At 63.0% G+C, this 56,854-nt stretch carries 49 protein-coding genes and 4 pseudogenes (2 of these 53 only partly in view); 19 read left to right on the top strand and 34 right to left on the bottom strand.

Going from position 1 to position 56,854, the window contains the following annotated elements:
- On the top strand, positions 1-2,180 hold the 3' portion of the coding sequence (gene ligD, locus CAY82_RS16480) for a DNA ligase D (RefSeq protein ID WP_087502165.1). It extends 322 nt beyond the left edge of the window; 2,180 of the gene's 2,502 nt are visible here — the last part of the coding sequence; its start codon lies beyond the left edge, outside the window; it ends in the stop codon at positions 2,178-2,180.
- Between the two features lie 84 nt (positions 2,181-2,264).
- On the opposite strand, the gene CAY82_RS16475 is transcribed toward ligD, so the two are convergent.
- The 12 genes from CAY82_RS16475 to CAY82_RS16410 all read right to left on the bottom strand — a co-directional run bounded on the left by CAY82_RS16475 (position 2,265) and on the right by CAY82_RS16410 (position 13,199).
- Positions 2,265-3,086: a Ku protein gene (locus CAY82_RS16475; RefSeq protein ID WP_087502164.1), complete on the bottom strand. Its 822-nt coding sequence runs from the start codon at positions 3,084-3,086 to the stop codon at positions 2,265-2,267.
- Positions 3,087-3,159: 73 nt separating this feature from the next.
- Complete coding sequence (locus CAY82_RS16470) at positions 3,160-4,065, bottom strand: SDR family oxidoreductase (RefSeq protein WP_087502163.1); 906 nt, start codon at positions 4,063-4,065, stop codon at positions 3,160-3,162.
- A 433-nt stretch (positions 4,066-4,498) separates the two neighbouring features.
- Positions 4,499-5,020, bottom strand: a complete 522-nt coding sequence (locus tag CAY82_RS26715) for a hypothetical protein (protein ID WP_170931086.1) — start codon at positions 5,018-5,020, stop codon at positions 4,499-4,501.
- 382 nt (positions 5,021-5,402) lie between these two features.
- Positions 5,403-5,990: a nucleosidase gene (locus tag CAY82_RS16450; RefSeq protein WP_087502160.1), complete on the bottom strand. Its 588-nt coding sequence runs from the start codon at positions 5,988-5,990 to the stop codon at positions 5,403-5,405.
- Between the two features lie 56 nt (positions 5,991-6,046).
- Positions 6,047-7,153, bottom strand: coding sequence for a carboxylate-amine ligase (locus CAY82_RS16445; RefSeq protein ID WP_087502159.1), 1,107 nt, complete (start codon positions 7,151-7,153; stop codon positions 6,047-6,049).
- A 6-nt stretch (positions 7,154-7,159) separates the two neighbouring features.
- Complete coding sequence (locus tag CAY82_RS16440) at positions 7,160-8,113, bottom strand: class I SAM-dependent methyltransferase (protein ID WP_087502158.1); 954 nt, start codon at positions 8,111-8,113, stop codon at positions 7,160-7,162.
- A complete protein-coding gene (locus tag CAY82_RS16435) occupies positions 8,113-9,447 on the bottom strand; it encodes an iron-containing redox enzyme family protein (protein ID WP_087502157.1) in 1,335 nt (444 codons plus the stop codon). The genes CAY82_RS16440 and CAY82_RS16435 overlap by 1 nt, the downstream gene beginning before the upstream one ends.
- A 19-nt stretch (positions 9,448-9,466) precedes the next feature.
- The gene (locus tag CAY82_RS16430; protein ID WP_087502156.1) at positions 9,467-9,664 is read right to left on the bottom strand and encodes a hypothetical protein; all 198 of its coding nucleotides are present in this window, start codon (positions 9,662-9,664) and stop codon (positions 9,467-9,469) included.
- Positions 9,665-9,724: 60 nt separating this feature from the next.
- On the bottom strand, positions 9,725-9,901 hold the full coding sequence (locus CAY82_RS16425) for a general stress protein (protein WP_003259933.1): 177 nt from the start codon (positions 9,899-9,901) through the stop codon (positions 9,725-9,727).
- A gap of 148 nt (positions 9,902-10,049) precedes the next feature.
- Entirely contained in the window at positions 10,050-11,333 is a 1,284-nt protein-coding gene (locus tag CAY82_RS16420) for an NTP/NDP exchange transporter (protein WP_087502155.1), read from the bottom strand.
- A 4-nt stretch (positions 11,334-11,337) separates the two neighbouring features.
- Positions 11,338-12,246, bottom strand: coding sequence for an aldo/keto reductase (locus CAY82_RS16415; RefSeq protein ID WP_087502154.1), 909 nt, complete (start codon positions 12,244-12,246; stop codon positions 11,338-11,340).
- A gap of 89 nt (positions 12,247-12,335) precedes the next feature.
- Positions 12,336-13,199 carry a Dyp-type peroxidase gene (locus tag CAY82_RS16410; RefSeq protein ID WP_087502153.1) on the bottom strand — a complete coding sequence of 288 codons (864 nt, stop codon included), beginning with the start codon at positions 13,197-13,199 and terminating at the stop codon, positions 12,336-12,338.
- A 184-nt stretch (positions 13,200-13,383) separates the two neighbouring features.
- Here CAY82_RS16410 and CAY82_RS16405 point away from each other — a divergent pair, with 184 nt between their 5' ends.
- Positions 13,384-14,277, top strand: coding sequence for a bile acid:sodium symporter family protein (locus CAY82_RS16405; protein WP_087502152.1), 894 nt, complete (start codon positions 13,384-13,386; stop codon positions 14,275-14,277).
- A gap of 33 nt (positions 14,278-14,310) precedes the next feature.
- Here the strand turns inward: CAY82_RS16405 and CAY82_RS16400 are convergent, their stop codons facing one another.
- Positions 14,311-14,778 carry a sterol desaturase family protein gene (locus tag CAY82_RS16400; protein ID WP_087502151.1) on the bottom strand — a complete coding sequence of 156 codons (468 nt, stop codon included), beginning with the start codon at positions 14,776-14,778 and terminating at the stop codon, positions 14,311-14,313.
- Positions 14,779-15,174: 396 nt separating this feature from the next.
- Between CAY82_RS16400 and CAY82_RS16395 the strand changes: the two genes are divergently transcribed.
- Both CAY82_RS16395 and CAY82_RS16390 read left to right on the top strand, forming a co-directional pair.
- The gene (locus CAY82_RS16395; RefSeq protein WP_087502150.1) at positions 15,175-15,888 is read left to right on the top strand and encodes an MgtC/SapB family protein; all 714 of its coding nucleotides are present in this window, start codon (positions 15,175-15,177) and stop codon (positions 15,886-15,888) included.
- Positions 15,889-15,915: 27 nt separating this feature from the next.
- Positions 15,916-16,425, top strand: coding sequence for a GNAT family N-acetyltransferase (locus CAY82_RS16390; RefSeq protein ID WP_087502149.1), 510 nt, complete (start codon positions 15,916-15,918; stop codon positions 16,423-16,425).
- Between the two features lie 71 nt (positions 16,426-16,496).
- On the opposite strand, the gene CAY82_RS16385 is transcribed toward CAY82_RS16390, so the two are convergent.
- Entirely contained in the window at positions 16,497-18,065 is a 1,569-nt protein-coding gene (locus CAY82_RS16385) for a sensor domain-containing diguanylate cyclase (RefSeq protein WP_087502148.1), read from the bottom strand.
- Between the two features lie 151 nt (positions 18,066-18,216).
- Here CAY82_RS16385 and CAY82_RS16380 point away from each other — a divergent pair, with 151 nt between their 5' ends.
- Positions 18,217-18,717 carry a DUF4142 domain-containing protein gene (locus CAY82_RS16380; RefSeq protein WP_087502147.1) on the top strand — a complete coding sequence of 167 codons (501 nt, stop codon included), beginning with the start codon at positions 18,217-18,219 and terminating at the stop codon, positions 18,715-18,717.
- Positions 18,718-18,725: 8 nt separating this feature from the next.
- Entirely contained in the window at positions 18,726-18,977 is a 252-nt protein-coding gene (locus CAY82_RS16375; protein ID WP_087502146.1) for a hypothetical protein, read from the top strand.
- Between the two features lie 132 nt (positions 18,978-19,109).
- Here CAY82_RS16375 and CAY82_RS16370 read toward each other — a convergent pair whose 3' ends face one another.
- Positions 19,110-20,102, bottom strand: a complete 993-nt coding sequence (locus tag CAY82_RS16370) for a DNA-binding protein (RefSeq protein ID WP_087502145.1) — start codon at positions 20,100-20,102, stop codon at positions 19,110-19,112.
- A 238-nt stretch (positions 20,103-20,340) separates the two neighbouring features.
- Between CAY82_RS16370 and CAY82_RS16365 the strand changes: the two genes are divergently transcribed.
- From CAY82_RS16365 to CAY82_RS16355, 3 genes are all read left to right on the top strand, one after another.
- Positions 20,341-20,946 carry a transcriptional regulator gene (locus CAY82_RS16365; RefSeq protein ID WP_087502144.1) on the top strand — a complete coding sequence of 202 codons (606 nt, stop codon included), beginning with the start codon at positions 20,341-20,343 and terminating at the stop codon, positions 20,944-20,946.
- 127 nt (positions 20,947-21,073) lie between these two features.
- Complete coding sequence (locus CAY82_RS16360) at positions 21,074-22,075, top strand: threonine/serine dehydratase (protein WP_087502143.1); 1,002 nt, start codon at positions 21,074-21,076, stop codon at positions 22,073-22,075.
- The gene (locus CAY82_RS16355) at positions 22,072-23,019 is read left to right on the top strand and encodes an ornithine cyclodeaminase family protein (protein WP_087502142.1); all 948 of its coding nucleotides are present in this window, start codon (positions 22,072-22,074) and stop codon (positions 23,017-23,019) included. The genes CAY82_RS16360 and CAY82_RS16355 overlap by 4 nt, the downstream gene beginning before the upstream one ends.
- Before the next feature lie 13 nt (positions 23,020-23,032).
- On the opposite strand, the gene codA is transcribed toward CAY82_RS16355, so the two are convergent.
- Both codA and CAY82_RS16345 read right to left on the bottom strand, forming a co-directional pair.
- The gene (gene codA / locus CAY82_RS16350) at positions 23,033-24,274 is read right to left on the bottom strand and encodes a cytosine deaminase (RefSeq protein ID WP_087502141.1); all 1,242 of its coding nucleotides are present in this window, start codon (positions 24,272-24,274) and stop codon (positions 23,033-23,035) included.
- A 97-nt stretch (positions 24,275-24,371) separates the two neighbouring features.
- Positions 24,372-24,862: pseudogene (locus CAY82_RS16345) on the bottom strand (TenA family protein); the annotation flags it as partial.
- A gap of 366 nt (positions 24,863-25,228) precedes the next feature.
- On the opposite strand from CAY82_RS16345, the gene CAY82_RS16340 reads away from it, so the two are divergent.
- The 3 genes from CAY82_RS16340 to CAY82_RS16330 all read left to right on the top strand — a co-directional run bounded on the left by CAY82_RS16340 (position 25,229) and on the right by CAY82_RS16330 (position 30,788).
- Positions 25,229-28,621, top strand: coding sequence for a multicopper oxidase domain-containing protein (locus CAY82_RS16340; protein ID WP_087502140.1), 3,393 nt, complete (start codon positions 25,229-25,231; stop codon positions 28,619-28,621).
- Positions 28,622-28,747: 126 nt separating this feature from the next.
- The gene (locus tag CAY82_RS16335) at positions 28,748-29,731 is read left to right on the top strand and encodes an SCO family protein (protein ID WP_087502139.1); all 984 of its coding nucleotides are present in this window, start codon (positions 28,748-28,750) and stop codon (positions 29,729-29,731) included.
- Between the two features lie 106 nt (positions 29,732-29,837).
- Positions 29,838-30,788, top strand: a complete 951-nt coding sequence (locus tag CAY82_RS16330; protein ID WP_170931090.1) for a site-specific integrase — start codon at positions 29,838-29,840, stop codon at positions 30,786-30,788.
- Here the strand turns inward: CAY82_RS16330 and CAY82_RS16325 are convergent.
- Positions 30,778-31,695: an SMP-30/gluconolactonase/LRE family protein gene (locus tag CAY82_RS16325; RefSeq protein ID WP_256576297.1), complete on the bottom strand. Its 918-nt coding sequence runs from the start codon at positions 31,693-31,695 to the stop codon at positions 30,778-30,780. The two genes, CAY82_RS16330 and CAY82_RS16325, sit on opposite strands and share 11 nt — an antisense overlap.
- 205 nt (positions 31,696-31,900) lie before the next feature.
- On the opposite strand from CAY82_RS16325, the gene CAY82_RS16320 reads away from it, so the two are divergent.
- A complete protein-coding gene (locus tag CAY82_RS16320; protein WP_087502136.1) occupies positions 31,901-32,812 on the top strand; it encodes a LysR substrate-binding domain-containing protein in 912 nt (303 codons plus the stop codon).
- 54 nt (positions 32,813-32,866) lie between these two features.
- Here CAY82_RS16320 and CAY82_RS16315 read toward each other — a convergent pair whose 3' ends face one another.
- Both CAY82_RS16315 and CAY82_RS16310 read right to left on the bottom strand, forming a co-directional pair.
- Positions 32,867-34,006, bottom strand: a complete 1,140-nt coding sequence (locus CAY82_RS16315; RefSeq protein ID WP_087502135.1) for a glycerate kinase — start codon at positions 34,004-34,006, stop codon at positions 32,867-32,869.
- 128 nt (positions 34,007-34,134) lie between these two features.
- Positions 34,135-35,232, bottom strand: a complete 1,098-nt coding sequence (locus CAY82_RS16310; RefSeq protein ID WP_087502134.1) for a sugar diacid recognition domain-containing protein — start codon at positions 35,230-35,232, stop codon at positions 34,135-34,137.
- 162 nt (positions 35,233-35,394) lie between these two features.
- Between CAY82_RS16310 and CAY82_RS16305 the strand changes: the two genes are divergently transcribed.
- From CAY82_RS16305 to CAY82_RS27275, 4 genes and pseudogenes are all read left to right on the top strand, one after another.
- Positions 35,395-36,723, top strand: a complete 1,329-nt coding sequence (locus CAY82_RS16305) for an MFS transporter (protein ID WP_087502133.1) — start codon at positions 35,395-35,397, stop codon at positions 36,721-36,723.
- Between the two features lie 197 nt (positions 36,724-36,920).
- On the top strand, positions 36,921-38,441 hold the full coding sequence (locus CAY82_RS16300; RefSeq protein WP_087502132.1) for an FAD-dependent oxidoreductase: 1,521 nt from the start codon (positions 36,921-36,923) through the stop codon (positions 38,439-38,441).
- Between the two features lie 7 nt (positions 38,442-38,448).
- Positions 38,449-38,600 (top strand): annotated as a pseudogene (locus CAY82_RS26155) (aldo/keto reductase); the annotation flags it as partial.
- Positions 38,601-38,759: 159 nt separating this feature from the next.
- Positions 38,760-39,686 carry an RHS repeat-associated core domain-containing protein gene (locus tag CAY82_RS27275; protein WP_087502131.1) on the top strand — a complete coding sequence of 309 codons (927 nt, stop codon included), beginning with the start codon at positions 38,760-38,762 and terminating at the stop codon, positions 39,684-39,686.
- 279 nt (positions 39,687-39,965) lie between these two features.
- Here CAY82_RS27275 and CAY82_RS16290 read toward each other — a convergent pair.
- From CAY82_RS16290 to hisN, 14 genes and pseudogenes are all read right to left on the bottom strand, one after another.
- Positions 39,966-40,130: pseudogene (locus CAY82_RS16290) on the bottom strand (TraX family protein); the annotation flags it as partial.
- A 3-nt stretch (positions 40,131-40,133) separates the two neighbouring features.
- Positions 40,134-41,210 (bottom strand): metal-dependent hydrolase, encoded by a 1,077-nt coding sequence (locus CAY82_RS16285; protein WP_087502130.1) that lies wholly within the window; start codon positions 41,208-41,210, stop codon positions 40,134-40,136.
- Positions 41,211-41,254: 44 nt separating this feature from the next.
- Positions 41,255-42,505 carry an OprD family porin gene (locus CAY82_RS16280; RefSeq protein ID WP_087502129.1) on the bottom strand — a complete coding sequence of 417 codons (1,251 nt, stop codon included), beginning with the start codon at positions 42,503-42,505 and terminating at the stop codon, positions 41,255-41,257.
- A gap of 54 nt (positions 42,506-42,559) precedes the next feature.
- Positions 42,560-43,759 (bottom strand): benzoate/H(+) symporter BenE family transporter, encoded by a 1,200-nt coding sequence (locus tag CAY82_RS16275; RefSeq protein WP_087502128.1) that lies wholly within the window; start codon positions 43,757-43,759, stop codon positions 42,560-42,562.
- Positions 43,760-43,918: 159 nt separating this feature from the next.
- Positions 43,919-44,833, bottom strand: a complete 915-nt coding sequence (gene catA, locus CAY82_RS16270; RefSeq protein ID WP_087502127.1) for a catechol 1,2-dioxygenase — start codon at positions 44,831-44,833, stop codon at positions 43,919-43,921.
- A 30-nt stretch (positions 44,834-44,863) separates the two neighbouring features.
- Positions 44,864-46,213, bottom strand: a complete 1,350-nt coding sequence (locus CAY82_RS16265; RefSeq protein WP_087502126.1) for an aromatic acid/H+ symport family MFS transporter — start codon at positions 46,211-46,213, stop codon at positions 44,864-44,866.
- 56 nt (positions 46,214-46,269) lie between these two features.
- Positions 46,270-47,031 (bottom strand): 1,6-dihydroxycyclohexa-2,4-diene-1-carboxylate dehydrogenase, encoded by a 762-nt coding sequence (locus CAY82_RS16260; RefSeq protein WP_087502125.1) that lies wholly within the window; start codon positions 47,029-47,031, stop codon positions 46,270-46,272.
- Positions 47,032-47,175: 144 nt separating this feature from the next.
- Positions 47,176-48,186, bottom strand: a complete 1,011-nt coding sequence (gene benC / locus CAY82_RS16255) for a benzoate 1,2-dioxygenase electron transfer component BenC (protein WP_087502124.1) — start codon at positions 48,184-48,186, stop codon at positions 47,176-47,178.
- A gap of 72 nt (positions 48,187-48,258) precedes the next feature.
- Positions 48,259-48,744, bottom strand: coding sequence for a benzoate 1,2-dioxygenase small subunit (benB, locus tag CAY82_RS16250; protein ID WP_013972678.1), 486 nt, complete (start codon positions 48,742-48,744; stop codon positions 48,259-48,261).
- The gene (gene benA / locus CAY82_RS16245) at positions 48,741-50,099 is read right to left on the bottom strand and encodes a benzoate 1,2-dioxygenase large subunit (RefSeq protein WP_087502123.1); all 1,359 of its coding nucleotides are present in this window, start codon (positions 50,097-50,099) and stop codon (positions 48,741-48,743) included. The genes benB and benA overlap by 4 nt, the downstream gene beginning before the upstream one ends.
- A 536-nt stretch (positions 50,100-50,635) precedes the next feature.
- A pseudogene (locus tag CAY82_RS27090) lies at positions 50,636-50,881 on the bottom strand (RHS repeat-associated core domain-containing protein); the annotation flags it as partial.
- A gap of 103 nt (positions 50,882-50,984) precedes the next feature.
- The gene (gene benR, locus CAY82_RS16235; RefSeq protein WP_087502121.1) at positions 50,985-51,941 is read right to left on the bottom strand and encodes a benABC operon transcriptional activator BenR; all 957 of its coding nucleotides are present in this window, start codon (positions 51,939-51,941) and stop codon (positions 50,985-50,987) included.
- Between the two features lie 258 nt (positions 51,942-52,199).
- Positions 52,200-52,931 (bottom strand): hypothetical protein, encoded by a 732-nt coding sequence (locus CAY82_RS16230; RefSeq protein WP_087502120.1) that lies wholly within the window; start codon positions 52,929-52,931, stop codon positions 52,200-52,202.
- 225 nt (positions 52,932-53,156) lie between these two features.
- A complete protein-coding gene (gene hisN, locus CAY82_RS16225; protein WP_087502119.1) occupies positions 53,157-53,948 on the bottom strand; it encodes a histidinol-phosphatase in 792 nt (263 codons plus the stop codon).
- 125 nt (positions 53,949-54,073) lie between these two features.
- On the opposite strand from hisN, the gene CAY82_RS16220 reads away from it, so the two are divergent.
- Both CAY82_RS16220 and CAY82_RS16215 read left to right on the top strand, forming a co-directional pair.
- A complete protein-coding gene (locus CAY82_RS16220) occupies positions 54,074-54,964 on the top strand; it encodes a universal stress protein (protein ID WP_087502118.1) in 891 nt (296 codons plus the stop codon).
- 246 nt (positions 54,965-55,210) lie between these two features.
- On the top strand, positions 55,211-56,854 hold the 5' portion of the coding sequence (locus CAY82_RS16215) for a TonB-dependent siderophore receptor (protein ID WP_087502117.1). Its footprint extends 489 nt past the window's final position; the window shows 1,644 of its 2,133 coding nt (coding positions 1-1,644); it begins with the start codon at positions 55,211-55,213; the stop codon falls past the right edge of the window.

Here is a 56,854-nt window from a genome sequence, read left to right as displayed (position 1 = left end):
GGGGCATCTGGGAGCCAGAAGGCGATGCGCATGAAGCCTATGCCAAGGGTAAATTGCGTTTCCGCCTGCAAGGCGAAAAGCTAGGCGGCGTTTGGAACCTCTTCCGCACCCACCTGGCCGGCAAGAAGGAACAGTGGATGCTGGTCAAGTCTCACGATGCCCAGGCGCGTAGCGAAGCCGACTACAGCATCGTCGAGGCCCGACCCGACAGCGTGCTCAGCGACCGCACCTTGTTGCCGCGCAAGGCGCCAGCGAAAAAGGCCGCCGCACCGCGTCGCAAACGCGCGAGCAAAGGCCAGGCGGCACCACTGCCTGCGCAGCTGCAACCACAGTTGGCGACCCTGGTCGATTCCCCACCCAGCGGCGATTGGCGCTACGAGGTCAAGTTCGACGGTTATCGCATCCTTGCCCGCATCGACGGTAATGACGTTCGCCTGTTCACCCGCAACGGCCATGACTGGAGCAGCAAGATGCCCAGGCAGGTCGCCGCCTTGCGAGCGCTGGGCATCGATTCGGGCTGGCTTGATGGCGAGGTGGTGGTGGCCGGCGAGAACGGCGTGGCGGACTTCCAGGCATTACAGAACGCTTTCGACACCGAGCATGACGAGCGCATCACCTATTACCTGTTCGACCTGCCCTTCCTCGGCGGCCAGGACCTGTGTCAGTTACCGCTACAGGACCGGCGCAGCACCTTGCAGCGCTTGCTGGAGCACAACGAATCGGACGTACTGAAGTACTCTGCCGACTTCGATCAGCCTGTCGAATCCCTGCTCGACAGCGCCTGCCAGCTGCAACTCGAAGGCCTGATCGGCAAGCGCGCCGACAGCCCCTACAGCGGCCGCCGCAGCCCCGACTGGATCAAACTCAAGTGCAAGCAGCGCCAGGAGTTCGTGATCGTCGGCTACACCGACCCCAAAGGCAGCCGCAGCGGTTTCGGTGCGCTGCTGCTGGCCTTGCACGACAACGACAGCGGCGAGTTGCGCTACGCCGGCAAGGTCGGCACCGGCTTCAGCGCCACCACCCTGGCCAGCATCCATGCCCGGCTGAAACCGTTGGAAATCGCCAGGCCGGCCCTGCCCAAGCCACCCACCGGAGCCGAAGCCCGGGGCGTGCACTGGCTGAAACCGCAACTGCTGGCCGAAGTCGCCTATGCCCAGATGACCCGTGACGGCATCGTGCGCCACTCGGTATTCCACGGCCTGCGTGATGACAAACCGGCTACCGCCATCGACCTGGAGCACGCCATGCCCGCCAATACCCTGCCCAAGCACAAGCAGGCCAAAGCTCCCGAGACTTTGGGAGAACTGCACCTTACCCACCCCGAGCGGGTGATCGACGCCACCAGCGGCGTTACCAAACGCGAGGTCGCCGAGTACTACGCCGCAGTCAGCCAGTGGATCCTGCCCCAGCTAAAGGGCCGACCCGTGGCGCTGGTGCGCGCGCCGGATGGCCTGGCCGGCGAGCTGTTCTTCCAGAAAAACGCCGGGCAACTGCATCTGCCCAGCGTGCTCAGCTATGACAAGGCCGAGGCCGGCCAGGCGGCGATGGTCATCAACCGCGCCGACACGCTGCTGGGTGCGGTGCAGATGAACATGCTGGAACTGCACACCTGGAACGCCACTGACAAGGACTTCGACAAGCCCGACCGCTTCGTACTCGACCTCGACCCGGACCCGGCATTGCCGTGGAAAGCCATGCTTGAAGCCACCCAGCTGGCCCTGACGCTGCTGGATGAGCTGGGCTTGAAGGTGTTTATCAAGACCAGTGGCGGCAAAGGCATGCACCTGGTCGTGCCGCTGACCCGGCGAGCCAGGTGGGACGAGGTCAAGGCCTTTAGCCACGCCATCGTCAATTACCTGGCCAGGCTGTTCCCCGACCGGCTAAGTGCCGTGTCCGGGCCAAGGAACCGGGTCGGGCGCATCTTCATCGACTACCTGCGCAACGGCAAAGGCGCCACCACAGCCTGCGCGTACACCCTGCGCGCCCGCGAAGGCCTGCCGGTGTCCGTGCCAATCTGGCGCGAGGAACTGCCGCAACTCAAGGGCGCCAACCAGTGGAACATCGGCAACGTGCTCGAACGCCTGAGCGACGTGGACGACCCCTGGGCCGACTATGGCAACACCAGGCAGTCGATCACCGTGGGCATGCGCAAGCAGCTGGGAAAGCACATAGCTCATTGAACTACAGGGTACTGCACAGGGCTTGAATGCTGTGGTGGTCCCTGGGGAGGTGGCTTGCCGGCGATGAAGCCCTTGATAGCAATATCACGACGCCTTGCGCGTCTTCTTCGCCGGTTTCTTGCCACCCAGGCTGCGTTTTAGCAGTTCGGTAAGGTCGATGATATCCGCCCCCTTTTCGGCCTCTGCACTACCGCCCTTCTCCACAGTACTGATCTTGCCTTTGCGGGCCTTCTCTTCCACCAGGTCCATGATGGTCTGGCGGAAAGCATCCCGGTAATCCTTCGGTTCCCACGACCCGCTCATGTCTTCCACCAGCCGCTTGGCCATGTCCAGCTCGCGCTTGTCCACCTTGGCCTCGGTCACACTGCTGTCCAGCTCCAGCGTCTCGAGCCCGCGCACTTCTTCAGGCCAGCGCAACGTGATCATTACCAGCGCGTCGTCCAGCGGCCGCAGCAGTGCAAGGTGCTGGCGGGTGTGCAGCACCACCGTGGCCAGCGCCACCTTGGCAGTCTTGGCCAGGGTTTCGCGCAGCAAGGCGTACACCTTGCCGCCGCGGCGGTCGGGGGTAAGGTAGTACGGCGTGTCAAAGTACTGCAGCGGGATCTCGCCAGCCTCGACGAAGGAAAAGATGTCGATCGTCTGGGTCGCCTCGGGCCGTGCCTTGCGGATTTCCTCTTCGCTGATCACCACGTAGCGGCCCTTCTCGAACTCAACGCCCTTGACGATGTTGTCCTTGTCGATTTCCTTGCCGGTGACCTTGTTCACCCGCTTGTAGCCCACCGGTTCCATGCTGCGCTTGTCGAGCCAGTCGAAATCGACCCGTTCGGTGCGCACCGCGGTATTGAGCGCCACGGGGATGTGCACGAGGCCGAAACTGATGGCGCCTTTCCAGATTGCCCGAGCCATGCGAGGTGCTCCCAGGTTGCCTGCCAATACCTGAATCGACTGCAACGGGCGGCGAAGGTTTAGCCGCCCCGCCCTATGGCAGCGGGTTGCCACCCGTTACGCCGAACACCTCACCGGTGATATAGCTGGACTCCTGGCTGGCCAGCAGCACATACACCGGCGCACATTCGGCGGGCTGCCCCGGGCGCTTCATGGGCGTTTGCGCACCAAAGTCGGGGATTTTCTCCGGTGGTTGGCCACCACTGGGCTGCAGCACGGTCCAGATGGGCCCCGGGGCCACGGCGTTGACGCGGATACCGCGCTCGATCACCTGCTTGGCCAAGGCCTTGGTGAAGGCGACGATAGCAGCCTTGGTGGTGGCATAGTCGAGCAAGGTGGCCGAAGGCTGATAGGACTGGATCGAGGCGGTATTGATGATGGTCGCCCCCGCCGGCATCAGCGGCACGGCCGCCTGGCACAGCCAGAACAGCGCATAGACGTTGGTTTTCAGGGTGTGGTCGAACTGCTCGTGGCTGACCTGGCTGATGTCCTTGCGCGCTTCCTGCTTGCCGGCGATATTGACCAGGATGTCCAGGCCGCCAAGCTGCTCGTGGGCCTGGTCGACCAGGTCCTTGCAGAACTGCTCGTCCTTCAGGTCACCGGCAATGGCCACCACCTTGCGGCCTTCGGCTTCGATCAGCTTGATGACTTCGCGGGCATCGGGTTGTTCGATGGGCAGATAGTTGAGGGCAATGTCGGCCCCCTCGCGGGCGAAGGCGATGGCCACGGCCCGGCCGATGCCCGAGTCAGCACCAGTGATCAGCGCCTTGCGCCCTGCCAGGCGGCCAAAGCCCTTGTAGGTGTTTTCGCCGTGGTCTGGCTCGGGCTGCATGTTGGCGTCCAGCCCCGGTGCTGGCTGGCCTTGGGCCGGGAACGGAGGGTGTGGGTACTGGGTCAGCGGGTTCTGCATGCTGAATTGGTCGTGGGGTTTGTTGGGCATGGGGACCACTCCTCTGGTGAAACCGGTATTGGCCCATTCGCGGGCGTGCCCGCTCCCACAGGTATTGAAGCTGGTGGTAGTCCTGTGGGAGCGGGCAAGCCCGCGAAGGCCGCTCTACCGATTTCGAGGTAAACCGCCATCGATGGTTTTTTCCGACTGGCCCATACACCGACCAGCGGTCGATACGTCACTCAAAGCGACTAGTTCCGTACCTCAACTGCGTCGACATCCGGTGCGTCCGGTGCATCTGGCGCGTCGTCAACATCCGCCCTTGCAGCGTCTCTGGCTGCATTGGCAGCGACTTTGGCTGCGTCCCTGGCGGCATCTGCCGTAGCCCTGGCAGCATCTCTGGCTGCATCAGCTTCGTTCCGGGCTGCGTCGCGGGCGGCATCTGCCGCGTCCCTGGCAGCGTCTCTGGCTTCATCTGCGCCGGCTACGCCAGCAGCTTTTGCAGCGTCGCGGGCTGCATCCGCCTCGGCTCTGGCAGCGTCTCTGGCGGCATCTGCAGTAGCTTTTGCCGCATCCCGGGCGGCATCTGCCTCAGCCCTTGCAGCGTCTCTGGCTGCATCAGCATCGTCCCGGGCTGCGTCCCTGGCGGCATCTGCCGTATCGTTGTCGTTGTCGTTGTCATGCGCATCACCAGGGCCTCTGCCGGCCATGCCACCATGGTCACCATCGCCGGCCCCCGGGCCGCCATGACCACCATGACCGCCACCGCTATCACCACCGTGGCCACTGCCTCCGCCTCCGCTGCCACCACCGTGACCGCCACCGCCCCCAGAGCCACCGCTGCCGCCGCCGTGACCACCGCCGCCTCCAGAGCCACCGCCGCCACTACCGTGGCCGCCACCGCCCCCAGAACCACCGCTGCCACCACCGTGACCGCCGCCACCTCCAGAACCACCGCCGCTGCCGCCGTGACCACCACCGCCGCCGCTGCCACCGTCTTTGGCATACACGCTGGAGAAACTACCGATGTAGTCGGGCACCAGGACGGTCGATGCCGACAGGACGCCACCAATTGCCAATGCCAACAAACATTTCTTGAGCAACATGATGCACCTCCGCTTGGAGTTGCGTCGTCATCTCCGTATCGAACGCACTGACCAATGAGTTCGCAACCGCCCATGGAGCGGCCAGCCAACCGGCGCGGTCATAGATGTGCAGCATCAACAAGCGGCTGCGGTTTTCGCAAGATCCTTCAGAGCCAGTCAGCATAGTTGTGTGGGAAATATTCCCACATATTAAGACTAGTCCCGTATGCCCGAGTTCCAAGGACCGAATATCAGAACCAAGGTACCTTTCAAGACATGACCCGGCGATGGTTTGTCCAGCGGTTACAAGTGGCTGAACAGCAACCGCCTGAAAGATTCGGCCGCCAGGTGCACCTGCACCGCCCAATCCTGTGCCGCGTCACTGCCGGCATCATCGGAAATGTACTTCAGGCACACGAACGGGATGCCTTCGCTTCGCGCGATCAGCGCCAGCACGTAGGCTTCCATGTCGACCACGTCATAAGGTGCATCGCCATGGTTTACCTCGAAGCTGTCGCCACTGCCGCAGGTTTCCAGGGCCAGACCGGGAATCTGTGCCCCATGCTCCACCACTACCGGGATATCCGACAAGGGCGTCTGGTAGCGGGCGAAGCCCAGCGGTGTCACGTCCATGTCGCGCTGCACGAAGCGGGTGCAGCACACCACTTCGCCCTTGCCATGGCGCTGGCTGCCGGCCGAGCCGAGGTTGACGATCAGCCTGGGCCTGCGCGCGGCAATGGCCTTGGTCAGGGCGATGGCGGCATTGACCTTGCCGATGCCGGTGAACACGGTGTTGACGTCAGCGAATACATCACCGGCTTCGGCTTCGAGGGCGAAGACAAACAGCGTGTCGTCCAGGGAAATGTCGGGGAATTGCTTGATCAGCATCATGGAGCAGATGGTTCCGAGTGGCTGCGAAAGGCGCAGCCATTTTCGGCTAACTCCGGCTAATTGCAAGCCCCGACGGCCACTACGGCTTGCAACGCCTGCGCCCTGCCCAGGCCGGCGGCGCGGGCCTGGGCCAGGCATTGCAGTTGCTGGTCGGCATGGGTGCCTTCGCGCAGCAGGTGTTGAGCATGGTAAAAGACGCGTTCGGCATCTGCGGTGTCGATTGGCAAGAGCTCCTGCAACTGGGCCAGCCAACCCTCGGCCGTAACCGGCCGTTGCTCATGCAGGCCGATGAACTCGCCTTGGCGCCCGTGACGCATGGCGCGCCAGTAGTTTTCCTGGGCGACCCAGCGCAGCTCGCGGTTGCTGGCTGCCAGGTCGTGCCGGGATGTGATGCTGTGCTCGACCAGGTGGCGAAACAACGCCGCGATACACAGCGCGTCCTCCAGTTGCGGGCAGCCATCGCAGATGCGCAGCTCGACCGTCGGGAAGCGCCGCGAAGGCCGGATCGCCCACCAGAAGTCACCGTCCACAGCCAGCGAACCAGTGCGTTGCAGCAAGGCGCGGTAGCGTTCGTAGGCGGCCCAGTCGGGCAAGGGCTCGGGCAACCCCATGTGCGGCCACTCTCCGCAAATCACCCGCCGGTAGCTCATGTAACCGGTATGCTGGCCCACCCACAGCGGGGATGACGTACTCAGCACCAGCAACAGGGGCAGCCAGCCCAGTACGCGGTTGATCACTTGCATTCGGTCGCAGCCTGGCGGTACGCCCACGTGCACATGCAGGCCGTTGAGCAGGCTGCGCCGCGCCACATGCCGGTAGTCCGCGAACAGTTGCCGGTAATGCGCCGGCGCAGCAGGTTTCTGCCGCAGCCAGGCGGCAGTGGGGTGGCTTGCCGCACCGTACAGGCCCATACCCTCTTCTGCCAGCGTTGTGCGCAGCCTCTGGCGGCTGTACTGGAAGAATTCGCGTGCCTCGGACAGGTTGGCGAACACCGGTGAGGCCACTTCGATCTGGCTGCGGAACATTTCCTGGGCAAAATACTGGCCCAACGCCTCCCGGCAACGCCCGATCACGGCTGGCGAAGGTGTGGCTGGCACCTGCCCGGTGCCCAGGTTCACCAGCAGGTATTCTTCCTCGATGCCGAACGTGCAGGAGCGGGCCATGCTGCCTCAGCTGTTGCGGGTAACTGTGAGCACCACCGCAGCGATGCGCTCGACCTGCTCGTACCCGGGTTCGTTCAGTTGCTCGCCAAACACGTCCGGGTCGATTTCCCGATACACCCAGGACCATTCCGGGCCTGCCAGGCGCAGGCGGATGGCTTCGAGCAAGGCGTCCCGGCCTTCGATTATCGCCACTCCGGTATACAACAGTAGCGAGCCCCCTGAGCCGAGCCGCTCGCAGGCTTGTTCGACGATCCGCAGCGAAAGCTGCGCGCCAAGCGAACCGCCGCCATGTCGATAGGTACGTTCGCTGGCATCGAGCATGTATGGCGGGTTGGCAACGATAAGGTCGAACAGCCCGATAATGCCACCGAGCAGGTCACTCGGTTCCACGGACACATTGCTCAGGCCTGCCAACGCCGCGTTGATCGCGGTGTAACGCAGCGCGAGCGGGTTGATATCCACGGCGCTGACCTGGGCATGAGGCGCCGCCCGGGCAATCAGCAAGGCGCCGACACCCGTGCCGCAACCGATATCCACGGCATGCTCGACGCGCTTTGGGGTGCGTTGCAGGTGATCATGTATGACCTGGGCGAACCGGTAACTGTCGGGGCCGAAAAACACCGCGTCGGATTGTTGGGTGGGGTACGCAGAGTGCACCAGCAGCAGGTCGTCGAGCGTGGACCAGCGCACGCTGCTGATCAGCAAATCACTGTGCTCCTCGAGTACCTGGGCCTGCCGCATCTGATCAAGCTCATCGGCAGAAACCAATGACGAACGGAACGGACGGTTCCAACCGAACACATCGCGCACTGTCCTGGCCTGCCCAGCTTCCGGGCGCGCATTCACGCGAGCATGGGTTGCCGGGGTGACGCAGGTGAAGCGGTAGCCGTCGGCGAGCAGGCGCCTGCCCAATTGCAGCAATGCCTGGTCAGCCTGGATCTGTTGCGGATCGAGCAGCATCAGCGGGTCATCTCCTGGATAAGGCCGGTAGCACGCAAGTAGCGCCGAGTGGCCAGCAAGCCTTCCGGTGTTGCATGGCGGTTACCGGCCATCGTGTCGATCAAGGTCTCGATATCGGCCTCCGGGGCAGGAGTCGCAAGCGCATCATCCGATTGCACTTGCACCTCCCAGCTGCCAGGCAGCACGCGGCGACCCCGGGCTTGCCAGCCTGCCGCGATCCAGTCGTGCCATAGTTGTTTTTCATACGCGGTGAACACGCCATGCATCGGTGCCGACGGGCCGTCGATGAGCGCCCACCAGCGGCTGTTGGCGGGAGCCTCACCACGGCGGATCCAGCCCTGCGCCTGCAGGGCCTGCAGAAACGCGGGCATGGCCCCGGGCTCGGCCAGCCATTGGTTGATGGTGCGCTTTTGCAAGCGGCAATGGTCGGAATGCATGAACTGGCCAAAATTGCGCTTGTACTCCAGTGCAGACAACAACTCGGATTCAAGATCGAAGCTGCTGATCAGGCTGGGTGTATCAAGCCCCAGGTCGTTCAAGCGGTACCCACTGCGCACCCGCTGGTAGAACCGGCCAGCGTCGTCGACCGGGCAGAGTTGGCGTAGCGCCTGGATGGACAGATGCGCATGCCCGCTGGCCGCGTTATCGATGGTCACGTGAAGCTGGAAATAATGGCCATCGATGCCCATTTCCGCTAGCTCATAGGTGGTAATCAGCAAATGCAACGGTGGCTGTTCATAGCCCAGGTTATAGCCGATCACTTCGGGAAGAAAATCATCGCCATGACGCCCCAATGCCAACTGCAAGGCGCCTTGCAGGTAACGCTGGTCGTCCAGTTCAGGCAAACCCAGGCAACCCAGCCGGCTCAACAACCGTTGGTAGATCAGCACATGGTTGCAGCGCGGATCACCGCCGCCCAGCTCCTCCATGTAGGTGCGAATCAGGCCGTGATAGCGCGGATCGCCCCAGTGTCGCAAGGTACTGTGCAGCCATGCTCCGTCCACTGCCTTGGTGGGCGCCACTTGTTGCAGGAACCACAAAGCCTGGGCGCGGTTGGCAAAATAGCGCCGCGGTGCGCCTTGGCGGCGTTGTTCGAGGTAACTGGCATAGGCTTCGGCTACCTGGCTTGCATGGCAAGCGCTCCAGGCTTGCAGCTGAGCAGGATCGGCAGGCAGGTCATCCGGCAAACGCTGCGCGCGTGCCAATTGTTCGCTCAGCCACGCTGTGCTCGTGGTGTCGTGGTCCACGAGCAACTTGTGGTAACGCTCCTTCAGGCTCGGCCCATTTGCCGAAGCCGGTATCACCGCGCCGGTCTTGCGGGTCATTACCGTCATGCCGTAGTCCTTGTCCGTTTTATTGGCTGGGTTTCTGGCCGGGCATCGGCTCAGGGTCTGGCGCAGGTTGTGGAGCAGGTCTGTCGTCGGGTTGCTGCATCTGCAGCGAGGGTTTGCTTTGGTCGGCATCCTTCGCCGGGTGGTCGTTGTCCCGGTCAAAACAGCCGCCCAGCAAGCCAAGCGTGCCCACCAGAGCTATCAGAGGGATCAATCGCATGGGGTTCTCCTTCTGTGCAAAATCGCAGTGCCCGATCACCCGGGCACTGCGTAGCCTCACTTACGAACGGCCGCCCTTGCGGCCCGATTCGCTGGTACGGCCACCACCGGATTGCTGGCCGCCCTTGCGCCCAGCTTCGGAGGCTTTTTCGCGGTCATTGGCAAAGTTGCCAGGGTTCTTGTTGCCACCCTGGCTGCCCTGCTGGTTGCCGGTGCGGCTGTTCTCTTTGTTGGCCATGGTCTTAAACCTCGTATGACTTCGGAATGCACGGCATTACCTGCCGTACACCTGTTGGGAGTTCGGCCATTTCGGTGGATTCGGTTTAATGCGAAGCGTTCGGACCAGTGGCATTAAATAAGCGACACCAGCATATTTGGCGCGCCTGTCAGTCGCGCGATGTGCTATCCAGGTGCGCGTGTCGCCTGCCCAGCCAACCTCCGGTCACGGCCCAGACCAAGGCAATCAGCGTACCGATCAGCATCGCCAGCTGGGGGTGCTCGCCCATCACGTCCAACCCCCGCTTGACCCAGCCGCTGAGCGCGTCGCCGCCGCGGTAGACCACAGTGTCGATGAAGTTCTTGGCCTTGTACTTGTCTTCGGCAGACAGCACGGTGAACAGCATCTCTCGCCCCGGCCGCACCAACGCATACTCACCGGCCCGGCGCACCACCATCACCACCACGAGCACCGCGAACACCGGGGCCAGTGCCAGCCACAGGAAACCGGCGGCCATCACCAGCGGAACCGCCACCAGCAGCACGCCCACCCCCAGCCGGCGGGCCAGGCGACCGGTGAGGAACACCTGGGTGAGGATGGCCAGGGCCTGTACCACGGTGTCGATCAGGCCGAACACCTGGGTTTGCCGAGTAGGCGCCGTGAAGGTTTCGCTGACGATGCGCGCCTGTTCGAAATACAGGAAGGTGCTGACACTGGCGAGCAACACCACGAACAGGGCAATGCCCAGCAGGTAGGGCGAGCGAAGTACGGCAGTGGCACCGGCAAACGGGTTGCCGCCCAATGGCCGGGACCCCGGCCGCTCGGCTTGGGTCGGCAGTGGATGGCGCGTTCGCCAGCATTGCAGAAACAGCGTCGCGCCGATGCTACCCAGCAGAAAAGCCCCGGCCAGCACCAGCAATCCAGCATGGCCTAGCGGCGCAACCAGCAGCGTGCCAAGGATGGGACCACTGAGCCCGCCCAGGCTGGCCCCGGCAGCCAGCAGGCCGAACAGGCGCTTGCCCTGCGCGGTAGAAAACAGGTCGGCGAGCACGCTCCAGGCCAGCGAGATGCTTAGCAAATTGAACACCGACAACCAGATATAGAAGGCTCGGGCCGTCCATGAGGCTTGCGGATAACGGGCAAACAGTACGGCGAACAGCAGCAGGTTGCTGGCGAAAAAGCCGTAGGTCCAGGGCAAAATGTGCCGCCGCTGCACCTTGGAGGCCAGCCAGCCAAACAACGGCAGGCACGCCAGGGTGGCGATGAAGGTGCCGGTGAACAGCCACTGCAGGTTGTCCACGCCGCCGGCAATGCCCATGGTTTCGCGCACTGGGCGCAACATGAAGTAGCCAGTGAACAACAGGTAGAACAGCAGCAGCCCGGCGACCACCGCTGGCTCTTCGCCGGGCTGGATGTTCAGCCCCTGGTCCAGGCGCCGCCGCCAGGCTGCCATGGTGTCAGGCAAACTGCTTGATCAGCGCCTGTTGCTGCGCCTGGGTCAGCAACGGCCCGAACCCGGCCTTGAGCTGGTCAAGTTGGCGCTCAGGCCGGCTGGTTGCGGGGATAACCGTGGTCACCGCCGGGTGGCTGATGGCGAACTTGAGAAACAGCTGCGCCCAGCTGCCGATACCCGCCTCTGCGGCCCAGCCGGGCAAGGCCTGGTCCTTTACCCGGGCGAACAGGCGGCCATCGTCGAATGCCCGGTTGATCAGCACGGCCACGCCCTTGTCCTGGCACAGCGGCAGCAGTTCGCGGGCGGCGTCGGGGGCATTGACCGAGTAGTTGATCTGGATGAAGTCCAGCGGTTCGCTGCGCACGATGCGGGCGACCTCGTCCTGGCCACTGTTCAGGTAATGGGTGATGCCGACATAGCGGGTCTTGCCCTGCTGCTTCAATTCGCGGGCATAGGGCAGCTGGGTCTGCCAGTCGCGCAGGTTGTGGATCTGCAGCAAGTCGACCTTGTCGGTACGCAGGCTCTTGAGGCTGCCGGCCCATTGCGCTTCGGCGTCTGCCCGGCTGTCGGCGGCGATCTTGGTGGCAATGAAGCACTGCCGGTGCCAGCCGCCCTCTTCCAGTAACTGGCCGAGAATGCTGTCGGCGCCGCCGTAGTTGGGCGAGGTGTCGATGACCCGGGCACCGCCTTCGAAGAACGCCTTCAGTACAACTTTCAGCTGCTGGTACTGGGCCGAGCCGGCTTCCACTTCAAAACTGCCGGAGGTACCGGCACCGATCACCGGCAGCGCTTCACCGGTGGTCGGCACTTTGCGGGTCAGCAAACCCACCGGGGCAGCGGCGTGCAACCAGGGGCTGGCGGCCAGCAAGCCCAAGGTGGCACCCGCGCGCAGGACGTCACGACGTGCATACATGGAAAAGCTCCCGTCATGAAGCGGAAACTTTCAAGGCTAGCTGCTGTGCTCCGCTGTAGCCGGTGTTTCTGTATCTGGATGTTTAGCGGTCAGGCCTGCAGCAGGTGGCTCAGGTCGGCACCGGCCTCGTTCATGGGTGGGCACCAGTAGTAACCACCGGTCAGTGGCCGGCTGAAGCGGTACAGGCCGTCGATGATGCCGTCCTCCAGGCCGCTCATGCGCCGCAGCTGCACTTCGAACGCATCGAAGCTGTAGCCCAGGGCCACGAAGGCCAGGCCTGCGCCACGGTGGTCTGCCCAGGCTACCGAGCGACGGACGATGAACGCTTCTGGGTCGAAGCTTTCCTGGGCCGTTCGCTTGACATGGGCGGACTCAGGGGCATCGTCGAGTTCTTCGTTGTCGCTCAGGCGGCGCCCGATGATGTTGTCCTGGTCGTCCTGGGGCAGCGACTTGAAGTACTCCAGGTCGTGCTTCCACAGCTGGAACGCGGCAAAGCTGGAACCGTCAGCGGCAATGGCCGCCTGCACGGCCTTTTCGTCCACCGGGTTTTCGGTCCCGTCTTCATAGCCGGTCAGGTCATGGCCGCCACGGTGCAGGAAACCGTCGACGCTATCGGCCAGGCGCAGGGCCGGTGCCAGCGCCAGCTCCAGGGCCTGGGCATGCAGCAGCAGGTCGCCGCGCTCGTTGCCACGCAGCCACAGCCACAAGGCGTGTTGGGTGCTGGGGTTCTCCACGGCAGCATCCAGCTGCGGAAAAGCGCGCAAGCCAGGTATTTCACGGCCCAGGGCCCTGGCCAGCGGGGCGCCAATACCCAGGATCAGCTGTTTGCCATCGACCTGCGGCAGCAAGGCATCCAGGGCGGCAGGCAGTGCCTCGGGCGATTGCAGGGTGAAGAACAGGTGACGGGCGTGGGCCGGCACCGGGGTGGCAAGCAGACCTTGCTGGAACGGCATGACAGGCTAATCCTCGGTTAAAACGGGAATGCTACTGCGCCCATAGGCCCACTGCAACGCGGCATGCAGCCTCGCTAGCCGCTGCGCTTGGTAACAAACGGTTACCAAGCGCTGGCGCTTTGCAATTAGCTATCAATCAGGGCCGACCTACACTCCTCGAGATCCTTCGCCCGAGAGACCGCTCATGACCGCCTCACCTTTGCTCACCGCCTTTCTGCCGCTGGCCCTGGGCATCATCATGCTCGGCCTCGGGTTATCGCTGACCTTGTCCGACTTCGCCCGCGTGGTGAAATACCCCAAGCCGGTGGTGGTAGGCCTGGTTTGCCAGATCCTGCTGTTGCCGCTGGTGTGCTTCCTGATCGCCAACGGTTTTGGCCTGGAGTCGGCCCTGGCAGTGGGGCTGATGCTGCTGGCCGCCTCGCCTGGCGGCACCACTGCCAACCTGTTCAGCCACCTGGCCCATGGCGATGTGGCGCTGAATATCACCCTGACGGCGGTCAACTCGCTGATCGCTATCCTGACCATGCCGCTGCTGGTGAACCTGTCGCTGAGCTGGTTCATGGCATCGGACCAGGCCATCCCGCTGCAGTTTGCCAAGGTGATGCAGGTGTTCGCCATCGTCCTGCTGCCGGTGGCGCTGGGCATGCTGATTCGCCGCTTCGCCCCCGCTTTCGCCGCACGCATGGAGAAGCCGATGAAACTGGTGGCCGCATTGTTCCTGGCGTTCACCATCGTCCTGGCCTTGGCCAAAGACTGGCAGACCGTGGTTGCGTACGCGCCGGTGGTGGGCCTGGCCGCGTTGCTGTTCAATCTGCTGAGCCTGGGCGTGGGCTATTGGGTGCCACGCCTGCTGAACATTCCCAAGCGCCAGGCGATTGCCATCGGCATGGAGATCGGCATCCACAACGGGACCTTGGCGATTGCCCTGGCGTTGAGCCCTTCGCTGCTGAACAACGCCACCATGGCGGTGCCGGCGGCGCTGTATAGCCTGATCATGTTCTTCACGGCGGCGGGGTTTGGCTGGTGGGTAAGCCGCGGGCATGTAGCGGCGCAGCCCAAGGGTGAAACAGTGAACTGAGGCAAGCACCCACAGGTCAGGTGCAAGCCCCTGTCACAACTGGCTGCGCTGACGCCGCAACTGCTGCTTCAGCACCTTCAACGGCGGTGCATAGAAAAAACCGAACGACACACTCCCCGTGCGCCCCTTCACCGCATGATGCAACCGGTGCGCACGGTGCAGACGCTTGAGGTAGCGGTTGACCGGTCGTGGCTTGCGTGGCCAGTGTCGGTGAAAGAAACCGTCGTGGGCCACGACATACAGTACGCCGTACGCCGCCACCCCGCCGCCCACCCACTGCAAGGGCGCATGCCCCCCCTTGCCCAGGGCCACCAGCACCGTGGCGATCAGCCCCAAGGCCACCAGATACAAATCATTTGTTTCGAGCATGCCCAGTTGCGGCTCATGGTGCGAGCGGTGCAGCCACCATCCCCAGCCATGCATGATGTACTTGTGAGCCAGCGTGCCAACGCCCTCCATGGCCACCAGGGTGCCGAACAGCACGGTTAGATTGAACAGCATGGAACGGTCCGGGTGATGGCAAAGGAAGGCGCAAGGGTACCGATTGCCCGTGTTTTTTTCCATGCAGGTGTGACCGATAGCAGGCCCGTTGCCGATCAAGCTATTGTCATGGTTTCGCCCTTGACCTGACCTGCCACGGGGCGTAAGGTCCGCGGCGCAATTTTGCATCCCTGACAGGAGACCTGCATTGGACAGTAGCCCCAGTTGCATGCGGCAGGCCCACGTGGCGCGCTAGTCCGGCAGTGTCCTGCACTGTCTGGCCGGCCTGGCAAGACAGTGGTTTCCAGTATTTCCCCTCTTCTTCCTCCCCCTTCGTGGTCCTGCGCATTTTCTGGTTTTTCAACCGCGCCAGCCGATGGCGTTCATGCGGGCATGTGCCCGTGGAAGAGGTTTGCTATGGATTGGAAAGTATTTCTGCTGCGTGTCAGCATCGCCCTGCTGCTGGGGGCGCTGATTGGCGCCGAACGTCAACTGCGCCAGCGCCTTACCGGGCTGCGCACCAATGCACTGGTCAGCACAGGTGCCTGCCTGTTCGTGCTGATGACCCAGGCGGTGCCAGGCATGGCGCCCACCGATGCGTCGCGTATCGCCGCATATGTGGTGTCGGGTATCGGCTTTCTTGGTGGCGGCGTGATCATGCGCGACGGGTTCAACGTACGTGGCCTGAACACCGCCGCCACTCTGTGGTGCACGGCTGCGGTCGGCGTGCTGTGTAGCCTGGGGCTGCTACTGGAAGCGACGCTGGGCAGCCTGGTGGTACTGTGCGCCAATATCCTGCTGCGCGACATTGCCCAGCGCCTGGACCGCCAGGAAGTGGTGCCGCCCAGTGAGGTGGAGCAACACTTCGAAGTGCGCATCGTTTGCCGAGCCGAGGACGAGATCCAGGTCCGCAGCCTGATGTTGCACAGCCTGGGCGACCCGCAGCTGCGCCTGCAGTCACTGCACAGCGAAGACCTGGCCAACCCCGCACGCCTGGAAGTACGCGCCGAACTGCTGGGCACCGCGCAGGCTCCGGCGCAACTGGAGCGGTTGGTCAGCCGGGTCAGCCTGGAGAAAGGCGTAAGCTCTGTGCGCTGGCAGTTGCAGCCGCAGGTGCTGACGGCAGACTAGGACGTACAATTTTAAAAGGACTGACTCATGCACATCCGCCCTACCCTTGAGCACGACATTCAATGGCTTCCGGACGTCGAGCGCTCGGCGGCCCAGGCCTTTACCGCCTGGCCGGCGCTGGCATGGCTGGCGCAGGGTGATGTGATGAACCGTGAGACACACCAGGCATTCGTCGACGCAGGCGGTAGCTGGGTGGCTGAGGCTCCGGATGGTCGTATTCTGGGGTTTGCATGTGCCCGGTTTGAGGACCAGGCGCTGCATCTTCATGAAGTTTCGGTGCGCCGGGAGGCCCAAGGGCAAGGTGTCGGCCGCAGGCTGCTGCAGCGGGTGGCTGATGCAGCGCGCCAGGCGGGGGCGCGGGAGCTGACCCTGACTACCTTTGCCGATGTGCCGTGGAATGCGCCGTTCTATGCGCGGCTTGGGTTCGAGGTGGTTGACGAGGGGCTGCTAAGTGCACGGCTGCGAGGCATTCTGGCCAGCGAGCTTGCCCATGGACTCACGGGGCGCTGCGCGATGCGCCTTTGTGTAGGGGCTTAGGCCGCAAGCCATGCGCAAACCCTGTGGAAGCCGGCTTGCCGGCGATCGGGTCGGTGCACACAACCGGGAAATCATTTTTCCACGCCCGCCACCAGACTCCCCGCCACACAATACCCATCCCGCCCCTGGCGCTTGGCCTGGTACAACGCCGCATCCGCCGCTGCCATCAGGCGTTCGGCCGTCACCCCCTCCCGTGCCAGGTCACCCACGGCAATCCCCGCACTGCACGACACCCGTCCCAGCGGGCTGCCCGCATGTTCCAGCAGTTGCCGACGCAACAGCTGCTGCACTTCCTGCACCAACAGCTCCGCCCCGCGGGTATCGGTATCGGGCAACAACAGTGTGAACTCCTCGCCCCCATAGCGCACAGCCAGATCGGCCGGCCGCTTCAATGCCTGTTTCAGCACCTCGGCGAAGCGCCGCAGGCACTGGTCACCCGCAGGGTGCCCGTAACGGTCGTTGTAGGCCTTGAAGTAGTCCAGGTCGAGCATTACCAGCGCCAACGGATAGCCCTGGCGCCGCGCCCGGCGCAACTCCGGCTCGAACACTGCATCCAGCCGCCGGCGGTTACCCAGGCCGGTCAGGCTGTCGGTCAGTGCCAGGGCTTTCAGGGTCTGGTGTGCCTGGTGCAGGGCCCGCTCGATGACAATACGCTCGCGCAACTGGCGTAGCACCACGCCCCCAAAGGCCGCCAGCCCCACCAGCAAAAGCAGCAATACCGATACCGACTTGATCGCATCTTGCCGCCAGGGCGCGACGATCGACTCCCGCGACAAGCCCGCCTCCACCACCAACGGGTAGCTGGACAGCGCGCGATAGCCATACAGCCGTGGCGTACCGTCCACTACCGCGACCGCCTCGGCTACCCCTTCCGTTGCATACGGCAGGTGGTTGCGGAAGATCTCACTGCTGCTCAGGCTGCGGCCCACCACCTGTTCGACGAACGGCCGCCGTACCAGGATGGTGCCATCACGCTTGGCCAGTACCAGTGCTCCACGTTCGTCGATCTTGAAGTCGCCGTAGTAACGCACGAACCACTCCACCTTGATGGTGCCCAGCAACACCCCGGCAAAGCTGCCATCGGCATATTCCAGGCGCCGTGAAATGGGGATGATCAGGTCGCCAGTGGAACGGCTGCGCACCACCGAGCCGATGTGCACCCCACGGTCGGTATGGTCGCGGTGGTAGATGAAGTAATCACGGTCGGCGTTGTTGGCGTTTGGCGGGACTACCGCCTGGTCGGTAACGATCCAGCTGCCATCCGGGCCATACACGAACAGCCCGTGCAACTGCGGCATGATGCGTTTCTGCTGGACCAGCAAGGTATGCAGGCGCGGCCGGTCGATATGCTCGAAACCGTCGCCTTCCAGGCGCTCGGCCAGCGCGGCAGTCATTGCATCCACCTGGCGTATGGCGTCTTCGGCATGCTGCGCCGTGGCTCGGGCCAGGTTGGTGACCATGTTCTCGGCATTGGTGAAGGCATGCCGGTAATCGCGCCAGATACGCCACCCTTCCACCACGACGAAGGCCAGCATCACCACCAGCATGAACGCCAGTACCTGACGGAACAGCGCCACGGCGCGGCCCTCGCCGGTTATCGCGAAAAGTCCGTCTTCATCCTGTTTCCTGGCTGCGCACATTGAATTCCCTGGCCATACCGCGTTCGCCGCCTTTCACTATAGTTCAACACCACCTGATCGAAGCCGACCAGGAAAAAGATTAAACCTTTGCCGCCCATGCCCCCTCAACCGTACGCGACACTGAGGTCGCGTACGGTTTAAGGAGTGAAGCATGAGCAGTCTCTTCATCAAGCGCGTCGGTTTTTCCATGGTGCTGGGCCTGGCATCGGTACACACACTGGCGGCGAGTTCCGATGACTTCGTCGAGGCGGCCACCGAAGCCGGCATTGCCGAAGTGGTCACCGGCAAGCTGGCTCTGCAAAAAAGCCAGAATACCGAGGTCAAGACTTTCGCCCAGCAGATGGTCACTGACCACACCCAGGCCAACCAGAAACTCGGCGACATCGCCCGCAAACTGGACATTTCCGTGCCCGATGAGGCGGCAATAACCGACAAGATCAAGAAAATGATCCTGGAATGGCGGGATGAGTCGTTTGACAAGTCCTACGTCAACAACCAGATCGATGCCCACCAAAAGGCCGTGGAGCTGTTCAAGGAGGAAGCGGCCTCGTCAGACAAGGCTGAGCTCAAGGCCTTTGCGAGCGAAACCCTGCCCAAGCTCGAACAGCATCTGGAGCACGCCAAGGCGCTTCAGGCCAAACACGGCAAGTGAGGCTCGCCATGAGTAACGATGCATTGAGAGCCGAAGTGCTGACCCGTCTGCTGCACGCGCACCCTCAGGGGCTGGGCAAGGAAGTGCTGGACAACTACCGCGGGGAAAAGGCGGTGGCCGGCATGCTCAAGACCTTGCAGGAGGCTGGATTGATCCAGGATGGCAGCGTGGCGGTAAGCAGCGATCACCAGATCAGCGTGAACTACCCGATCAAGCTTTCGGCTGCGGGTGTGGAGGCGGCAAGGCAAGCCGAGGTCTGAGCGCGCGTGCCCTTGCAGGAACAGCCTTGTGCTGCGAAAAGGCCCGTACCGACAGTGCATAGCGAGCGGTTGCCTGTACCGACCTCTTCGCAGCACACGGCCGCTCCTGCAAAGACCGCGTTTGTCTTTGGCTTACTGCGCCGCAGTTGCGGCAGACAACTGCGACTGGCACAGCTGCAATGCCTCGTCTCGCGCCTTGAGCTGCTCTTCAAGCTGCTGCAACTGGCGGGCCTGCTCTGTGCACAAGTCACGCCTGGCCTCCAGGCTCTGTGCCTGTACCTCCAGTTGCCGACGCATCTCCTCGCTGGCGCCCTGCGCCTGGGCCAGGATCGTGCGCAAGCCCTGGATCTGTGCATCGCGCTGTTCCAGCAATTCATCCTGCGCCCTGCAGGTGCTGGCGGCCTGGCGATGCTCGCCTAGCAAGCGCTCGTTGTCGCGGTGCAGGCGGGTCAACTCATCCTGCTTGACGATCATGCCCTGCTGCAATTGACGCACTTCCACTTGCAACTGTTGCAATTGCGCTTCGTGACGGCGTTGTTCCTGTTCACGCTGTTCGCGGCTGGCGTTGCGGTAGTGCTCCAGCGCGTCGCGGGCATGGCGGTGCTTGTCTTCCAGTGATTTTACCTGCTCGTCCTTGTCGGCCAGGCGCACCTGCAGCTCGCCCAGTGACTGGTTGAGACTGGCACTGCGCAACTGCTCGGCTTGCAGTGTGCTTTGGGTGGAAAGCAGTTTTTCCGATTCGCCAGCCAGTGCAGCTGCGTCGATCTGATGCTGCTGATGCGCCGCAGCCAATGCCTGCTGGGCAATCGCCAGCTGTGCTTCCAGTTGCTCGCGCTGTCGAGTGAAGGTGCTTTCGGCCTGTTCGATCTTCACGTCGGCTTCGTCCTGCAACTGGGTTGCCAGTTGCCCGACCATTCGGCTCAGCACGTCGCTCAGTGCAATACCGCCCTCGGAAGCCACAGGCTGCTGGCCGTTCAACTCTTTCAGGTAACGGTGAATCGTGGTCTTGGAACCGGTATTGCCCAGTTCGATACGTATGGCATCGATGCTGGGATTCTCGCCCCGGGCAATAAGCGCCTGACGCGCCTGCTGCACTACAACCTTGTTTATACCGCCCCGGGCCATGCTTGCTCCTACGATTTCGTACCGTGTTATGTACCATGTAATTACATACCAATTATGGATACAAGCACCTGTCCCTGTAAACGTTTACTGAGATGTAATAAACACGGCTTATCGCATGTGAGATGGGAAACGGGCTGTTTTAGCCCCGGGCAAATGTACCGGCCCTGCCTGTAACCGCCTTGTGCCAGTTACGCTTTGCCGCCACCATGGGCGTCCAGCACCCGATCACCGACAGAAAATGACCCTGGAAAACTACAAGGCAATTGCCGACAGCATCGCACTGCTGCTGTACCCACACGCAGAAGTCATCGTTCATGAACTGCGCAGCCAGACCGTCGTGCACATCGCCAACAATTTCTCCCAGCGCAAACTGGGCGATGACTCGGCGATCGATCAGGAACTGGGGGATCTGCTCAACGGTGCCAACCTGGGCCCCTACGAGAAGCTGAACTGGAATGGCCAGAAGATCCGTTCCATCAGTACCGTGCTGCGCAACCAGGACGGTGAAGCCGAGCACCTGCTGTGCATCAATCTGAATGTGTCAGTGCTGGAGCAGGCCCGCGCAGCGCTGGATGCGTTCTTCCAGATGAGCCGGCTGGTACCGCAACCAGATTCGCTGTTCCGCAACGACTGGCAGGAACGCATCAACACCTTCCTGCATGCCTGGCTGCAGGAGCGAAATCTGTCATTGCAGACGTTGCGGATAAAAGATAAGCGCAGCCTTGTGCAGGCACTGCATGCCGAGGGCGCGTTCGAGGGGCGCAGCGGCGCCGACTACGTCGCCAATGTGCTCAACATGGGCCGGGCCACAGTGTACAAGTACCTCAAGGAATTCCGGGCCTAGGCGCACCCTTTAGTCCACAACGCTGGCGACCAGTGTGGGGCGCCGACGGTTGGGCTCGCTCTCTTGTCACGAATGTATTAATAGTCTACGGTGGACTCATTTTCCATATCTAGACAGGAGTGCAGTCATGTCAGCCGCCACAGGTTCCCCCACCATTGTCGATGCCCATTACCTCGATGCGCTATACGAAGCGATCAAGGATGCCCATGTGGCGCTGCGCCCGGCCGTCGACATCACCCCGCTGACCTACAGTGCCCGGTTGTCGGCAATGAGCGGCTGCAATGTGCTGCTCAAGTGCGAACACCTGCAGCACACCGGCTCGTTCAAGTTTCGTGGGGCCAGCAACAAAATCCGTCTGTTGCCGGTCGATCAACACCAGCAGGGGGTGATTGCTGCCTCGTCCGGCAACCATGGGCAAGCGCTGGCGCTGGCGGGTAAGCGGGCTGGCGTACCCGTTACTGTTTACACCACCACTTCCGCCTCTGCGTACAAGGTGCAAGCCATGCGTGCACTGGACGCAGAAGTGATCTGCCTGCCCACCGACCCGCTGAGCGCAGAACTGGAGGCAGCCAGGCAGGCCAAGGCCCAGGGCAAACCGTTCGTGTCGCCCTACAACGACCCGCAAGTCATCGCGGGCCAGGGCACCATCGGCATCGAGCTGTTCGAGCAGGCGCCAGAGCTGGACGCCGTGTTCGTTGCCGTGGGCGGTGGCGGAATGATTGCCGGTATCGCTGCCGCCTTGCGGGTACTCAAACCTGGCACCGACATCATCGGTTGCTGGCCAGAAAATGACCCGGCCCTACAGCAGTCGCTCAAGGCCGGCAAAATCATCGATGTGGAAGCCACGGACACGCTGTCCGATGGCACGGCCGGCGGTGTCGAGCCTGGCAGCATCACCCTCCCGCTGTGCCAGGCACTGCTGACCGATACCGTGCTGGTCAGCGAGGCAGAAATCAGGGCCGCCATGCGCGATATCGCCAGCAGTGAACGCTGGATCATCGAAGGTGCCGCCGCCGTTGCGGTCGCCGGCATGCAAAAGCTTGCCGAGCGCTACCGCGACAAACGCGTCGCGGTAATCCTTTGTGGTCGCAATATCCTGCTGGACAAGTTCCTTGAGGCTGTCCAATGAAGGTCTTCAGCAAAGCACAGATCATCGCCAGCCTGGACCCGGAGGTGGCGGTACGCTGCCTGGAACAAGGCTTCATCGCCTACTCCGAGGGCAAGGCGCAAGTCCCGCCAGTCCAGGGCTTTGCCTTCCCTGGAGCCAACGGTGACTGCTGCGTGAAGTCAGCCTATATAGAGGGCAGCGCCACCTTCACGGTCAAGCTCTCTACCGGCTTCTATGACAACCCGTCCAAGGGCTTGCCCAGCAACGATGGTTTGATGCTGGTGCTGTCTGCACTCACCGGGCAACCGCTGGCCCTGCTGCAGGACGAGGGCTGGCTGACCTGTATGCGCACAGCCCTGGCCGGGCGTATCGCTGCGCGGTTGCTGGCACCGGCGCAGGTCACCGCCATTGGCATCCTGGGTACCGGCATGCAGGCGCGGATGCAGCTTGAACAGTTGGGCACGGTTACCGACTGCCGCCGGGTCGTTGTCTGGGGTCGCCATGACAGCGGGCTTGCCGCCTATAGCGCATTTGCCCGTGAGCTGGGTTACCAGGTGGGGACCACGCATGACCCCGCAGAGGTCGCCGCCGCGGCAAACCTGATCGTCTGCACGACCCCGTCCCGGCAGCAGCTGTTGCGCAACGAGTGGGTCCAGCCCGGCACGCACATCACCGCTGTCGGTGCCGATGCACCAGGCAAGCAGGAGCTGGAACCGGCGCTGGTGGCCAGGGCAGATCGCATCATCGTCGACTCGTTGGCCCAATGCAGCCAGTACGGCGAGGTTGCCCACGCCTTGAACAGCGGCCGGATCGACGCCAACCAGCTGATCGAACTGGGTACGCTGCTGGCTGGCCGCGCCAAGGGGCGTGAGCATGATGACCAGATCACCCTGGCGGACCTGACCGGTGTAGCCGTACAGGATGCGCAGATCTCAAGCTGCGCCCTGGCTGGGATGGCGGCCTGAGAGCACGCCGGCGTCAGGCAAAGCGTTGCACCTGCGCCGGCCTACGCTGCATCAGCATCTTACCGTTGCGTACCGACACCAGCGCATGCCCCTGGCTGCGCACCATCTCGTAATCGTCCGGCGCCGACAGCAGCAACAGGTTCGCCGGCCGCCCCACCTCGATGCCGTAGCGCTCGCCCAGGTTCAGGGTGCGGGCGCTGTTGTCGGTGATCAGGTCCAGGCAGCGCTGCAGGTCTTCGTAGCCAAGCATGTGGCAGATGTGCAGGCCAGCCTCGAGAATGCGCAGGATGTTGCCGTTGCCCAGTGGGTACCAAGGGTCGACGATGGAGTCCTGGCCAAAACACACGTTCATCCCGGCGCGATCGATCTCGGCCACGCGTGTGACGCCACGGCGTTTCGGGTAGTTGTCGAAACGCCCTTGCAGGTGAATGCTCTCGGTCGGGCAGGACACGAAATTGATACCCGACTGCTTGAGCAGGCGAAACAGCTTGTAGCAGTAAGCATTGTCGTATGAGCCCATGGCCACGGTATGGCTGGCTGTCACCCGGGCGCCCATGTCGCGCACCCGGGCCTCTTCGGCCAACACTTCGAGGAAGCGTGACTGCGGGTCGTCGGTCTCGTCGCAATGCACGTCCACCAGGCAACCGGTACGCTCGGCCAGGTCCATCAGAAACTTGACCGACGACACGCCCTGGTCACGGGTGTTCTCGAAATGCGGAATACCACCTACCACATCGGCACCAATGGCAACCGCTTCGCTCATGAGCGCCCGGCCATTGGCGTACGACTCGATACCCTCCTGGGGGAAGGCGACGATCTGCAGGTCCACCAGGTGGCGCACTTCGTCACGCACTTCGACCATGGCCTTGAGTGCGGTAAGGGTGGGATCGGTGACATCGACATGGGTGCGCACATGCTGGATGCCATGGTCCACCAACATACCGATGGTCTTTTTCGCGCGACTCTTGATGTCGTCGTGGGTGGTGATTGCCTTGCGCTCGGCCCAGCGCTCGATGCCTTCGAACAGGGTGCCGCTCATGTTCCACCTCGGCTCGCCAGCGGTCAGCGTGGCGTCCAGGTGGATGTGCGGTTCGATAAAGGGCGCCACCACCAGGTTCTGCCCGGCATCCAGGTCATCGGCAGCGCGAGGCGCCACTCCTTCGGCCTGGGGCACGATGGCGGCAATACGCTCGCCGCTCAGTTCGATGCGGAACAGGCCAGGCTTGCCGCGCAGGCGTGCGTTGATGATGTTCATGATGCTTCTCCCTGGGCTTTGCTGATGGCCCTACCAGCATAGTGGCCCAAGCCTTGTGGTATTTGCTACTGGCCCTATCGCCGGTGCAGGCAGCAAATCAAGCTCCGTCCAACCCCATCTGCCAGAAGTCCGCCTCCAGGCTGGACGCCTGGCCGAAAATCCCCACCAGTTCGGCAAACCGTTGCTCGGTCATGCTCCGCGCTGCCAGCTCGTCCAGATGCTTGCGCGCCGCGGTGGCGACCCCCTGGTAGCCCTCGCCGGCATACTCAGCGATCCATTCACGGTACGGGTGACTGCTCAAATCGCCAATGCGCTCGGACAGCGCCCGACCGATCTCGGCATAACCGATCACGCAAGGCGCTAGCGCCACATGCAGCTCCAGCAGGTCACCCGCGGCACCGCAGTCCAGCACATAGCGGGTATATGCAACCGTCGCCTGGTGCTCCGGCGCCGCCTCGATATCGGCCTGGGTCAGCCCCCAGCGTGCGCACAGGCGCAAGTGCAGCTCAGTTTCGTCCAGAATCGCCGCAAGCCCTATCTGCGCAGCGCGCGGATGTCCGCCGGGCGACGGCTCTTGTAGGCGGCCAGCACGGCTTTCTGCGGGCCGACGCGGTCGAGTTCGGCATGCAGGAAGGCCACAAAGTCCGGGCGTGTCGGCCGGTTCACTGCGTTGGCATGGACGAGTCTCGCTGCGGCGCCCCTTGGCGGCGCTCAGGTATACCCCAGGGCGCCGGTACTGTCACTACCCAATCAGTGGGCAATGGGTGACCCACTAGTGGGGACCTTCACCCATTTTTGACGCTACGGTATTTAACGCACATCAGGCACCACAAGGATTTGTTTGGAAAGGTATTCCTCGGATCTGGGTTGGCACAACCGTTGCTCTTGCCCCATAAACGGGCAAAACGCCATCGATAGCGTAAAGCCATAAGGCCGCGAGCGAGGCACAAGGCTATGAAAACATCTGCCATGATCCACCCTGCTAGGCACGCATTCCAGCTGTCCACCGTCATTACGCTGATGCTCGGCCTCGGGCTGGTCACGGCTACAGCCGCTCCCCTCGACGACAACAGCATGCCACCGCCGACCGACCCGTCAGCCTACACCGACCAGCCAGCCGACCCGACCCAGGCCTTGCTAGACCAGTTCAACATGCCGCCGGCCAACCAAGGTGCGCTAGAGCTGACCAATGGCGTGTACGGCGACCGCGACACGGTACGCGCCAACAACGTGCTGCCGCCGGCCTTGCAAACCGACAACAAATACCCCACCAATGGCAAGCCCAGCCCGCTGTTCGGAGCGCTGCCGTTTACCCAGCAGCTACTGCTGTTCGAGGAGTTCGGCACGGAAAAACTCGACCCCACGCTACCGCCGCCGGCCCTGACCTTCCCGGTGCCCACCCTGGGCGCGGCTCCGGCGCAGGACCCCAATGTGGTAGCTCGTAGCGGCCCCAGCGGCACGGCCCTGGAAGCCTTCCTCAAACAGCCGGGCCTGTACCCGTTCCCGACCCAGTATTCCAACGTGCTCGACCGCAACCCGTGGAAGGCGCAGATCGAGATGTTCCTCAACCGCAAGCCGGTCGGATCGCCGGCAGAGGGCCGGCCACCAGGAAAAGGCTGGTCGCACCAGCGCTGGAACGAGTTCTACCCGCAGGCGGGGTTCAAGACCGCCCAGGCCGGTGCGCGCATCAACCTCGGCCTGCGTGACCGCAAGCAACTGCACAACTATGCGGTTGGCGAGTTCGCCCCGGGCGGCCTGTACTACCAGACCTCCGACATCCCCACCACGTTGGGCACCACCAAGGGTATCGACACCCGCTTCCACCCGAAAATGCCACTGCAAAACCACAAGTCGCTGTGGACCTTCGACGGCACCTTCCCGCCCAAGCTGCTGATGGTACGCTACGGCCAGCCGATCCTGATGCGCCATTACAACGCCCTGCCGATCGACCCTTCGGCCAACAATGGCTTTGGTCTGCACACCCTCTCCACCCACGAACACAATGGCCATTCACCAGCCGAGAGCGACGGCTATGCCAACGCCTACTTCTTCCCTGGCCAGTATTACGATTACCGTTGGCCGTTGCAGTTGGCCGGCTACGACACCATCAACACCCGCGCCCAGGACCCGCGTGCGGCGTTCCCCTGCTCGCCGGGTGAAACCCTGTTCGTCAATGACGCCTCGCCAGGCCTGAAAACCTGCCAGAACGGCAGCATCAAGATTCGTGGCGACTGGCGCGAAACCATGAGCACCCACTGGTTCCACGACCACATGATGGATTTCACGGCGCAGAACGTCTACAAAGGCAACGCCACAATGATGAACTACTACAGCGCCCTGGACCGCGGCAACGAGGCCCTGCAGGATGGCGTCAACCTGCGCTTCCCCAGCGGTTCGGCGCTGCCGTGGGGTAACCGCGACTACGACGTCAACCTGGTGATCGCCGACAAGGCCTGGGATGCCAACGGCCAGCTGTGGTTCAACCCGTTCAACACCGACGGCTTCCTCGGTGACCAGATCCTGGTTAACTGGCAGTACCGGCCGACACTCAAGGTACGCGCGCGCAGCTACCGCTTCCGTATCCTCAACGGTTCGGTGTCGCGCTACTTCAAGTTCGCCGTGGTACGGGAAATTGCCGGCACCAGCGGCGAATTCAAAGGCCCGACCGGCTCCAACCTGTCGTATGCGCGGGTGCCGTTCCACATGATCGCCAACGACGGCAACATCATGGAGCACACCGTACCGTTCGACGGCACCATGGACCTCAACGGCGACGGCAACCTGCAGGACAATAACGGTATCCTGCCGCTGCAAGGTATCGCCGAGCGCTACGACATCATCATCAACTTCGCCAAGCACGGCATCAAGGTCGGCGACAAGCTGTACTTCGTCAACCTGGAGGAGCACCAGAGCGGCAAGGGCCCGGAAGGCGCCATCGCGCTGGCCGACGTGCTGGCGGAAAAATACAAGCCAGTGATCAAGTTCACCAGCAAAGGCCCTCGCTGGGAAAACGGCGACCCGGCGATCGGCAGGTTCCTGCAGCTTGTGGTACAGCCCTACAGCGGCCAGGACTTGAGTATGAACCCGACAGCCTATGAGCCCGCCAAACCAGGCAAGGCCGCAGGCCTGAAGATGCTACCGCTGCCGATTGACCGCAACTCTGCCACCGACCAGGCCAAACTCCAGGCTGCCCGCCACCGCGAGTTCATCTTCGGTCGCTCCGACGGTACCGACACCCAGCCCTGGACTATCAAGACCGATGGCGGCTTTGGCTACAGCATGGACCCACGGCGCATCAACGCGGCGCCACAGCTGGCCCAGCAGTCCACCGACGGTGGTTTCAGCGGTGACGGCACCCTGGAAGTGTGGAAAATCGTCAACGGCGGCAATGGCTGGAGCCACCCGGTGCATGTGCACTTCGAGGAAGGCGTGGTCCTGAGCCGCGACGGCAAGGCCCCGCCGGAATGGGAAAAATGGGCGCGCAAGGACGTGTTCCGCATCGGGCCGGATATCGATTCGTCGGAAGAGGTAGAAGTCGCCATCCGCTTCCGCGAATTTGCCGGTACCTACATGGAGCACTGCCACAACACCCAGCATGAAGATACATCAATGCTGCTGCGCTGGGACCTGGAACACCCGGGCCAGTTCCAGGTGATGCCGACCCCTCTGCCGGGCTGGGATGGCGTGGAGTACGTGGCCTCGGTTGGCCTGCCGACCTTCCGCACCAAAGACCCTGATGACGACGACCCGACCAACAAACCGCCGGTCGCGGCCAACGACAGCGCGGCAACCACGGCCGGCAAGCCAATCACCCTTAACGTGCTGGCCAACGACAGCGACCCGGAAGGCAACCTGCCGCTGACCGTCGTCAGCCTCACCCAGCCGGACTCCGGCCAGGGTAGTACCAGCACCAATGGCACCACGGTGATCTACACCCCGCCGGCCACGGTCCCCACGCCGTTCACCGCCACCTTCAACTACACGGCACGTGACGCCAAGGGCGCCGAATCGGTAGCGCCGGCCACGGTCAACATCGCGGTAGGCCCAGCGGTGGCGGTCGATCAGATCCAGGTCACCAGTGCCACGGTGCAGGTGCTCAGCGGCAACCGCTTCACCTGGGAAGTCGCAGGCACTACCTCGGTGGCCACGGGCAACAGCATCACTGTGACCGCGGCCACCACCGGCGGCCCGGTGAACCTGGGCAACGCCACAATGACTGCAACGGGCAGCGGCGCCAGTTGGCGGTTGGTGGCAACCACCACCGGCTACGGCCCGGCCACGCCGGCGACAGTGACCGTGAAATCGGCGCTGGGGCAGAGCGTGACCGCGCCAGTCAGATACAAGTGAGGGTAAAGCGGGGGCCGCTGTGCGGCCCATCGCCGGCAAGCCAGCTCCCACCTCGACCGGCATCGGCTCCGAGCCTTGTGCTCTCTCCCACAGGGCCCCTACTAATTCATCGACGAGGACCGCATCATGTCCGGCTCATGGCGTTTTTTGCTGGTGCTCTCGCTGTTTGCCGCCAGCATCCCGTTCTGGCCGTTGCAACCGCAACAACCCGTAGCCGAGGAAGCTGCAACCCCTTGGGGCGCCGACTATTTCCCCAACATCCCCCTGCTCACCCAGGATGGTGAAAAAGTGCTTTTTTTTGATGATCTGATCAAGGACAAGGTGGTCGCCATCAACTTCATCTTTACCGGCTGCTCCGACTCCTGCCCAGTGGAAACCGCCCGCCTGCGTCAGGTGCAGAAGATCCTCGGTGATCGGGTCGGCAAGGATATCTTCCTCTATTCCATCAGCATCGACCCCTACAACGACACCCCTGACACCCTCAAGCGCTACGCCGAAAAGTTCGGCATCGGCCCTGGCTGGACGCTGCTCACCGGCGAGCCGGCCGATATCGAGCAATTGCGTCGCAGCCTCGGCCTGTACATCGAAGGCCTGGAAAACGGCCGCTCCAAGGACCACAACCTGAGCCTGATCATCGGCAACCAGGCCACCGGCCGCTGGATGAAGGCCTCGCCCTTTGAAAGCCCGTACATCCTTGCCGACCGCCTGGGCAACAGCCTGCACAACTGGAAACAGGCCAGCGCCATGACCAACGACTACGTTCAGGCTCCCGAGGTACGCGCCCCCAGCAGTGGCGAGCAGCTCTTCCGCACACGCTGCTCGTCTTGTCACACGCTGGGCAATAGCGAGCCAGGGCAACCCGGCATCGGCCCCGACCTGCTGGGTGTGACCCGCCAACGTGACGCCAACTGGCTGACCCGCTGGCTGAAGGAGCCCGACCAGATGCTGGCACAGAAAGACCCCCTGGCCATGCTGCTGTACGAACAGTACAACCGCCTGGCCATGCCCAACATGCGCCTGGGTGACGCCGAAGTCAGCGCGCTGCTGAGCTACATGGAGGAAGAAACCGCGCGCCTGCAGACGCCCCTGGCAGAGAAGGGAAATCCTTAAAGGCAACATGCCAGCACATCATGCCGAAAGCCCCACTGACACTACAGCCGGGACAGGCAATCCAATTCGGTTTATCGTGTGCCCATTACCCACCGATGCCCGCACCATGACCGACATCGAGCGCTACCTCCGCGCCGCCACCCGTGACAACACCCGGCGCAGCTACCAGGCCGCCATCGAGCATTTCGAAACCCACTGGGGCGGCTTTCTACCGGCCACGGCTGAGAGCATCGCCCGCTACCTGGCCGACAACGCCGACCAACATGCGGTCAGTACGCTGCGCCTGCGCCTGGCCGCACTCAGCCAATGGCACGTCGCCCAAGGTTTCCCCGACCCGACCAAGACGCCGCTGGTGCGCCAGGTGCTACGCGGCATCCGCACCCTGCACCCGACACCACCCAGGCAAGCCGCCCCCCTGTTGCTGCAGCACCTGCAAACTGCAGTGGAATGTTTCGAACAAGAAGCCCGCCAGGCCCGTGAACACCATGACCTGGCCACCCTGCGCCGGGCGCGCCGCGACGCGGCCTTGCTGTTGCTGGGCTTCTGGCGCGGCTTTCGTGGTGATGAACTGGCACGCCTGCGCGTCGAGCACATCCAGGCCGAAGCCGGTGTCGGCATCACTCTGTTCGTACCGCGCAGCAAGGGCGACCGCGAAGCCTTGGGCGTGCAACACCGAACCCCGGCCCTCAAGGCCTTGTGCCCGGTCACGGCCTACCTGCAATGGCTGGAAGTCGCCGGCATAGCCCATGGGCCAGTGTTCCGCAAGCTCGACCGCTGGGGCAACCTCAGCGATGCCGCGCTCAACAGCAACAGCCTGGTCAGCCTGCTGCGGCGCATGCTGGAGCGCGCCGGAGTACCCGCAGCGCTGTATACCGGCCACTCGCTGCGCCGTGGCTTTGCCACCTGGGCCACTGCCAACGGTTGGGAGTTGAAGTCACTGATGAGCTACGTGGGCTGGAAAGACGCCAAGTCGGCGTTACGCTACATCGACGCGGCGCAGCGTTTTGGCGAACTGGCCGTACTACAGGCCAGCCAGGCTCAACCGCTTATTCCTTGAAACTGTGCCGGGTGATGCCACCGATCTTCGGGCTGATGGCATACAGGTCGCCAGCGTCGGGGTAATGGTGAAGGTCTTCGGCACTCATGCCGAAGCGCGCGGTGCTGATGTACAAGGTATTCATTCCCACCCCGCCGAAACAGCAACTGGTGGGGCACGGCACTGGCATCAGCACCTGGTCGGTCAGGTGGCCATGGCAGTCATAACGCAGCAGGCAACTGCCATGGTACTGGCACACCCACAGGCCGCCTTCGCGGTCCAGCGCAAGGCCGTCCGGCCGCCCCAGTTCGGCAGGGGTTTCGGCAAATAGCGTTACCGCGCCCAGGCGGCCTTCGGCCAGGTACCTGGCGCTGTAGATCGAGCGCGCCGCCGAATCGACGAAGTACACTGTGTGGCCGTCCTGCGACCAGGCCAGGCCGGTGGGCAACGCCATGTCGTCGTGGATCACCTGGTCGCTCAACTGCCCGTCAAAACGGAACAGTGCCCCGGTGTTGCCACTCAGAGCGTCGTCCATCAGCCCAGTGACGAAGCGGCCCTGCGGGTCGCAGGCGCCATCATTGAAACGGTAAGTCGGCCGCGGGTGAACCGACACCGAATGCCGGCGCACCTTGCGCAGCGGTACGTCGAAGATGGCCACGCTGGCATCCTCGGTGAAAATCAGGTTGCCCTGGTCGGTCAACGCCAGCGCGCCGATGCGTGCCGCGGATTCGTACAGGCACTCGGCTTCGCCATCGGGTGTCAGGCGGTTGATGCGCCCCCCAGAGATATCGACGAAGTACAACGCGCTGCTGCATTCATCCCAGACCAGGCTCTCGCCCAGGTCGGCGCGCGTTTTAGCGACGTTGACCGGCACGTAGTTGCATGCCTTGAGGCGGTTCCGCAGTTCGCCCACCTCCGCCAGCGTCATGGGATGGGCCAGTCCCAGGCCCTGTGCGGCATCGGTGAAGACCGCAGGATTATCGTGGAAAGGGTCTGTTGCGGGCATTTGCTGGCTACCTTCGATTCTCCTTTTTACGATAACAACAAAAAAATCAATGACTTAATATTAAAAGCATGTAACTTTGATATCTCATGGATATCACCGCCGGGTCACCGGGCTGAAGGACCGCAGGATGATCGAGACACGTTTGCTCCGGCAGTTCATTGCCGTGGCCGAAGAGCTGCACTTCCACAAGGCCGCCGAGCGCCTGCACATGGCGCAACCGCCGCTGAGCCAGGCGATCGGTCGCCTCGAGGACAAGCTCGGTTTCGGCCTGTTCCTGCGCAACAAGCGCGGGGTGCGGCTGACGGCGGCGGGCACGGCCTTCCTCGATACCGCCTACCGCACGCTGGCCGAGCTGGAACAGGGTATCGAGTATGCGCGCAATGTGTCCGCCGGCATCAGCGGCAAACTGGACATCACGGCCATTTCCATCGCTTGTTACGACTCGCTGCTCACTACCTTGCGCCGCTTTCGCGAGGCGCACCCGAACGTGCGGCTGACCATCCGCGAGATGCCATCGGCCTCGCAGGCCAAGGCTCTGCTGGCCGGTGAGGCCGACATCGGCTTCATGCGCAGGTTGCCGTTGCCGGCAGGAGCTCTCGAGTCACGGCTACTGCTTGATGAGCGGATCGTCATGGCCCTGCCGGCCTGCCATGCGAAAGCGCAAGAGGGGGCGGTGGACCTGCGCGAGTTTGCCGATGAGGATTTCGTTTTCAGTCCGCAAGCCGTGGCCGGTGGTTACCACGCGCAGTTGACGGCGCTGTGCGAGGCAGCGGGTTTCTACCCCAGGGTGGTGCAGGAGGCGGCGCAGGTCCACACCCTGCTGGGCCTGGTGGCCTGTGGTTTTGGCGTGGCCCTGGTGCCGGCCTCGTTCATCGGTTTCATCCCGCCCGAACGCGTGCAGTTCCGACCGATCCAGCCAATCGACGACCAGCCCACTCCGGGCCTGGGCTTGTACATGAAATGGAATGCCCGGAATACTTCGCCGGCGCTGGCCAACTTCATTGCCATGTACGAAAACCCGGGCATCGCTGGCCATTAGGAGCACTGCCCAAGAAGAGCACCCCATAACCCGCAGGGCTCACCCTCAACCTGCTCAGATCTGCTTCGCGCAGCACCACAGCCGCCCGATATCACAAGCCCGCGCCCGCAGCAGCTCTGCGGCATTGGTACATGCTTGCTCCAGGCTCATCGGCCCGCTGGCCAGGGCAAAGGCAGCATCGACCCCATGGGCGTAAAGCTGCTGGTAGCCCTCACCCAAGGTCCCGGCCAGTACCACTACCGGCACCCCATGGCGCTTGGCAACCCGGGCCACACCCATCGGCGTCTTGCCTCGCAAGGTCTGGGCATCGAAGCGCCCTTCACCGGTCACCACCAGGTCCGCGCCCTGCACCAGCGCCTCCAGGCCTGCCAGTTCGGCCACCACTTCCACCCCTGGGCGGAACTGTGCCCCCATGAATGCCCGGGCCGCGAAACCCATGCCGCCGGCAGCGCCGCAGCCAGGGTAGTCACGCACATCCTCACCCAGCAGCTGCGCACAATGGTCGGCAAAATGCCCCAGGGCCTGGTCCAGCGCTTGCACCTGCTGCGGGTTGGCCCCCTTCTGCGGGCCGAAGATCGCCGATGCGCCGTTGGCACCGCACAGTGGGTTGTCGACATCTGCTGCAACTTCGAACTGCACCTCGGCCAGGCGTGGATCGAGGTCGCTGGCATCGATGCGGGCCAGCTTGGCGAGGGCCAGTCCGCCCTCCTCCAGCGCTTGCCCGTCGGCGTCCAGCAGGCGCAGGCCCAGCGCCCGCAACATACCGCTACCAGCGTCGTTGGTGGCACTGCCGCCAATGGCCAGCACCACCCGTTGCGCGCCGGCGGCCAAAGCGGCGGCAATCAGCTCACCGGTACCCCAGGTGCTGCTGCGACAGGCATCGCGCTGGCCAGTCGGCACCAGCTGCAGGCCACTGGCCTGGGCCATTTCTATGATCGCCGTGCGGCTTTGCGGCAGCCAGCCCCAGCCCGCCTCGACGCTTTGCCCCAGTGGCCCACGCACAGCCTGACGACGCAGTTCGCCATGGCTGGCGGCGAGAATCGCATCCATGGTGCCTTCACCACCGTCGGCCATCGGGCACTCGACCAGCTCCGCCTCAGGCCAGGCTTCGCCCAGGCCCGCCGCGATGGCGCGGGCGACACCGGCAGCGTCGAGGCTGTCCTTGAACGAGTCGGGGGCAATGACGATCTTCATGGGGTTTCTCCTGTCCTGATGAGCGGCATGCTGACAGGTGGCTGCCAAGGAGGCCTCGGTCAAATGCACAAAACGTCGGGCGGGTTGTTTGGGCAGATGCCTTCGCGGCTGCTCCTACATGTCTCGTGTCAATCTACAGGCAGCAGTTGCAACCCCAGGTACAAGCTAAGCATCCCTTCCATGCGCAGCGGGTCGACCTCGCCCAGTTCGGCAATCCGCTCCAGGCGGTAGCGCAAGCTGTTGCGGTGGATGCCCAGGGCATCGGCACAGGCCTGGCTCTGGCCGTCATGGGCACACCAGGCGCGCAGCGTGGTGAGCAACTGCCCACTGCTGTCCTTGCTGCGAATACGCTGCAACGGCTCCAGCAACTCATCCAGCGCATCATCGTTGCGATGCCGCCACAGCAAAGCCGGCAACCGGTAGCGCTGCAGGCTGAGCAGGCGCTCGCCGGGCAGTACCTCGCGCCCATAGGCCAACAGGTCACGCACCCGGCGATAACCCCGGCGCAGTTGCTCCAGGCTTTGCGCGGCACTACCCAGGGCCAGGCGCTCCACTTCCCAGCCATGACGTTGCAGGCGCTCCAGCAGACGGGGCTCATCCAGCGCCACGCCAGCCGGGCGACACCACAATAACGACTGGCGGGCCGGGCTGACGCACCAACTGTCCGGGTAGCGGCTCATCAACCACGCCGACAGGGTTTCGGCGGATGGCCCCGAGGCCAGTTCGAACAGGCACGGCACACGTGGTAACTGGGGTTTGAGCCCCAGTTGCCGGGCCTCGTCGAGCAACCGAGGCGAATCGCCGCTGCCACCCAGCAGCAGGGCCAGCAAGTCGTCACAGCGCTGCCGTCGCCATTGCTGGTCGGCCTGCAAATGGCGCTGGGCCAACAGCATTTCGGCGGTCATGCGCACCAGCTCGCCATAGGTACGCACTTGCTGCGGGTCACCGGTCAGGCCAAGCACGCCCATCAATCGACCATCGAGCATCAGCGGCAGGTTCACCCCAGGTTGCACGCCCTTCAGGCATTTGGCCGCGTCGGTATCCAGCTCGACGATCCGGCCGTTGGCCAGTACCAGCTGCGCGCCCTCGTGACGGGTGTTGATGCGCTCCGGTTCGCCACTGCCGAGGATCAACCCCTGGCTGTCCATGACATTGACGTTGCAGGGCAGAATGGCCATCGCCCGGTCCACGATATCCTGTGCCAGGTCATGGTCGAGTTCGAACATTGAATGGTCCTTTGGGTGTCAGGTTTTGGGCTCGGGCACAGCAGCCCGGTGCAAGTGCTGTGCAAAAGCACAAAGACAGGCACGCCGCAGTCCCCGAGACTCGTCAGGGCGAGCGCCGGAACAGGCGACGCGGCGACAACCATAACAACAGAGAACCCGATCATGGCATACAGCCCCGCCCCTGACCAAGGCACGGACACCACCCGCAACGCGCTGTACCGGCGCATCACCCTGCGGCTGATTCCGTTCATTTTCATCTGCTACCTGTTCAACTACCTGGATCGCGTCAACGTCGGCTTTGCCAAGCTGCAGATGCTCGACGCCCTGAAGTTCAGCGAAACGGTGTACGGCCTTGGCGCCGGCATCTTCTTCATCGGCTACGTGCTCTGCGGCCTGCCGAGCAACCTGGCGCTCAACCGCTTCGGCCCGCGGCGCTGGATCGCGCTGATGATGATCGCCTGGGGCAGCCTCTCCACCTGCCTGCTGTTCGTCACTACGCCCACCGAGTTCTACGCCCTGCGCCTGCTGACCGGCGCTGCCGAAGCAGGCTTCTTCCCAGGCGTGGTGCTGTACCTTTCGCGCTGGTTCCCGGCAGCCCGCCGCGGCCGCATCATGGCCCTGTTCATGTCGGCCATCCCGGTGTCGGGCCTGCTCGGCGGGCCGTTCTCTGGCTGGATCCTCCAACACTTCGCCGCCGGCCAGCACGGCCTGGCCGGCTGGCAATGGATGTTCCTGATCCAGGGCCTGCCGACTGTTGCCCTGGGCGTACTGGCAGTGTTCCTGCTCAGTGACGGCTACCAGAAAGCCGCCTGGCTGAGCCCGGCCGAACGCCAGCTCATCGCTGCCGACCTCGACGCCGATACCGCCAGCAAACCCCGCACCACCGGCGACAGCGTGCTTGCCGTACTGACCAATCCGCTGGTCTGGACCTTCGGCTTTGTCTATTTCTGTATCCAGAGCGGTGTGTACGCAATCAACTTCTGGCTGCCGTCGATCATCAGGAACATGGGCTTCGACAACCCGCTGCTGATCGGCTGGCTCAGCGCCATCCCGTACCTGCTGGCCGGTGTGTTCATGATCCTCTGCGGGCGCTCGGCCGACCTGCGCAACGAGCGCCGCTGGCACCTGGTGGTACCGATGCTGATGGGCGCCATCGGCCTGCTGATCGCGGTGAACTTCGCCAGTAACCCGGCCGTCGCCATCCTCGGCCTGTCGATCGCCACCATGGGCGCCCTCACCGGCCTGCCGATGTTCTGGCCGATGCCCACCGCACTGCTTAGCGCCGGCGCCGCTGTCGCCGGCCTGGCGATCATCAACTCGGTAGGCCAGATGGCCGGCTTCCTGAGCCCGTACCTGGTCGGCTTCATCAAGGACCAGACAGGCTCGACCGATGCCGCGCTGTATTCACTGGCGGCGTTGATCGTGCTGGGTAGCCTGGTGGCCTTGCGGGTAACCCGGGCCGGCGCGCTGAGTACTGTACGGGCCAGTTGAGACATTCGCGGGTAAACCCGGTCCCACAGGATCCCCCCCAACTCGAAGATTGTGGATTCCATATGGGAGCGGGTTCACCCGCGAAGAGGCCCGCCAAGGCCACATCAAGTTTACATCCTCCACCGATCGTCAGCTCAACGCATCCCATCGCCGACGCAGGCGTCAAATGGTTCCAAAGGTCCCTTTGGAGAACCCCCATGACCCAGCACGTCGTGGCCCGCCTGGCCCAACTCGACGACCACCGCCCCCTGCGCGTCCAGGCCGGCAGCGAGGAACTCATCCTCATCCGCCAGGGCGAGCAGGTGCATGCCTTCCAGGGCAATTGCCCCCACGAAGGCGCCCCACTCAATGAAGGTGTGATCTGCGGCGGCCTGCTGGTCTGCCCCTGGCACAAGGCCGCATTCGCCGTGGACGAGGGCGCGGTCTGCGAGCCGCCAGCCCTGGCCGACCTGCGCCGCTACAGAACCTGGGTCAAAGGCGACGAGGTCTGGGTCGATGACCAACCCCTACCCAAAACCGAGCCGCCCCTCCACAGCGATGCCCGCTGTTTCGTGGTGGTCGGTGCCGGTGCCGCGGGCAGTGCTGCAGTCGCCACCCTACTGGCCCATGGCTTTGCCGGCCGCCTGGTGTGGGTCGATCAGGAGCGCCAGCCAGCCTACGATCGCACGTCCCTCAGCAAATTCGTGATCGCCGGGCAGATGCAACCCGATGAGGTGCCCGCCCTGCTCGACGCCGACGCCCTGCGCAAGGGCCAGCTGGAGCGCAAGCATGGCAAGGTGCGTACCCTGAACAGCCAGAAGCGCCAAGTCACGCTGGCCGACGGCCAGCAGATCGACTACGACGCCTGCCTGCTGGCCACCGGCGGCAAGGCGCTGCGGCCCGATATCCCAGGTGTCGATCTGCCCGGGATATTTACCCTGCGCTCACGGGAAGATGCCGCGCACCTGCTGGACGCTGCCGAACCCGGCCAGCCAGTGGTGATCATCGGCGACGGTTTCATCGGCCTGGAAGCCGCCTCGGCCTTGCGCAAGTACGGTCTGCAGGTGCACCTGGTCACCCGCCACGAAGTCCCCTTGGCCCGGCAGCTGGGCGAGCGCATCGGCCGTAGCATCCGCGAATTGCACGAACGCAAGGGGGTCACCTTCCACGGCCCCACCGAGGTAGAACGGATCCAGGGCCAGGGCAAGGTCGAAGCCGTGCTGCTGGCCAATGGCGAGCGGCTACAGACGCCGCTGGTGCTGCTGGGCACCGGGGTAGAACCGGCGACCGCTTTTATCCGGGGCGTACTGCTGACCGAAGACAAGTCGGTGCAAGTCGATGCCGAAATGCGCGCCGCAGATGGCCTATGGGCCGCGGGGGATATCGCCACCTTCCCGCTCACCGGGCGCCCGGTGCGTATCGAACACTGGCGCCTGGCCCAGCAGCACGGCGTTATCGCGGCCGCCAACATGCTCGGCGAGCAGCGCCGCTACGCCGACGTACCGTTCTTCTGGACCTACCAGCATGGCCGCACCTACGAAGTACTGGGTCATGCGCGGGACTGGAACCGTATCGAGTTCGTCGGCGAGCCGGAAAAAGGCGACTTCATCGCCTTGCAATGCGTGGATGAACGGGTCGAGGCGGTTATCGCCAAGGGCTATTCCGATGCCATGGCAACGCTGTCACAACGCCTGAAGCGCCCGTTGAGCCTGCAGGAGGCATTGGCGCTGATCGGTTGAGGCCGCCTATGTTGAAGCCAAGGGCGTGGGTATCGTCGAGTTCGCGATAGCCTGGGTACTAAACAACCGGCTGGTCAGTTTGGCGATTGTCGGGCCGTGGACGGAGAACAGTGGGACACCTATGGCGGCGCGCTGGCGATGAAAATCACCGCGGAGGATGCGCATTTTTGTTAGCGGCAGAGTTATCGTGCGTTAACACTTTTCAACACACGCGTGGCATCGAGCAGCAGCCACATGGCGCAGCCTGATATTTTTGCCAGTTGTCCACCTGTGCTGCTCTGCATAGGGTGAGGTCACTCACTTGAACCGGGCGTAGCCATGTCATCCACCGCCGTCACTGACCATTTTTTCTATCAACAGGACCGTTTGGTGTCCAGGCATAGCGACAAACACATAAGGTTGCTACACGCCGAGAAACTGCTTGCGCAGCTGGACGCCAGAACGGGTGAACATTCAATGTTGCTGCAGACCGACTTGAACGGATCGGTACTAAATGCGCGGGTGCAACAGCGTATTCGCGCTTACACACCTTACGGTTTTTCTCCCGATGATTCGGGGAGGGTACTTGCAGGGTTCAATGGCGAGTATCTGGATGTGGTGACGCTCGGCTATCCGCTTGGGCAGACCAAACGGTTTTATCTCTCCAAGGCAAGATTCAACAGTCCCGACCCATTGGGCCCGTTCGGGGAAGGGGGAACCAATTGCTATACCTACTGCAAAGGTGACCCTGTGAATTTCGCCGATCCGACAGGGTTGGCCAGGGTTTTTCAAAGACCTCAGACTACTACTCCCAGCTCTCCTCCCGGTCCTTTTCATAGACGAGCCCCTGCGTCAGGTAACAGCGACACGGCAGCTGGCCGTACTCTGCCACTAAGTCCGTCATCCAGCCGCTCCAGCTCCAACCGGCGTAGCGCTCCGTCAACCACTGTACCCCGCCAGGCTTCAGGAACGCCTCCGCAACAGATTCAATTGCGAGAACTAAATTCAATCTCAGGTAATACGCCCGCAAGTACGGACCGCAGTTACAGGGATCGACCTACCTACCGCGATCAGAACCACAATTTAAGTCTTTTTTCGAGAGTCGGTCAGGCGTGGACCCAACCTGGTCCTCGCATGCAGAATTTCCAGATCGCTATCTATCTTCCCTACAACGTCGTCAGAATGTATCCGGTGATATCCATTCTCGTAGGTATCGGTATTGTCGGAGCTGTTGTAGCTACAGTAGTTCTCACAAGGAAGAACTGACTGAAGATTGGCGCAGTTCGATTATGCCAATGGGGCTGAGGGGTATACGGATTATCCGTTCCTCAAGCAGGCTTGATGCAGTCAGGGAGCTTACAGGCTCCGTTTTTATTGCCTGTGCCGGCCTCTTCGCGGGTGAACCCGCTCCCACAGCAACCCCACAACTTTCAAGACAGGCGCAGTACCTGTGCGGGCATGCCCGCGAACAGGCCAGTAGGGTTTAGCTCAGCTCTGCCAAGGCCCGCGCGGCGAAGGCATGCGAACGCTGCCGCGACAGCGGGTCCTGGCGCGCCCCACATTCACCGCAATCGCCAGGCAAAACAGCGGAAACGCTAACCGGCCAATCACGAACAGGCCATCGGCATCAGGCCACAGAAAACGCAGGTGGTCGGCGACCATGGCCAGCATCGCCGTCCACTTGACCAGATCCAGCCCGGCCAAACGCATGCCTCAATGCCCGCGCTCAGCGGTGCCAGGCACCAGGTAACGATCAGTCCAGGCAGCCAGCGGCAACGGTGGCTGCTGCTCGACGATCCGTCGCCAGATCAGCACCAGGTCGCCGCCGTTGAACGCCGCCCCTGGCCCGGCGCCCCTCCACATCGATGGCACATCGGCAATCCAGTGCCCCTGGCTGTCACGATGGGCCATGCTGAAGCGGAACGTGTAATTCCCCGGAATGCCCATGCGCAGGTCGCTGACCACCAGCGCGTCGCCGACTTGGTCGTAGCGCAGCCAGTCATCGGTGAACCAGCGCAAGCGCTGGTGCAACGGGTGCCCGCCCAGCGCTTGCGCCAGTTGCAAGTTACGCGGCAATCGCTGCATTTCTGGCGGTTGCTGGTCGAAGCCGCTGCTGATGCCTTCGTAGTAATCGCCATCCGGGGTCTTGGCCAGCACCCGCCAGACCAAGCTGTTGAAGGCTATCGGCACGGCGCGTACCTGGCTGACGGCGATACCTTGGCGGTCGAGCGCAGCCTGGAAGCGCTGCTCGGCCGCCATGCGTCCGGCCAGGCCGAAACCCAGGTAGGCTGCGCTGAACACCAGGGCCAAGGTCAGTAATTGCGTAGCCTTGCTCGTCAGCCCCTTGATGCTTGCGTAGATCACCGCGACCAGTAGCGGCACGGTGTAGACCGGGTCGATGATGAACACCGCTGCCCAGCTTTCCGGGGTGGTCTGCAAAGGCCAGAACAACTGTGTGCCGTAGACCGTGAAGGCGTCGAGCAACGGGTGGGTGACCAGCACCAGCCAGAACGCCAAAAACAGCCTGGGCAAGGTATAGCCTTTGCCTGGCCAGCACTTGTTGACCAGCCAGGCCAGCAGCAAGGCCAGCCCGGTGAGCACGAACAGGGAATGAGAAAAGCCGCGGTGATAGGTCATCTGCGACACCGGGTCGGCATAGCGGATGATCACGTCCAGGTCGGGCAGCGTGCCCAGCGCCGCGCCATACAGCAGCGAGCGACGGCCCTGGACGCGGCCGAGCATGGTGCCTTGCAGGGCGGCGCCGAGAACAGCTTGAGTAATGGAGTCCAAGGGTGGCAATCCTGAAAAGGTGGTTTCTGGAAACTACCCCCATCTCAGAACAACTGCCAGGTGTACACCAGCGTCAAGCGGTTCTCGTCTATGTCGCTGCGGTAGTTGGACCGGGCCATGGCGTTGCGCAAGCGAATCCCCAGCCCTTTCAGCACGCCGCTCTGTACCGCATAGCCAATGTCCAGGTCACGCTCGCGATCACGTCCTTCATAACCCAGCCCGGTGTCGACATTGTTACCCGTGATGTAGCGCACGGTCGCTGTCAGCCCCGGCACGCCCATGGCCGCGAAGTTATAGTCGTAGCGTACCTGGTACGAGCGCTCGTCGGTGTAAGCGAACTCATAGGTAGGCACTTCGTTAGCCAGCGGCGAGATGTTGGCGAATACCCGTGGGAACGGGCTGTCGCCATAAATGCCCTGGTAGCCGGCATGGAAGCTGTGCCCGCCATGCCGGGCAGTGAACATCGAGAAGAACGCCTGGTTGTCGATGTTGCCGAGCAACGCATCGCCATCCTCGCGTGCGGTGAAATACCCCAGGTTGGCGCTGAGCACCCAGTTGCCTACGGGCTTGCTGTGCTTGAGGCCGACAAAGCCCTGCTCGTAGATGTCTTCCAGCTGCCCATACCACAGGCTGACGCTGCTCTGGTTGGCGTTGAACGCGTAGTCACCGCCCAGGTAGTTGAAGGCGTCGCTTTCTACCTGGCGCATCGGCACATGGCCGAGCATGGCGTTCATCTTGCCGTCGCCGCCTTCGTTGCGCAGGTGGGTGCTTTTCAGGTGCCCGGCCTGTACGGTCAGGCCGTCGATTTCCGCCGAGCTCAGGCTTGCCCCCTGGTAGGTCGGTGGCAACAGGCGGATGTCGCTGAAGGTCAGCACCGGCAGGTTGGGTTGCAGTTCGCCAACGCGCAATTCGGTCTTGGACAGCCGGGCCTTGAAGGTGGGCGCCAGGCGGCTGTATTCGTCGGCGGCGCGACCATCGCTGTGCACCGGCAGCAACCCGGTGTTGGTGCGGTCGGGGCTGCTGTCTAGCTTGATGCCCAACAGGCCCAGGGCGTCAACGCCAAAGCCGACCGTGCCCGGGGTGTAGCCCGACTTGAAGTCGAGGATGAAGCCCTGGGCCCACTCCTCGGCCTTGGATTGCCGGTTGGCCCCGACGATGTCGGAAAAGTCACGGCTGAAGTAGTAGTTACGGGCACTCAGGGTGGCCTTCGAATCTTCGAAGAAGCCGCTTTCGGCGGCCAGCAACGGTTGGCTGAGCAAAGTCAGGCCCAGGGCGACGCAAGGGGTGTGGTTCATTCCGAAGCTCTCTTGATCTTGTTTTTATGGGTAAAGCGTTGGAAGCACGGCGGTTCAAGGGGTACGGCGCAGCACCTCCCGGGCACGTGGCTGGCGCAGCCTCAGCAGCGCATGGGCCAGCAGGCCGAACAGCAGCCCCCAGAACGCCGCCGAAAGGCCCAGGAAGGCCACCCCCGAAGCGGTGACCAGGAAGGTGAACAACCCGGCATCGCGCTCGGCCGGTTCCGCCAGGCTGCGGGCCAGGGCCTCGCTGATCGCGCCATACAGCGCCAGCCCGGCCAGGGCGGCGATCAGGGCGGCGGGAAAAGCCGCGAACAGCGACATCAGCGTTGCTCCGGCGATTCCCAGCAACAGGTACAGCGCACTGCCAGCCACCGCCGCGACATAGCGCCGCCTCGGGTTTTCATGGGCCTCATGCCCGGTGCACAGGCTGGCGGTAACCGCCGCCAGGTTCAGCCCATGGCAACCGAATGGCGCCAGCGCGGCGCCGGCCACGGCGCTGGCACTGATGATCGGGCTCGCCGGCGTGGGGTAGCCGGCATTGCGCAGTACTGCCATGCCCGGCATGAACTGCCCGGTCAGGGCCACCAGCACCAGCGGCAGCGCCAGGCTGAATACCGCTGCCAGGCTGAACTGCGGGGTGACCCACTGCGGCGACGCCAGCTCCAGCACCAACGCCTCGCTGCGAAACGCCCCGCTGGCCATGGTCACCACCGTGCCCACGCACAGCACCGCCGCCACGGCATAGCGCGGCTGCACCCGTCGCATCAGCACGTAGGTGACGAACATTGCCAGTACCAGCAGCGGTTGCACTGGCAAGGCGCGGAACACTTCGCTGCCGAAGCTGAACAGGATGCCGGCCTGCATGCCGGCGGCGATGGAGCCTGGCAGGCGCGCGATGATGCGGTCGAATGCCCCGCTGATACCGATCAGCAACAGGACCAGGTTGGCCACCAGGTAGGCACCTGCTGCCTGCTCCAGGCCCAGTTGTGGCAAGGCGGTGACCAGCAGTGCCGAGCCGGGGATCGACCAGGCGATCACCACCGGCACCCTATAGCGCAGACTGAGCAGTGCGCCGAGCACGGCACTGCCCATGGACACCGCCCAGACCCAGGAGGACAGTTGCTGATGGGACAGGTGGGCGGCTTCGGCGGCATGGAAGATGATCACCAAGGGACCTGCGTAAGAGATCATCGTGGCGATGCAGCCGGCGATCAGGGCCGATAGGGAGCTGTCCTTGATCAAGGTTTTCATGAAGCTTCTCGCAAGGCATCGGCCGGCCTTTGTGGCTGGCTCCTGTTTTGTGCTGGCTCCTTCGCGGGTGAACCCGCTTCCACAGGTACTGCACAGGCTCCAGCATTTGCGCCGTTCCTGTGGGAGCGGGCAGGCCCGCGAAGAAGCCAACTCGGTGGATCAGGCCTGCTGCAACGCCCGCGGCCGGCTGCTGCGCTGTTCATCCGCACCGCCCCGGGCATGCTGCAACTGGAAGTCGAACCTCAGTTGCGCATGCCGCCCCGCCTCGCCCTCGACGAACACCACCTCGCCCACCAGCCCATCCCGCGTGGCATAGGCAAAGTCATCCCACAGGTACTTGTCCCCGGCCAGGTTGATCTGCGTGGTCAGGTGCCGGTACCCCGGCGCCGAGATAAAGAAGTGCACATGTGCCGGGCGCTGGCCGTGGCGGCCCAGCAGGTCCAGGCACTCCTGGGTCGGCCCCTGCGGGTCGCAGCCGTACCCCGACGGCACGATGGAGCGCGCGCGGTAGCGCCCTTCGGCATCGGTGATGATGCGCCGGCGCAGGTTGTACTCGGACTGGCTCTGGTCGAAAAACGAATAGGTGCCACGGGTATTGGCATGCCACAGGTCAACCGTGGCCCCCGGCAGCGGCCGACCATGCGGATCGAGCACCTGGCCCTCCAGGTACATCAGCGTGGCCACGCCCTCCTCGCTGCCGTCGTCCATGCGCACTTCACCTTCGGCGATAGGCGCACCGGCCACGTACAGCGGGCCTTCGATGGTGCGCGGGGTGCCGCCGACAAGGCCGGCCTGCTGGTCCTTGGCATCCTGCAGCAGGTCGAGGAAGTGCTCGATGCCCAGCCCCGCCACCAGCAGCCCGGCCTCGCCGCGGCCGCCCAGGCGGTTGAGGTAGTCAACGGCATGCCAGAACTCGTCCTCGCTGATTTCCAGGTCTTCGATCAGCCGCGCAGTGTCCTGCAGCACGCGCTGCACGATGCGCTTCAGGCGCGGGCTGCCGGCATCGTTGCCGAAGCCTGCGACCTCGTCGAAGAACTGCTGTACCTCGGCAGTGTGGGAAATTTTCACGGTCATGATGAGCTACCTCGTGTTGTTGTTCTGGAGTTACGCCTGCGCTGCAATGGCCTGGTCATGCCGTCGACCGCTGGCCAGGTGCACGGCCATGGCCAGCGCGGCGATCGCGCCAGGGATGGCAAAGGCGATGAAATTAAGTTGCAGGGGCAAATTGATACCCATCAGTGCACCACCCAGCAGCGGACCGACGATGGCGCCGTTGCGGCCGATGCCCGAGGCCCAGCCCAGCCCGGTGGAACGCACCGACAGCCCATACAGCTGAGCGGCGCCGGCATACAGCAGGATCTGCGTGCCGATGGTGGTGGCGCCGGCAATGAAAATCAGCAGGTACAGCACCGGCATCGGGCTGTTGACGCCCAGCAGGCTGATTGACAGCGCGGCTGCGATAAAGAACGCCACCTTGACCTTGACCAGGTTGTAGCGATCGCCCAGCCAGCCGCCGAGGATCGCCCCAGCCATGCCGCCGAAGTTCAGCGCCAGCAGGAACGACAGGCTCGAGCCCAGGCTGTAGCCAGCGTTGGCCATCAACTTCGGCAGCCAGGAGCTGAGTGCATAGACCATCAGCAGGCAGCAGAAGAACGCCAACCATAGCGCCAGGGTGCGAATGGCCAGGCCGTTGCGGAACAGTTCGACTACAGCGGTGAACTTGCCGGCCCTTTCGCGGGACAAGCCCGCTCCCACAGGAGCGACCAGTACATCGTCAGGTTGCACGTCGCAATCCGGGTCCAGCCGCTTGAGCAGCTTGCGGGCCTCGTCTCTACGGCCCTGGCGTACCAGGAAACCGATCGATTCAGGGAGGTAGTACAGGATCACCGGCAACAGCAGCAGTGGCACCGCTGCGGCGAAGAACATCGACTCCCAGCCGAAACGCGGGAGCATGAAGATGCCGACACCCGCCGACAGCATGCCGCCCAGCGAGTAGCCACTGAACATGATCGCAACCAGCGTGCTGCGCAGCCGTTTGGGCGCATACTCGTTCATCAGCGCCACGGCATTGGGCATCAGCCCCCCACAGCCCAGGCCGGCAATGAAGCGGTAGAGGCCGAACTCGCTCGGGCTGCTGGCAAATCCGTTGAGGATGGTCGCCCCGGAGAACAAGGCGAAACAGATGGCGATGCCCTTCTTGCGCCCGATGCGGTCGGCCAGGCTGCCGAATGCCAGGGCGCCGAACATCATGCCGAACAGCGCGTAGCTGCCCAGTGCACCGGCCTGCAAAGGGGTCAGGCCCCACTCTTTCATGATGACCGGCAATACCACGCCGTAGATGAACAGGTCATAGCCGTCGAAGATCAGCAGCAGGCCGCACCAGGCCATGACCATCCAGTGGAACGGGGTAAAGCGCGCGTTATCGATGATCGGGTGTACGTCAAGGGTTCGCATGGCATCTGTCGCTCTTGTTTTTGTTGTGAAAGAAAGCTCTTTGCCTGGGGTGTCGCTCAGCCGAGGTCGCCGCCCCCTACCGGCAAGGTCACGCCGGTGATGTACGAGGCTTCGTCGGAAGCGAGGAACAGGATCGCGCCCACCTGCTCGTCGATGCTGCCGTAGCGGTGCATCAGGCTGCTGTCGAGGGTCTGGTCGACGATCTGCTGGTACCAGTGCTTTTCCTGTTCGGTCTGCTCGGCGCTATTGCGCGGCACACGCCGGGGTGGCGCTTCAGTGCCGCCGGGCGCGGTCGCGTTGACACGGATGCCACGGCCGGCAGTTTCGAAGGCCAGGCACGCGGTCAGGGCGTTGACGCCGCCCTTGGCCGCACCGTAGGGCACGCGGTTGACACCACGGGTGGCGATGGACGAGACGTTGACGATGACGCCGCTGCCGCGTTCGAGCATGTATGGCAGTGCGGCGTGGCAGCACCACAGGGTGGGGAACAACGAGCGGCGCACTTCGGCTTCGATCTGGTCCACTTCGTAGTGTTCGAAGGGCTTGGCCCAGATAGTGCCGCCGACGTTGTTGACCAGGATGTCGAGGCGGCCGAAGGTTTCCACCGTGCTGGCCATGACCCGTGCACAGTCGCCATGTTGTTCCAGGTCGGCGGTGAGGGTGAGCATGCCCTCGCCGGCCAGTTCGTGGACCAGTTCGGAGCGGTCCACCGCTACCACTTGCGCGCCTTCGGCCTTGAGCCGCCAGCACACGCCACGGCCGATGCCCTGGGCGGCACCGGTGACCAGGGCGACCTTGCCTTGGAATCGGTTGTTCATATGCAAATCTCCACTTGCCCGCTGCCCCTGTGGGAGCGGGTTTACCCGCGAATGCGTCCGACAAGACAAAACCGCTGTACCGGCTGGCCTCTTCGCGGGTGAACCCGCTCCCACAGAAGCGGTGTCATGTTCGGATGAAAGGGATCAAGCCGCCGGCGCGAACTTCTCGTAGTAGAAGTTCGCCGGGGTAATGCCCTGCTCGCGCACGTACTGGCTGACCGCCTCGACCATCGGTGGCGGGCCGCACAGGTACACGTCGACATCGCCATCGTTGAGGTGGTGCGGCTCGATGTGCTGGGTCACGTAGCCCTTTTGCGGATACTGGCTGTCCGGGTTGGCCACGCAGGCGCTGAAGGTGAAGTTGGGGATACGCGCCGCCAGCGCCTGCAGGCGGTCCAGCTCGACCAGGTCGAAGTCGTTGGTCACGCCGTAGATCAGGTGCAGCGGGTGCTCGCTGCCCTGCTCGGCGATCTTCTCCAGCATCGCGGTGAACGGCGCCAGGCCGGTGCCACCGGCCAGCAGCAGCAGCTGGCGCTGGATCGGCCGCAGGTAGAAGCTGCCCAGCGGCCCGGCCAGGGTCATGCTGTCGCCGGCCTTGGCCAGGTTGGTCAGAAAGTTGCTCATCAGCCCGCCCGGCACGTTGCGGATCAGGAAGCTGACCTCGCCGTCCTTCTGCAGCGAACTGAACGAATAGGCGCGGCTCTGCTCGCTGCCCGGCACCTTGAGGTTGACATATTGCCCCGGCAGGAAGGCCAGGCGGCTGAGGGCCTCGCCCTTGATCGCCAGGGCAATGGTGCTGGCCGACAGCTGGCGGACATTGCTGATGGCGGCCTCGAAACTGGCCTGCTCGGTCTTGCACAGCTGCGACGAGGCCGGGATGCGGATGACGCAGTCGCTTTCGGCGCGCATCTGGCAGGTCAGTACGTAGCCTTCGGCGACTTCGTCTTCGCTCAGGGCATCTTCGATGAAGTTGTCGCCCAGGTCGTAACGCCCGGACTCGGCCTTGCACTTGCAGGTACCGCAGGCGCCATCGCGGCAGTCCAGCGGGATGTTGATGCCCTGACGGTAGGCGGCATCGGCCACGGTTTCATGACCGGTGGCCTCGATGAAGCGGGTCACCCCGTCTTCGAAATTCAGTGCGATCTGGTAGCTCATGTTGCACCTCGCGGGCGAGCCGGGCCACGGCGCGTCGCAGGACGCACCGGGCAGCGCTCGCAAAACCCTGGATCAGATGTGGTAGATGTCGATGACCTGGCGCACGTAGTCGTTCTTCAGCACCACTTTCTTGGCCTTGATCAGCGGCTGTTCGCCGCGCAGGTCGAGGGTGTAGAAGCTGGTGCCGAAGTAACTGTCGGTGGTCTTGTAGCGGAAGCTCAGGGTGTGCCAGTTGAAGCGCACCTGGCAGCTGCCCTCGCCCTGCTCGACGATCTCGATGTTGCTGATGTTGTGCGAGGTGCGGGTGTCGGGCACGGTCGCACTGGAGCGCTCGGTCTTGATGCGGAACACCCGGTCTTCCAGGCCGCCACGGTTGCCGTACCAGATCAGCGAGATTTCGCTTTGTGGGTCTTCGGTGAGGGTGTCGTCATCGTCCCAACTCGGCATCCAGAAGGTGCAATCGCTGGCGTACATTTCCAGCCACTGATCCCACTGGGCGTCATCCAGGTAACGCGCTTCGCGGAAAAGGAAGTCGCGCACGGTTGCATACAGGCTCATTGCACGGCCTCCACGGGGATCAGTTGCTGTTCATCCTTCAGGGCCTGAATCATGGTTTCCTGCCAGTACTTGTGCTGCAGCACGAACAGGCCTTCGTCCTCGGTGCGTACGCCCGACAGCAGCGGCTTGAGTTCGATTACCCGGGCCGCCTCGTCGGCGCCTTCCACCCAGTGTTCAGCACCGCGGGACATGTCGTTCCAGCCGGTACCGCCGCCGTAGCCGGTCTGGCACGAGCGGAACTCTTCCAGGTCATCCGGGGTGGCCATGCCGCTGACGTTGAAGAAGTCTTCGTACTGGCGAATGCGCTTGGCGCGGGCATCGGCGCTCTCGCCTTTCGGCGCGATGCAATAGATGGTGATTTCGGTCTTGTTCACCGAAATCGGCCGGGCGATGCGGATCTGCGAGCTGAACTGGTCCATCAGGTACACGTTCGGGTACAGGCACAGGTTGCGCGAGTTCTCGATCATCCAGTCGGCACGGGCCTGGCCGAAGTCGGCGGCCAGCTGGTCACGGCGCTCGTAGGCCGGGCGGTCCTCGGGGTTGGCCCAGCGGGTCCACAGCAGCAGGTGGCCGTGGTCGAAGGAGTAGAAGCCACCGCCCTGCTTGGCCCAGGCGCCGGCACTCATGGTCTTGATCTCTTCACCAGCCTCGCGCTGCTTGCGCTGGTTCTGGGTGGCGGCGTAGTTCCAGTGCACGGAACTGACGTGGTAGCCGTCGGCGCCGTTCTCGGCAGTGAGCTTCCAGTTGCCTTCGTAGATGTACGAGCTGGCGCCGCGCAGCACCTCCAGGCCTTCCGGAGACTGGTCGACGATCATGTCGATGATCTTGGCCGACTCGCCCAGGTGCTCGACCAGTGGTTTGACGTCGGCATTCAGGCTGCCGAACAGGAAGCCACGGTACGACTCGAAGCGTGCCACCTTGGTCAGGTCGTGAGAGCCGTCGCAGTTGAAGCTGTCGGGGTAGCCGGCGTTGCTTGGGTCTTTGACCTTCAGCAGCTTGCCGCTGTTGTTGAAGGTCCAGCCGTGGAACGGGCAGGTGTAGCTGGAACGGTTGCCGCGCTTGTGCCGGCAAAGCATGGCGCCGCGGTGGCTGCAGGCGTTGAGGAAGGCATTGAGCTCACCGTCCTTGTTGCGCGCGATGAAGATCGGCTGGCGCCCCATGGTCAGGGTGAGGAAGTCGTTTTTCTCGGGAATCTGGCTTTCGTGGGCCAGGTAGATCCAGTTGCCCTCGAAGATGTGTTTCATCTCCAGGTCGAACAGGCGTGGGTCGGTGAACATCTCGCGCTTGCAGCGGTAGATGCCCTTTTCACGGTCGTCCTCGAGCAAGGCATTGAGGTAGTCGAATCCCAGGGACATGGCCAGGGTCTCCCTTGTTATTGTTTAGACCTGGTCAGGTTAGGGAGACGGCTGGCGGGGGACTATCCGGATTGTGCAGAGTGCTATCCAGCTTTGCCGGGATCTCGCACGTTCGGAATTTGCCGTTTGGGGTCATGTAGCCAGCTGATTGCACTAGGAGTATTTTTGGCGAGCTTCATCTTTTCGTAGAGCGGAACGAGCACGCCGATCGCCTCGCTTAGTCGACTCTGCGAACTGATAGGTGCTGCAGCTTGGCTGACTGTCCAACCCGCTTCCCGTTTCAAGTTTTCTCCATAATTGCTGATCAGTTTCAGCGTGGTGCCTTCCACCAGTAGAATTTGAGGATCAGACCATTCCGCCGATGTCATTATGTGGCTTAACTGATTCCCATAACCACGGCCCAGCTCATTGACCGTTCCCACGATACGTTCGCTTACTACCGGAGAAGTCGTTGTTTTCCCTTTGAATTCTGGATTTCGCATGTGAAACCCTGCCTTAGGGCGAACGCTCGGCAACCGCACTCGGGGAAGCTTGAAGTGACCGCTCGGGTCAGTATTATTAACGGGATCCCCAGCACAGTAGACGTAACAATTCAACCCTCCAGCGCCCATCGGGCTCCAGCTGTCAGGGCTGAGGAACCTCATCAAAACCGGATTGAACGCACGGTATCCATTCCCCAGCAAATAGTGCCCTGCAACCGGCGCTTTTCTCTGCCCGCTGAAGCGCAGCACTGGTGCGTATTGACTGCATCCATCATGCCCATAAACGGTGTACTGCAATGAAGTCGACATGATTGCTACCTTTTACCCGAGATAAGGCAAATGGTGTGTTGTGCATGAAATGCAAACAACTGGCAGAAATGTCAGGTGGCCAAGCGGGCGGATGTCATCCCCGCCGCTTGAACGTCTGCGACGGCAACTCACCAAACTGCTGCCGATACACCTCGGAAAACCGTCCCAAGTGTAGGAAACCGTAATCCAGGGCCAGCTCCGTCACACTGCGCACACCACAGGTCGGGTCGCTCAGGCATGCATGCACCCTCTCCAGCTTGCGCTGGCGCACGTAATGTTTGGGTGTGGTGCCCAGATGCTGGTCGAACAACGCATACAGTGATCGCAAACTCATGCAGGCCTGTTCTGCCAGTATCTCAGCCGACAACTCCAGCTTTAGATTGTGCTCGATGTAATCGAGAATTCGCTCAAGGCCTGCTTGAGGGGCGCTCAGGCTTTCGCGACGGACATTGGTACTCATCAGGGTCAGCAATTTGCTGGCTACGATCTGGCTGTAATGGCCCTGTACCCTTGGCAACGAGTCGTTTACCTCCGCCTCGTGGCAGACCATGGCCAACAAGTTGACGAACCCGTCCAGTTCCTCCAGCCGATAATGGTTGCGCAAGAACCGTACGCCGCCATCGGGTCGCTGCCAGCGCTGTTCATCGCAGATCGAATCCAGCAACCGGGTCGGCACCTTGAGGATGAATTTCTCGCAGTCTTCCGAATAGGTCAGGTCAACCGGGTCGTCGGGGTTGATCAGCAACAGCTCGCCTGGAACCAGATGATGCTCTCGCTTGTGCCCACGCCACAGGCAATTGCCGTTGAGCAATACCTGCAGGTGATAAATGGTTTCCAGCGCCGGCGAAGTAACCCGCACGCTGCCGCCATAGCTGATCCGGCACAGGTCGAGTTCGGCGAACTTGCGGTGGCTGAGGCTGGCCTGGGGATGGGTGGTACGCGACAGACCGATGCAATGCTGGCCTACATGCTGGTTGACATAATCAGACACAGCATAAGGGTCGGCGTGATGAAACACGCTACTGCGCTCGCTCAACAGGCGGCTTTCCATAGGCAAGGCACTCGGTATCGTTATTGTTCTGGTCGCCGCGTCCTACGGCCCAGTGGGCTGTGGTTGCGGTCGTCACGGTCATTCTATCGAGCCGGCTGCGGGTCGCGGGGGCAGGCGACAACCGGTGGATGGGCACACTTAAGCAAAAAGGCGGGGGTTGGGCAATGCGACCTTGGGAATGGATGGGCGGATAGCGAACAGTAAGGACAGGTCAGTGTTCGTTTATCGAACGGTTCAGGCAACCCGGCACCGCTCACTTCACTGCACCGGCAGGAAGTTCATCAACAGCAGGCTTTGCGCATAATTCAAGCCAATCCGTCTGTATCGCTCATCCAGCAACTCCGCCAGCAAGTCCAGCCGTGCCACGATCTTGCCGAACTCCACGGCAAAACTCAGGTTGCTGCCCTCTTCCGAGATTTCGTTGGAGAACAATAGCAGCACGCCATTGGCATCCTGTCGTTGACTCAACATCCAGGTGGCCTTCTCGATATTGCGGGCTGCGTTGTTGACGAACAGCGGATCGATGGTATCGGTCATGTAGAACTCGGTACGCCCGCCGTGCGCGGTGATCAGCATGCTGCCGATGGCGTAGATGAAGGCGCCGACCCGGTCACCGCGAAACTCGGTGCTCAAGGCATAGCTCAAGGCTGCAAGGTCGCGGCGGTCGCCCAGTTGCGCCAGCGGTTGGCGCTGTTCGATGGCCATGCGGATCTGCCGCTCGGCAGTGGCAGCGTCCACGTACCCAGACATCTTCCACTGGTTGGGGTTGCGCAGGTACAACTTGTTCATCAGCAGATACAGGCTTTGCAGGTTGTCGCGCATCGACAGCGTGGCCAGGCGGTCGACACTGGTCTGGAACAGCTCGCCGGGCTTGCCGTTGCCGAACTGGTTGAGCATGTCGCGCCCCTGCTGCTGGGAGCAGGCACACAGGCATGTGAGGGTGCCTGCCAATAGCAGGCGGGGGAAAAATTTTGGCTTGCTTGCAACCATCGGCACCGGGCAAATATTCGGCGGCCGCACCGGGGATCAGAGCGGCCTGGCCAAGCATAGAGCCCGGAAATTGGAAAAAGTGCGGTGACTGGGAAGATAGTAAGCCTGTACCGGCCTCTTCGCGGGTAAACCCGCTCCCACAAGATCACCACAAATCCTGAAAACTGTGCAGTACCTGTGGGAGCGGGTTTACCCGCGAAGAGGCCAGTACAGGCGACCCATTACTTACATGGCGTGCCGCAACATCTCCACCACCTGCGCATGCAGCGCCGGATCACCACAGGCCACCACACACCCGCCATTTTGCGCGCTGCTGCCATCCCACGCCGTGATCACACCGCCTGCCCCCTCAATGATCGGCATCAACGCCTGCACATCATACGGCTGCAGGCTCGCTTCGACGATCACGTCGACAAAACCGGAAGCCAGCATGCAGTAGGCATAGCAGTCGCCACCGTAACGCATCAGCCGCGCCTTGCCGGCAACGGCCTCGAAGGCAGTCTTGCGCGTGGCGGTATCGAACATGTCCGGTGTGGTGCACATCAGCGTGGCCGAAGCCAGGTCGGCGCAGGCGCGGGTCTTCAACGGCGTGCCGGCGCGCCAGGCGCCTTCCGGGGTGCCGACAAAGCGCTCGCCGGTGAACGGCTGGTTCATCACTCCGACTACCGGGCGCGTGCCGTCATTCAAGGCAATCAATGTGCCCCACAGCGGCAGGCCAGTGATGAAGGCACGTGTGCCGTCGATCGGGTCGAGCACCCAGGTCAGCGGGCTGCTGCCCACTGCAATGCCGGCTTCTTCGCCGAGGATGCCATGCTCGGGATAGCGTGCCTGGATCAGCTCGCGCATGGCGTCCTCTGCGGCCTTGTCGGCCACCGTCACCGGGTCGTACAGCCGCCCCCCCTTGTCCTCGACGTCCAGGCTGGCGCGAAAGTATGGCTTGATCGCCACAGCAGCAGCATCGGCCAGCTGCTCGGCGAAGGCACGGAATTCGCCGATCTGTTCAGCGCTCAGGGACATGGGGCGGGCCTCGTGAAAATGATGGGGCCCGCATCATACCCGACGTCAGGTGCTCATGCAGCCCGGCGCGGTCTAGACTGAACAAGACCAGATCATCGGGGGGCTGCCACACGTGGAGGTGTGAGATGAGCCAGTTCAAGCGTCTGTTCGTCATGCTCGGCCCGCAGATGCGCCACACGCCGGCGCTGCAACGCGCTGCGGCGTTGGCGGAATCCAGCGGTGCCTTGCTGGATATCAACGTGTTCGTCGACGATGTCGACACCTTCGGCTTGATGAGCGATAGCCGCGAGCGTGAGCGATTACTCAGCGACAACCGCCAATGGCTGGCAGATGAAGCCGAACAACTGGCCAACGCCGGCCTGGATGTGTCTACCGAGCTGCTGCTGACCCGCGACCCGCTGGCCAGCGTGCTGGAGCGAGTCGAACAGCTGGGTTGCGACCTGCTGATCAAGGACGTGCAGCATGAACCGGTGCTCAAGCGCCTGCTGGTAACGCCACTGGATTGGCAACTGCTCAAGGACAGCCCGGTCGCCGTGCACCTGGTCAGCGATATCCGCCTGCCCCTGCCCCGGCAGATAGCCGCCGCAGTGGACCTGAACAGCCATGGCGCTGGCGAGCATCTGGATGAGCAGGTGATCCACTGCGCCCATGCCCTGGCCCTGCAGTGCAACGCCGAGCTGCACCTACTGCATGTGTGCGATGCGGCCAAGACCCACATAGCCGACTTCGGCGCCGGTACGGTGACCATGCCCGGCTTCGATGTCAGCGTGCGAACCTCGCAACGTGCGGCGTTCAACCGCTTGGGCGACCACCACCAGATCCCGCTGGAGCGCAGGCACTTCCTGGAAGGTGCAGCGATCAAGGCGATTGCCCAGTTCGTCGGCCACAACCGAGTGGACGTGATCGTGATGGGCAGCCACCGACATGACGCCATGCAGACGTTCCTCGGCGGGACCACGGCGCATGTGCTGGAGCATCCGCTGTGCAATGTGCTGGCGATCAAGGCGGTCCGCTGAAGGCTGGGCAACCTGGACCGGCCTCTTCGCGGGTAATCCCGCTCCCACAGGTACCCCACTGCCCTCAGGCCTAGTGGAACCCCTGTGGGAGGGGGTTTACCCGCAAAGACGGCGGTACGGATTTCACCTTTTGGTACCTGGCACACCAGTGCCACTTAAAAATAATGAATTTGATAATGATTCGTAGTAGTTTCTTGGCGCTTGCCCACCCTACCCCTCAGCGCCTTCTCCAGGATCGTCCCGTCGATGCGTCGCACGTTCGTTTCGCTTTTTGTGCTTCATGCTGTTTCCCCGCTGGCATTTGCCGAGCCTGAACCGCTCAGCGAACCTGCCCAGATCGAACTCCAGGCCCTGAACATTACCAGCAGCGCCGATAGCGAACGTGCCGATGGCCCGGTCGCGGGCTACAAGGCGACCCGCTCGGCCAGCGCCACCCGCACCGATACCGCCCTGCACGAAACCCCGCAATCGGTCAGCGTGGTACCCAAGGATGTACTGGAAGATACCGGCGCCACGCGCCTGCAGGACGGCCTGGACTACGCCGGCGGTGTCGGCCGCGCCAACAACTTCGGCGGCCAGGGCCTGACCACATTCACCGTGCGTGGCTTCACCACCGGCGAGTTCTACCGCAACGGCTTCCCTATCAACCGCGGATACCCCAACGCCCCCGACGCCAACACCGTCGAGCGCCTGGAAGTGATCCGTGGCCCAGCCAGCAGTCTGTACGGCCGTGGCGACCCCGGCGGCACCTTCAACGTGGTCAGCAAGCAGCCGCTGCCAGAGTCCAAGGTCACCCTGGGTAGCCAGTTCGATGACCAAGGCATGCACCGCGCGACCCTGGACGCTACCGGGCCGCTGAACCAGGACGGCTCGCTGGCCTACCGCCTGAACCTGCTGGGCGAAGGCGGCGAAAGCTTCCGTGACGATGTGGAAAGCGAGCGCTATGACGTGGCGCCGGTGCTCAGCTGGCAGGTCAACGACAGTACCAAGATCGTCTTCGAGGGCGATTTCATGCGCAACAACCACCCGCTGGACCGTGGTCTGACGCGCTACGCCACCCAAACTGGCAGCGCCTCGCGCGACACCTATATCTGGGAAAAAGGCAGCGACAACCTTCTGCACAACGACAACAACATGGCTCAGGTGCGTTTCGAACACCTGCTCAACGATAACTGGACGCTGGGTGGCGGGTTCCAGTTTTTGGATGGCTCGCTCAAGGGTAATGCTGTCGAAGCCAATGGCGCACCCGCAGACGGCCGCACGCTGCAGCGAAACTTCAACTATCGCAAGCTGGAGTGGACCGATCGCGATTGGCAACTGAACCTGACCGGGCATTTCGATACAGGAGCGTTCAGCCACACCCTGCTGACTGGCATCGAGTACGAAGACTACGACTACAGCTCTATCATTCGACGATCCACGGCCTCCTACCCAATCGACATCTACAACCCGGTACTTGGCCAACCACGCCCAGCCCTGACCCGCATCACCACCCACGACAAGGAAAACCTCAAGACCTGGGCTGCATTCATCCAGGACCAGGTGGCCCTCACCGAGCGGCTGAAAGCCCTCGCCGGGGTTCGCTTCGAGCGCTTCGAACATGATTACGACGACAAGCTGCCGGCGAACCGCGACTTCAACAAGGCCGAGAACGGCGTCACTCCGCGCTTCGGCCTGATCTACGATCTGACGGATACCGTAGCGGTCTACGCCAACACCGCCCGTTCGTTCAAACCCAACACTGGCACGCCTGCCGGCAGCAGCAGCGGTGGTTTCAACCCGGAAAAAGGCAAGTCCTACGAGCTGGGCGTGAAATGGGAGGCGCTCGACCGTCAGCTGAGCATCGATGCCGCGATCTACCACATCGTCAAGGAAAACGTACTGGCCAAC

The sequence above is a fragment of the Pseudomonas sp. SID14000 genome, from assembly GCF_002165135.1.
Lineage (GTDB): Bacteria > Pseudomonadota > Gammaproteobacteria > Pseudomonadales > Pseudomonadaceae > Aquipseudomonas.
This window is presented reverse-complemented; position numbering and strand designations above follow the sequence as displayed.

What these genes read in the sequence shown, in the direction of transcription:
- CAY82_RS16475 (WP_087502164.1), bottom strand. Translation starts at nt 3,086, where the DNA reads ATGGCTCGGGCAATCTGGAAAGGCGCCATCAGTTTCGGCCTCGTGCAC.
- CAY82_RS16470 (WP_087502163.1), bottom strand. Translation starts at nt 4,065, where the DNA reads ATGCCCAACAAACCCCACGACCAATTCAGCATGCAGAACCCGCTGACC.
- CAY82_RS26715 (WP_170931086.1), bottom strand. Translation starts at nt 5,020, where the DNA reads ATGCCAAAGACGGTGGCAGCGGCGGCGGTGGTGGTCACGGCGGCAGCG.
- CAY82_RS16450 (WP_087502160.1), bottom strand. Translation starts at nt 5,990, where the DNA reads ATGATGCTGATCAAGCAATTCCCCGACATTTCCCTGGACGACACGCTG.
- CAY82_RS16445 (WP_087502159.1), bottom strand. Translation starts at nt 7,153, where the DNA reads ATGGCCCGCTCCTGCACGTTCGGCATCGAGGAAGAATACCTGCTGGTG.
- CAY82_RS16440 (WP_087502158.1), bottom strand. Translation starts at nt 8,113, where the DNA reads ATGCTGCTCGATCCGCAACAGATCCAGGCTGACCAGGCATTGCTGCAA.
- CAY82_RS16435 (WP_087502157.1), bottom strand. Translation starts at nt 9,447, where the DNA reads ATGACGGTAATGACCCGCAAGACCGGCGCGGTGATACCGGCTTCGGCA.
- CAY82_RS16430 (WP_087502156.1), bottom strand. Translation starts at nt 9,664, where the DNA reads ATGCGATTGATCCCTCTGATAGCTCTGGTGGGCACGCTTGGCTTGCTG.
- CAY82_RS16425 (WP_003259933.1), bottom strand. Translation starts at nt 9,901, where the DNA reads ATGGCCAACAAAGAGAACAGCCGCACCGGCAACCAGCAGGGCAGCCAG.
- CAY82_RS16420 (WP_087502155.1), bottom strand. Translation starts at nt 11,333, where the DNA reads ATGGCAGCCTGGCGGCGGCGCCTGGACCAGGGGCTGAACATCCAGCCC.
- CAY82_RS16415 (WP_087502154.1), bottom strand. Translation starts at nt 12,246, where the DNA reads ATGTATGCACGTCGTGACGTCCTGCGCGCGGGTGCCACCTTGGGCTTG.
- CAY82_RS16410 (WP_087502153.1), bottom strand. Translation starts at nt 13,199, where the DNA reads ATGCCGTTCCAGCAAGGTCTGCTTGCCACCCCGGTGCCGGCCCACGCC.
- CAY82_RS16405 (WP_087502152.1), top strand. Translation starts at nt 13,384, where the DNA reads ATGACCGCCTCACCTTTGCTCACCGCCTTTCTGCCGCTGGCCCTGGGC.
- CAY82_RS16400 (WP_087502151.1), bottom strand. Translation starts at nt 14,778, where the DNA reads ATGCTGTTCAATCTAACCGTGCTGTTCGGCACCCTGGTGGCCATGGAG.
- CAY82_RS16395 (WP_087502150.1), top strand. Translation starts at nt 15,175, where the DNA reads ATGGATTGGAAAGTATTTCTGCTGCGTGTCAGCATCGCCCTGCTGCTG.
- CAY82_RS16390 (WP_087502149.1), top strand. Translation starts at nt 15,916, where the DNA reads ATGCACATCCGCCCTACCCTTGAGCACGACATTCAATGGCTTCCGGAC.
- CAY82_RS16385 (WP_087502148.1), bottom strand. Translation starts at nt 18,065, where the DNA reads ATGTGCGCAGCCAGGAAACAGGATGAAGACGGACTTTTCGCGATAACC.
- CAY82_RS16380 (WP_087502147.1), top strand. Translation starts at nt 18,217, where the DNA reads ATGAGCAGTCTCTTCATCAAGCGCGTCGGTTTTTCCATGGTGCTGGGC.
- CAY82_RS16375 (WP_087502146.1), top strand. Translation starts at nt 18,726, where the DNA reads ATGAGTAACGATGCATTGAGAGCCGAAGTGCTGACCCGTCTGCTGCAC.
- CAY82_RS16370 (WP_087502145.1), bottom strand. Translation starts at nt 20,102, where the DNA reads ATGGCCCGGGGCGGTATAAACAAGGTTGTAGTGCAGCAGGCGCGTCAG.
- CAY82_RS16365 (WP_087502144.1), top strand. Translation starts at nt 20,341, where the DNA reads ATGACCCTGGAAAACTACAAGGCAATTGCCGACAGCATCGCACTGCTG.
- CAY82_RS16360 (WP_087502143.1), top strand. Translation starts at nt 21,074, where the DNA reads ATGTCAGCCGCCACAGGTTCCCCCACCATTGTCGATGCCCATTACCTC.
- CAY82_RS16355 (WP_087502142.1), top strand. Translation starts at nt 22,072, where the DNA reads ATGAAGGTCTTCAGCAAAGCACAGATCATCGCCAGCCTGGACCCGGAG.
- codA (WP_087502141.1), bottom strand. Translation starts at nt 24,274, where the DNA reads ATGAACATCATCAACGCACGCCTGCGCGGCAAGCCTGGCCTGTTCCGC.
- CAY82_RS16340 (WP_087502140.1), top strand. Translation starts at nt 25,229, where the DNA reads ATGAAAACATCTGCCATGATCCACCCTGCTAGGCACGCATTCCAGCTG.
- CAY82_RS16335 (WP_087502139.1), top strand. Translation starts at nt 28,748, where the DNA reads ATGTCCGGCTCATGGCGTTTTTTGCTGGTGCTCTCGCTGTTTGCCGCC.
- CAY82_RS16330 (WP_170931090.1), top strand. Translation starts at nt 29,838, where the DNA reads ATGACCGACATCGAGCGCTACCTCCGCGCCGCCACCCGTGACAACACC.
- CAY82_RS16325 (WP_256576297.1), bottom strand. Translation starts at nt 31,695, where the DNA reads ATGACGCTGGCGGAGGTGGGCGAACTGCGGAACCGCCTCAAGGCATGC.
- CAY82_RS16320 (WP_087502136.1), top strand. Translation starts at nt 31,901, where the DNA reads ATGATCGAGACACGTTTGCTCCGGCAGTTCATTGCCGTGGCCGAAGAG.
- CAY82_RS16315 (WP_087502135.1), bottom strand. Translation starts at nt 34,006, where the DNA reads ATGAAGATCGTCATTGCCCCCGACTCGTTCAAGGACAGCCTCGACGCT.
- CAY82_RS16310 (WP_087502134.1), bottom strand. Translation starts at nt 35,232, where the DNA reads ATGTTCGAACTCGACCATGACCTGGCACAGGATATCGTGGACCGGGCG.
- CAY82_RS16305 (WP_087502133.1), top strand. Translation starts at nt 35,395, where the DNA reads ATGGCATACAGCCCCGCCCCTGACCAAGGCACGGACACCACCCGCAAC.
- CAY82_RS16300 (WP_087502132.1), top strand. Translation starts at nt 36,921, where the DNA reads ATGACCCAGCACGTCGTGGCCCGCCTGGCCCAACTCGACGACCACCGC.
- CAY82_RS27275 (WP_087502131.1), top strand. Translation starts at nt 38,760, where the DNA reads ATGTCATCCACCGCCGTCACTGACCATTTTTTCTATCAACAGGACCGT.
- CAY82_RS16280 (WP_087502129.1), bottom strand. Translation starts at nt 42,505, where the DNA reads ATGAACCACACCCCTTGCGTCGCCCTGGGCCTGACTTTGCTCAGCCAA.
- CAY82_RS16275 (WP_087502128.1), bottom strand. Translation starts at nt 43,759, where the DNA reads ATGAAAACCTTGATCAAGGACAGCTCCCTATCGGCCCTGATCGCCGGC.
- catA (WP_087502127.1), bottom strand. Translation starts at nt 44,833, where the DNA reads ATGACCGTGAAAATTTCCCACACTGCCGAGGTACAGCAGTTCTTCGAC.
- CAY82_RS16265 (WP_087502126.1), bottom strand. Translation starts at nt 46,213, where the DNA reads ATGCGAACCCTTGACGTACACCCGATCATCGATAACGCGCGCTTTACC.
- CAY82_RS16260 (WP_087502125.1), bottom strand. Translation starts at nt 47,031, where the DNA reads ATGAACAACCGATTCCAAGGCAAGGTCGCCCTGGTCACCGGTGCCGCC.
- benC (WP_087502124.1), bottom strand. Translation starts at nt 48,186, where the DNA reads ATGAGCTACCAGATCGCACTGAATTTCGAAGACGGGGTGACCCGCTTC.
- benB (WP_013972678.1), bottom strand. Translation starts at nt 48,744, where the DNA reads ATGAGCCTGTATGCAACCGTGCGCGACTTCCTTTTCCGCGAAGCGCGT.
- benA (WP_087502123.1), bottom strand. Translation starts at nt 50,099, where the DNA reads ATGTCCCTGGGATTCGACTACCTCAATGCCTTGCTCGAGGACGACCGT.
- benR (WP_087502121.1), bottom strand. Translation starts at nt 51,941, where the DNA reads ATGGAAAGCCGCCTGTTGAGCGAGCGCAGTAGCGTGTTTCATCACGCC.
- CAY82_RS16230 (WP_087502120.1), bottom strand. Translation starts at nt 52,931, where the DNA reads ATGGTTGCAAGCAAGCCAAAATTTTTCCCCCGCCTGCTATTGGCAGGC.
- hisN (WP_087502119.1), bottom strand. Translation starts at nt 53,948, where the DNA reads ATGTCCCTGAGCGCTGAACAGATCGGCGAATTCCGTGCCTTCGCCGAG.
- CAY82_RS16220 (WP_087502118.1), top strand. Translation starts at nt 54,074, where the DNA reads ATGAGCCAGTTCAAGCGTCTGTTCGTCATGCTCGGCCCGCAGATGCGC.